We start from the raw sequence: 56,257 nt of genomic DNA, 5'->3' as shown, positions 1-56,257 counted from the left end.
AACCGATCCAGCGTGAGATCGCACGAACCGCCAATGCAGGCAAGATCGGCGTCACCCGTCAGGGTGTTCAGGAAGCCAACCTGGTCGGAGCCCAGATCGATATAACCGGTCAATTTTACGTAGTTGAACGTTTCGGTCACATCACCTGGTGCCCAGCTGGACGCACCAGTGAAAAGACCGAAAGACGCGCCATTGCCATTCAGTTCCGTGCGTGTCTCGGTCATGGCGAACAGATCACCGTCGCTGGATACGGCCCCGCGGATGCCTCCGTTCGCGGCCGTCAGACGGCCATCTTTGCCCACCGTCAGTGAGAAGCCCGCATCCTCCGGCAGGGTCTCGGTAGCCGTTGTCTGCGACTGCGTACTCGAAACACCGCCACCGCCATCGAACGACCAGCCGCGTTCGCTGCGGGACTCCTCGGATGTCTGCCCCGAACCATCGAGCCGCAGACTGCTGGTGATGTCCGCGCTCAGGGTCTGGTTGACCGCCGCGAAACCGGCGGTTTCGCCGAAGGCCTCGAGCAGGACGTCGAGCACGGCCAGATTCTTGGTGCCGATGAAGTTATCGGCAACCGCGTTCTCGCCCTCGACCGATGCGATGAGTTCGTCGGCGTCGTCACCCGCCTCCGCGTCCGCGTTCGTGGTGAAGTCCGCGTTGCTGGCCCCAGTGATCGTGGCTGGATTGGCCTCCAGCTCCTCCACGATGATGGCGATCAGGTTTGCCAGATCCACGGCCCGGAAATCGCTGAAGGCGGCACCGCCCTGCACGCGGGCCAGCACGCGGTTTACGATCATGGAACTGATCGGATTGACGCGAATGTCCTCGCCACCCGCTGGCGCGCGGACGGGGTCAGAGGCTGAACCGGCCTCGATGATGAGATCGCCGCCGGTACCGATATCGCTGTCGATCTCGAATTCGAAACGCCCGTCCGTCGTCGTGCTCGTGTCGAGCTGATCGACTTCGTTGCCGTCCTGGTCGATGCGGATCAGCCGGACCGCCGTACCGTCAGGCGCGTCGATCAGCCCACCCAGGGCGGCATGGACGTCCGCCACAAAGAAAGCCAGCAGGCGCTCGTCCCACGAACGCACATCGGCCGTTCCATCAACGAGTTCGACATTGCCGGAAAGCGTCGAGGTCGTGCTGGTTTCCGTCCCCGTTTCGGTGCCACTCCCGCCACCGCTGCCACCGCCGCCGCAGGCCACGAGGAGCACGCTGCCCCCGCCCGCGACAAGCGCCCTGATCTTCGATTGGAATCGTTTTTTCATCGCACTCTCTACCCTGTTATCGATCCATTATCCCGCCGGCGTCAGCGCCGACCTCTCCGAACCCTTGTCCGCGCAGTACCCCCGGATTCGGCGCGCGAGCTTCTTCTTGCATGTCCGTTATAAGCGATTGCCAATGTCCTCTCTTCGCCCATATGGGCTAAGGACGGGATATCAGTGGCGGATTCTGGAGCCGGGAATGCGGGTATTCGGGTAGCAGGCTCGAGTTCGAAGGGCCACGACATCAAGCGCGCACGCCAACGCCTAAGACCACTCACCCGTCAAACGTGGCTCAGGAAGTCTGACTGACAGACCGATTCCGGCGGATCGAATGCGGAGAACAGGGTGGCGACGACCAATCCCGATCTGATCGAAGCGCTCTATCCCGGGATCGGATATCCGGATGGCTGGTCGTTCGTCTGTCAGACACCAGGGAGAATCTGGTCAGACCCAGACAGCGCGTTGAGGAGTCGTGCAGGAAGTAGGCTGCGGCACGGGGGCCGCCGCCCCTCAGCTCGCGCGCAGCGGCGGCACCTGCTGGTGCAGGAACCAGCGTTCGGTGACGACCCGACGGGTGAACCAGTGCGAGCGCATCAGGGGTGGAGCCGCCTTGAGTTTGGCCCAGTCGGGCAGGACGATACCCGAGTCCTTCGCCTCGGACGCCCGCACACCAAAGCGTTCATTGATCCGCTGCACGTACGGGCTGAGATCGTCTTTCCCGTAATCCGCGACATCGGCGATGACCTCGGCCGCGATCAGCGCCGATTCGACCCCGGGCCGGATGCCTTCGCCGCTCTGGTCATATGCCAGACCGGCCGCATCGCCGATCAGCATCAGCCCATCGTCGATCAACGGGCGCTCGGCCCGACCGTAGAGAAGATAGGCGTGGCCCTTGAAGCGGCCGGGCATATCCGACGGCAGGCGGCCCTCGGCCTGCATCTCGTCAACGAATGCCTGCAGATGCTCTTTCAGGCGATGATTACCTTCGCGGCCGAGGCCGATATTGAGATAGTCGCCCTTGCGGAAGACCCAGGCGTAGCCCTTGAGGTCGCGGCAGAACCACAGCTCCGGGGTATCTTCCCGCACCTTGCAGTGCGCCGCCTGCTCGGCGTTCATCTCGAACTCGACTTCCTTGGCGGTGATCGCCGTCTCGTTCTTGCCGGGGCCCTCACCCAGGCGTGCGGCGATCGGGCAGAAGTGCCCGCCGGCGCCGACGACCAGCGGCGCGCGATATTCGCCGTTGACGCACCACAGGCCGTCCGCATCACGCTCCAGAGACTCGAACTTCACGCCCAGCGCCTTGTCCGCGCCCGTGCGCTGCAGCAGGTAGTTGTCGAACTGTCGGCGGAGGATGCCGTAACTGACGGGGCTGTCGCCGTGATGATTGTGGACCGCGCGCTGCCCCATCATCCCAATGCGGAAGTTGTGGATCGGCTGGAGTACGCAGTGCTTCGCGAAATCCTCGAGATCCACCTCGAGTTCGGACATGACCGCCGGCGTCACCCAGCCGGCGCAGGTCTTGTCGCGGGGGAACTCGGCCTTGTCCATCACCAGCGGCCGAAGCCCCCGGCGCTCCAGCGCCCAGGCCAGTGTCGACCCGGACGGTCCGCCGCCAACGATGATGACGTCGTGGGTCCGGCTCATGCCGCGGGCTCCTCCGGGTATGCCGGCGCTGTATGAAGGCGCTTGCGGTTGCGCGGGATGCCGTTGTTATCCGGGTGCGCGAGCACCATCTGGAACAACTGCAGCGTGCCGGCCCGGAAGGCCGCGATCGAGCCCGAGAGATACAGCCGCCAGGCGCGCGCGAAGTGTTCGTCGTACATCGCGCGGACCTGGTCGATGTTGTCCTCGTAGCGGGCCAGCCAGTCCGTCAGTGTCTCCGCGTAATGCAGGCGCAGGTTCTCGATGTCGAGCACGGACAGCGGCCCGGCCTCGGCGAGTCCGGTCAGTTGCGTGATGCTGGGCGGATACGCGCCCGGGAAGATGCGCTTCTCGATCCACGCGTTGATCCCCGCCGGCCGGTTGCGCCCGATCGTGTGAATCAGCGCGAGCCCGTCCGGGCGGAGGTGGTTGCGGATCAGCCGCGCCACCGTGGCGTAATTGTCCGTGCCGACATGCTCGAGCATGCCTACCGAGACGAAGGCGTCATACTCGCCGGAGATGTTGCGGTAATCGTCCAGCACGTACTCGATGCGATCATCGAGGCCCTCACGGGCCGCCTGCTCACGGGCATACTCCACCTGTTCCCGGGAGATGTTGAACGCGCGCACGCTGACCCCGTATTCGCGGGCCATGTACCGCGCCAGCCCGCCCCAGCCACAGCCAAGCTCCACGACCCGTTGGCCAGGCTGGAGTGCCAGCTTGCGGCACACGTGCTCGAGTTTCGCCTGTTGCGCCTGTTCGAGCGTCAGCTCGGGTTCTTCGTAATAGGCACAGGTGTACTGCATCGCCGCCCGGTCGAGCCACAGACGATAGAAGTCGTTGCCGAGGTCATAGTGGTGCTGGATGTTGCCCTTGGCCGCTCGCTCGCTGGCCGCCTTCGGGGTCGCGCGGCCGCGCCCCAGCCAGCGCGCGGATGCCGGCATGCGCGCCTGCTGTCGCTCGACGTGGGCCGTGACCTCGGTCAGGAATTCCGCGAGGTCACCGTCGACATCGATGCGCCCGGCGCTGTAGAGGTCGCCGAACGCGAGATTCGGATTGCTGAGCATGCCGTACAGGGCCTTGCGGTCACCGATACGCAGCGTGAACCGCGGCGTGCCACCGGCCGCCGGATGAACCCGTTCGCCGTTCCAGAGTTCGATCGCCACCGGCGGACTGCCGGCGAGGTTCAGCAACTGCACGGCCACCCAGCGCTCGGGCGCGCGGGGGCCGCTCATGGAACGGCGGTGCCCCGTGGGCAGGGAAAGGGGATTCGCCCGCTGCGCCGGCTCCGAGGCCGACTCCTGCTGGATAGACGTGTTGTCATCCATCGTATCGCCCCCAGATGGCATCCATGGCCAACGCCATGCCGTATGGAGTGTCTGTGCGGCGTTTGACAGATCCGCCGATACGAAATATCGCGCTATCGGAAGCCGGGTTCAAGGGGGAAACGTCCTTTTATTCGGCCCCTGGGCCCTGAATCAGCCGCTGTACCCGCGTGGCTGCATGCCATCGCGCTCCGCCTCGTAGGCGGCTTTACGCTCTCGGAAGTGTTCAACGAAGGCGCGCATGCGCTCGTCGTCGTAATCGCGCAGGCCGCTGATTACCAGCTTCTTCCAGCCCGCGCCGAACGCCTCGCCGTCCTCCTGCATCGCAAACGATAACTGCACGCTGCCGCGTTTGCCTTCGATCGCGAGCGTCCGGTCCGAGAGCTCCATTACGGGCTCACCGAACGCGAGTGTTTCCAGTTCGAATCCCATGCTGTCGTAGATCACCAGCGGGCGGTCCGGATGGAACATCACCCCATGCTCCTCGAGCACCGGGATCATGTAGTGCGGGAAGGTCTTGCCGGAGAAGGCCGCGTACTCCCGTATAAACCGCTCGATGCTCCCGGGATCGCGGCAGACCGCCCCGGCGCGCTCCACTTCCAGGTACACGCCGCCATCGGCATCGCGGACGGCGATCGATCCGGTGTCGGTTTCGGCCTCGGGAAGATACAGCGGCTCATCGGCACGCACCATGTCGCGAAACGCGAACGTCATCCGCTCGGACAGGCCGTAGCGGCCGAGCACCAGGGCGCACAACAGATCGCCCGGAACGCAGAAGCGCCGGGCATCGACATCGTGCAGCGGGTTGTAATCGCCGGCGACGTCCTTGGCGAAGGCGCTGGCCTGCTCGGCGCTGACGCGCACGCTGCCATCGGGGCCGGCGGCGTAATACGCGTCCAGAAAAGCGGGAATTGCGGTCATTGACTCGGACATCCGGTGGTTGCGTGTGCTCGGGGAGCGGGCGCCGTTACTAAAGGGCCGGCGCGACGGTGCCTGCGAGCGCGATTCTCTCACTTCCCGGTCCGGGTAAAAACGCGGGCCGTGACCATGCGCCGGCACTGAACGCGCCCGCCTGGGCGTCATTGGTCCCGCCCCCGATAGTAATCGCGTGTGCGCTCGTACAGCGGCGCAAGGTCCAGCTGCCAGAAGTGCGCGTCGCCGCGCAGCAGCGTAAAGGGATGGCTCGCCCCGCGGTCGTGTTGTGCCCAGTACTCGGACAGGCCCTGGCCGGTCAGATCGATATCCGGATACCCGCCGGTCGCGGCCTGGAACCGCCCCGGCGCCATCGCGGCATACTCGACAACCCGCGGTTCAGCGGTCGCCGCATTGAACCGCAGAAGGCCCGGATAGACTGCGACCGCGAGGGAGGCAACCGTCAGGGCCCCGACCACGACGCGCTCGGTAACGGGCGCGCGGCGCCCCAGCCAGAGGGTCAACGGAATAGCCACCATCAGCATCAACGCGAATGGTGCCCACGGCATCGGCGCCAGCGGCGTGTACTGCAGCAGGAAGAACGTATCGACCAGGGCGTAGAGCCCGGCCGCGGACAGCAGGCCGAGCTGCGCGACCATCCCGCGGTCACGTGACAGATCGAAACCGAACAGCACCAGATCGGTCGCGTCCTCGCCCGCCGTTTCGATCGTCAGACCCAAGGGCCGCAGATGCTCCACGAGCGGCGCCCGCTCGACATACGATGCCGGATCGGCGCCGCTCAGGGACGAGAGTTCGTGCATCGCGAGGCGATGATCCGGGCCATCGGGGCGGTACCACGGGAACGGGCTGAGGCGGATGGTTTCGCGATCGGTCTCGATTTCGATACGGCTGGCCCGGATTCGCTGTGCCTTGACGAAGCGGCGTTCGAGGCGACCCCGGCCGCCGCTACGCCGCGGCGCAAACAGTCGCACGGCGCGGATCCGGTCATGGGGGATCTGCCAGCTACCGACAGTCTGCCCGGTCAGCCCGAACCCCACGAACCTGGGCAGCCATCCCTCGATCCCGCCCGGGCCAACCCGCAGCCAGGCCCTGCGCTGGACCAGCAGGACCGCGGCCGTCGCGATGACCGTCGGCGGCAGGAGCCAGAGCATGAAAACGACAGCCGGGTCGTCCGCCAGGGCGGCCCGAAGATCCTTGAGCAACAGCGTCGCCAGGGACCTCGGCTCCTCCAGGTGCAGTCCCAGCAGCACGACCAGTGCAGCCAACGCGGCCAATGGAAGGCCAAAGAACACGAGCATAAAGAGGATCGTCTGTCGGCGGCGCAGCAGCGAAACCCCATATCGCAGCCGTACCGGCTGGCGCGCGAAATCCGTTTCGTTCATCTCCATTCCTCCCTGATGAAATACGATCCCACGAGCGATTGTACGGGTCCGGAGGTGTCGCGGGGAGCGGCCGGCCGAAGATCCACACCGCCGGCGCCCAGAGCACTCAGGCGGCGGGATCCCCGCCCTCTAGGTCTTCATAAATCGCCGGACGGAAACGCGGGGTACAGATCGCGAGGAACACCAGGTCGCCCCCGCCCGTGTTGGTGATCCGCTGACTCGCGTCCGGGGGGATCACGACGACATCGCCCGGCCCCACCGTTTCCGGCGCACGGCCATCGACCATCACGCGCCCCGTTCCCTCCAGCATCACGTAACGCTCGGTGACGCCGCGAAGCCGATGCAGGCGCGTGGTGATACCCGGTTCGACGCGGGCCCGCGCGATCGAGGTCGCTTCATCATCCGTGCTGTTCCACCACTCGGTGATGTGGCAGCGCTCTTCAAAATAGTACTCGGGGGTCGAATCGTTGTGGACGACCTGCGGGTTCGTCATGGCTCTCGATACCGTTCCGGGCCGGGCTGCGAATGATTTGTACACCGCCCCGCCGACCAACGATAGGCTCGGAGATCATGGGCGCGGGTCAGGCCGGAGTGTGGGCGCCGTCAGGGAGCAGGTGGCGCTCGCGCAACTCCGACCAGAAAGCCGCCGGGATCTTCGCCTTCATCAGGTCCACGTTCTGCGGGATCCGCTCAGGCCGCTTGGCGCCCGGGATGATGGCGGCGACGGCCGGATGGGCCGCGCTGAACTGCAACGCCGCGGCCTTGAGGTCGACGCCGTGGCGGTCGCAGACATGACGCAGGCGGTCGCGCTGCCAGATCGCCTCGGGACTGGCATCCTGATAGTTGTAGTGTGCGCCGCCGGCGAGGATCCCGGAGCCGAACGGCGACCCCACGACTACCTGGACGCCGCGCTCCAGACAGCGCGGGAACAGCGTCTCCGCGCCGCTGGTATCCAGCAGGTGATATTGGGTGGCGAGCAGGAACACGTCGGGGTCGGCCTCATCCAGCGCCCGCAGGCAAGGCTCAACGCGGTTCACCCCGAGCCCCCAGCCTCGGATCACGCCCTGCTCGCGCAGTTCAGTGAGCGCCTTCGCCGCACCCTGCATCGCCACCCGGAAGTGCTCGGTCCACTCCGCACCGAGCGCATCCTCGGCCAGATCATGGATGTACACGACGTCGAGCCGGCCGACGCCCATCCGCTGCAGACAGTCCTCGACGCAGCGCTTCGCGGCGTCGGCGCCGTAGTCGAGTCGCCGCTGGAACCACAGGCCGTGCACGAAGGGGCCATCGGGCTCCGGACCGGACGGGGACGGATCGAGCAGGCGCCCTACCTTGGTCGAAAGGAAATACTCGTCGCGCGGCTTCGTCGCCAGGAACGAACCAAAACGCTGCTCGGCCAGGCCGGCGCCGTAGTGTGGAGCCGTATCAAAGTGCCGGATTCCCTGGTCCCACGCGGCCTCGAGTGTCGCGTGCGCGGTCCGGTTATCCGTGCGCTCGAACATGTCGCCCAGCGGCGCACCGCCAAAGCCGAGCGGGCCGGGGATGTCGATTCGCGGGGTCTTGCGGGTCATCGCGAGAGCATGCCTCCAGTTTGGCGGGCTCCGGCCGGTATTCACCGGCTCGAATGGTCAGTCGTTGATACTACCGACCATAGGCGTGGCGAATCCGGCTGCCAAGCCCGAAGATGGGCGTACCCTCGAAGTGCCGGGGACCCGAAATCATAAAAGCAAAGACTTGACCCCCGACCATGACCCCCGACCACGACCGACCGCCGCTCATGACTGAAAGCGAAGACTTGACCTCGATCACGGCGGCGCCGCATCCGTTCCGGGGCCGGGCCGGAAAGGCTTCATGGGCTGGTGCGCTCCGTGCGCTGGCACTCGTCGCAACGCTGGCCCTGACCGGGTGTTCGCCGCTGGATGTGCTGAACGCGACCGCACCGGTGTCGAGCACGCTGGCCGAATCCGGCATCGCCTACGGCGCGCAGGAACGCCAGCAGCTCGATGTCTACCGGCCGGCGGCGACGCCCGCCGGCGGCGCACCGGTGGTTCTCTTCTTCTACGGTGGGCGCTGGAGCGACGGCGACCGCGCCGATTACGCCTTCGTCGGGGCCGCCCTGGCCGAGGCGGGCATGGTGGTCGTGGTCGCCGACTACCGGCTGTACCCGCAGGTGCGCTTCCCGGCGTTCGTCGAGGACGGCGCCCGGGCCTTTGCGTGGACCCACGAGCACATAGAACGTTTCGGTGGCGACCCGGCGTCCATCTACCTCATGGGCCATTCGGCGGGCGCCCACATCGCCTCGCTGCTGGCCCTGGACCGGCGCTGGCTCCGCGACGGTCGCCAACCCGCCGGCATGATCGGTCTTGCCGGACCGTACGACTTCCTGCCCATCGAGGCGACGGACCTGCGTGCCATCTTCGGCCCGCCGGAGCGGTTTCCGGAATCCCAGCCGATCGAATACGTCCGGGGCGATGCGCCACCGCTGTACCTGCTCCACGGCCTCGACGACGATACGGTGCGGCCCGGCAACACCCGCAACCTCGCGCAGGCCATCCGTGCACGGGGCGGTCGCGTGGAGACGCGTTTCTACGAATCCGCCGGGCATGCAGCGATCATCGGCGCGATCGCCGGGGTAACGGATTTCCTGGCCCCCGTGCGAGCCGATATTGTGGATTTCATCGAGCGCACGACGGCGGAACGACGCTGACAGCGCCACGGCGCCCTTTTCACCCGACGGAGAGACCAGCAGCTTGGAGATCGTGCTCACGCCCACCGAATGGCTCGCCGCCGCCGTGGTCGTGTTCGGTGGGACCGTCATCCAGGGATCGCTCGGGTTCGGCGTCGCGCTGGTCGGTGCGCCGCTGCTCTATCTGATCCACCCGGCCCTGGTCCCGGCCCCGATGATCGTGATCGGCCTACTTGTCTCGGCGCTGGTCGCCTGGCGCGAGCGCGCGGGACTGGACGTGGCGGTTGTAAGGCGCGTCCTGCCTGGATTGGCCCTCGGGGTCGCACTCGCGGGTCTGCTCATGGGCATGCTCCCGGAGGATACCCTCGGGCTGCTGTTCGGCGGGCTGGTGCTGCTGGCAGTCGCGCTCAGTATCGGCCTGCCGCCGCCGGCGCTCGGACCGCGTCTGCTGTTTACTGCCGGCGGACTGTCCGGGTTCATGGGCACCGCAACCGCCATCGGTGGGCCGCCACTGGCGCTGGCGTTCCAGCGTTACCGCGGCACCCGGCTGCGCGGGACGATCTCGGCCTGTTTCGCACCGAGCGCCGCGATGTCGCTGATCGCGCTCGTGTGGTCCGGGCACATGGATACCGCGCGACTCCTGCTCGGGCTCTCCCTGGTGCCGCCCGTCGCCGTCGGCTTCCTCGTCTCCGCCCACACCGCCCGAGCCCTGGATCGCCAGTGGCTGCGCGTGGGCATCCTGGCGATCTCGGCGCTGGCGGGGATCATGGCGATCGCGAAGGCACTGGTGTAGGCGCGGGCCTCAGTGATACGGGCCCATCTCCCCCAATCGCGCCAGCGGGCTGCCCTGAAGCCACAGGGGCAGTTGTCTGCCCAGGCGCTCATCCCCCATCACGTCGATGCCGCGCTGCCGGCGTGTCTCGGCCAGCGTGGTCCGGCAGAGCCAGACTTCCGTCAACGAGCGGACGTCACCGCGCACGAGCAGGTCCACTTCGTGACCGGGATCTTCCATGCACAGATCCGTCTCGCCGTTTTCCGACACCAGCCACCAGTCGCGACGGCCCTGCGGCGCATCCGAAAACTCGAACTGGACCACCACCCTGTGCGCGGGGAATCGTGTCGCATCGACGCCGCGGCGGATATCCCACATCAGCAGGCTGACATCGAGGTCGTCCTCGTTGAGGCGACTGCCGACCCAGCGGTGTCCCCATGCCCCCATGAACTCCACCATCGGGCGCAATTCCCGGCCGGCCGCGGTCAGATCATAAGCGGGGGAATCATTGTGATCGTTCACATGCTCGACCACGCCGGCATCGACCAGCTGTTTCAGGCGGCGTGACAGCAGCGTGGGGGAGACGAGCGGCATGCCGCGCCGCAGATCGTTGAAGCGGCGGCTCCCGGCCGTCAACTCGCGCACGAGGATCATCGTCCAGCGCTCGCAGAGCAGTTCCGCGGCCTTCGCGAGTGGGCAAAACTGGCCGTACCCTTTCGCCATGCGAGCGAGTATAGGTCCCCGAATTCCCGTCGTGCCAGTACATTCCGTGTACTGGAGTGCCTCCCCGGGGCGGCCTACTCTGCGGTCAAGGTTCGCGCAAGCGACCGCCAGGCACCACCGCAGACGCACCGACGGAGGAGGCAACAATGAGCACCACACTGTACGAGCGACTGGGCGCCGCCGACGGCATTGCCGCGCTGGTCGACGACATCGTGGACGCCCACCTGAACAACCCGGTCATCCGGTCCCGCTACGAGCCACTCGCAGAGGACCCGGAGCGGTTTCGACAGGCCAAGCGGCATCTCCGCGATTTCCTTGGAGCCGGCACCGGCGGGCCGGAACAATACGAGGGCCGCAACATGATCGAGACCCACCGCGGCATGAACGTCAGCGCGGCGGAATACATGGCGGCCATGGACGACATCATGAACACGCTCGAGGCCCACGAGGTCGATGAGCAGTCACGCAAGGACGTGCTTTTCATCGCCTACTCGATCAAGGGCGAAATCATGCACCTGTAGCCGTGCCGCTTCCGCTGCAAGCGGCCAGGCATCTCGTGGATGGGAGAACAAAAGGCCAGACAACGGAGAGCACGGGACGCGAGACGGTGTGCCGGATCGCCTCCACCGGTCCGGTATACCGTCCCCGGCACTCCGGGTGTCGTCCCGAACCCGGATGGCTCGCCGCAGCGCCCCCGGTTTCAGCCCGGTGCCTGCAAGGCACGGAACGGTCGCGCTGAAGTCCGCCCCAAAGACCACCCGCCTAGAACCAGGCGATCACGAATAAAGCAAAGCCATAGAGCAGCAATGTTGCGAAACTCTCGAAACCGATGCGCCCGATCCCGAGGTGTTCGCGCCGGAGGAGGCCAAGCAGCAGCACGGCGGTCATGACGATGCTCAGGGCAATCAGGAAGGCCTCGCGCTCGGTGGCGGCGTGATACAGCGATCCGGGGCGATACGCGGTATCCGCGATCGCGGCGAACAGCGTGTCGAAGGCATTACCGCCGACCACGCCACCGACAGCCAGCGTCAGCGCGCCGCGGCGCACGGCCGCCACCGACGTCACAAGCTCGGGCAGCGACGTGGCGACGGCGAGAAACAGTCCGCCCACGACCGTTTGGGAGATACCCGTGGTACTCGCGATCGCCTCGCCCGAACGGGTGACGAGGATTCCCGCGATCACCACGACGGACGCCGACGCGGCGAACTCGGCCAGGAGCCGCCCCATGGGTCGCCCGGCAGCCCCCTCCTCCGGTTCATCGATCCGCGTGGCGCCGGTCATGCGCGGTTTCCACATCGGATGCTCGCGGCTCTGGTAGACCATCCGCATCCCGAACACGTAGACCAGCAGCAGCGCCGGCGTCAGCGGATGTACGCCGGCAATCGTGACAGGCGGCAGCAACATCCCGGTCAGCATCATCGCGAGCAGCACGATCAGCAGCGACGCCTGCATCATGTTCGGCACCGATGCGGCCGCATGTTCGAGGTTCGCGCGGCGGTAGGCGACGTCGGCGATCGCGAGGAACGCGGTCTGTGCCGCGATCCCGCCGATCGCGTTGGAGAGCGCCAGCGAGGGCAGCCCATCGAGCGCCGCCGTCACCGAAACCGTGATCCCCGCGAGCGAGGTTACGGCGCCGAGCACCACGGCCCCCGTGAACGCCTCGCCCATACCCGTGCGGTCGGCAAGCCGATCGCAGATGCCGCTCAGCCAGGTGCCGGCAGCCCCGATCGCAACCGTGCAGAGAAGGAACACAACGACTGCCCAGGGTAGGGTGAAAGCCACGGGATCGATCATCCAGCGCCGCGCTCCGACAGCGTTCCGGAAAAGCATAGCAAGTCACCGTAGGCCTGCGGGCGCACGCACCGGCGGTGGCAGAAACACCCGATTACGGCGACGCCCGGAATCACGCGCGGGAACCCCGGGCCCGGACACCGGTCGGAACTCACGCCCCCGTCTGAAGCCGCTTGCCAACGGCCGACTTCAACCCGCAATCAACCACCCATGCGAGAATTCAGGGTGGTGCAGGCGCCCCGACCAACGACCGGAAGACCGTAATGCTCAAACAACTGAAAGAAAGGGTCGACGGACTGCGCGAGCGCGCCGGCGTCCCCGTGCGAACACCGGAGCAGCAGGCCGAGGTCGAGCGCAGGGCACAACACCTGACCCTGTACCACCGGCCCACGTGCCCGTTCTGCATGCGGGTGTTCATCGCCCTCGCCCGACTCGATATCCCCATCCAGCGCCGCAACATCACCACCGACGCGGAAGCGCGCACCGAACTCGGCGCCGGCGGCGGTCGCCAGCAGGTGCCGTGTCTGCGCATCGATGAATCGGCGGGGACTCGCTGGCTCTATGAGTCGGCGGACATCATCGCTTATCTGGAGGCGCAGTTCGGGGTACCGGACTGAACACGCGACGAGCGGATCGCCGCGCTCAATCCGGATTTCCCATTACTGGCATCGGCACCGGTTCACGGCTATCTTTGCCCCTGATGCATGCGGCGTTCCGCCCATCCGTGAAGGGAGATCCACAATGCAACACCGTCTGATCACATTGATCGCTGGTCTCGGCGTGGCTGCGCTCTCCGGCACTGCGCTGGCCGACACGACGCTCACCTACAAATCCCGGGATGGAGAAACCGGAATGGTCTACTCCATCGTCGATGACGGGGTAAGCCTGGACAACCGTGCCGCAGAGGCGACGATGCTCTACGACATCTCCACGAAGACCTTCACGATGATCGATCACGGGGAGAAAACCTACACGGAGGTTACGGAGGAAGCGCGACAACAGATGCAGCAGCAGATGACCGATGCACGGAAGCAGTCGATGGAGGCGCTGAAAGACCAGATTGCCGGCTTGCCGAAGGAAGCGCGCGAGAAGATCCTCAAGGGTACTCAGGCCGGTATCGGAGCGGGGCAAAAAGGCCTCTCAAAGGGCATGGAAACCCGCGTTGAACGGACCGGCAGGATGGAGACCGTCAATGGCTACGAATGCGAAGTAGTCCGCGTCGGGGTCATGTTCAGCAGTTCGGAAATCTGCTTGGCCGACAACGCCGCAGTGGGCATGCCGGCGAGTGCCTCGGCGACTATGGAGAAGATGAACGAGGGCATGCGCGAACTGAGCGGCAGCATCATGCAGGGCCTGGGTGCGAGCATGCCTGGCGGGCCCGGCCTGGAGGGTATCGCCGTGCGCATCACGAGTGACGGGACCACCTGGCATCTCAGCGACCTGAGCACCGGGAACGTGGATCCGGCGGCATTCCAGGTGCCCAACGGCTACGAGAAACAGGACATCATGCTCCAGGGCAACTGACCCCGCGACCGCATTCTTGCTGGATGCGATGGGGTGACGCCCGGGGGCTCCAGGCGGATTCCGTATGAACGTCCGGTCGCCCGGGCTCCCCGGGCGAATCCTCCATCACCCCGGCACTCTCACCGCGCACTCGAGGCTGTCCACCAGCCGCGCCATGAAGTCGAAGTCCAGGGTTTCGATCCGATCGCTGGGCAAGTGGTAGTGCGGGTTCCGGAAAAAAGCCGTGTCCGTGACCATGACCGCCGGCCAGCGCACATCCCAGAACGAGGCGTGATCGCTCAGCCGCACCGCCGGCAGGATCGCGCCGTCGAGGGGCACCGTGAGGGTCTCCACGGGCAGCGCGGGATTACGGCGGAAGCCGCTCGCCGTTTCCTGTAGCAGGCGGCGCGAGCGTCGATTACTCACGATGCCGATGAAATCGCCCCTCGACGGATAACCGGCCAGACGCAACGGGCCGGGGTAGGCCTGCTCGGGCGCCGTGTAGCCGACCATCTCGAGCACGATCGCACCCCGGGGACGCTCGCCGGCCCGCTCCATCTCACGCACGAACACCCGGCTGCCCTGATTACCGGTCGCGAACGCCGGTGCCTCCTCGAGCGTGAACGCCACCAGCCGCACCGGCCCCGACGGAGGCCGCTGCGCCAGCCGTCGCGCAAGCGCCAGCAGCACGCAGACCGCGCTGCCGTTGTCGTCGGCCCCCTCGGTGCCCGGTACCGTGTCGTAGTGCGCACCGACGATCAACGGCGCGGCCCCCGACGGGCCAATGTCCACGACCAGGTTGGCGACCTCCGCGCCGAATGCGCGGTACGCCTGCCGCTGCACCGTGAGATTACCCGGCTGGAGCGCGTGCAACAGGAATGCCTCGGCCGCGGCCAGGCCGCCACTGCGGACCGTGCGCTCGCCGATGTCGCGGCACAGCGACCCTGCATCGGCCCGCAGCTCCGCACTCGTCGCCTCCCGCTGCGTCATCGGCCCTCCGTCCCCGGACAATGGTCCGGCGCACCCAATCCTTGCAGGGACGCGCGACGCATGGAAGTCAGTCACGCGGCGACAAATGTCGATACGATTGCCGGATCGCGGCGAGGGATTACATACCCCGCAGCAGGCATCCGGTTACGGTCGCCGGGATCCACGTTTACCGTTCCCTGGAACTACGGGACCCGAAATGCCTCGAAGCGCCATGGAAAGCGGCCCCGGACTTCCCTGACCGGCGAGCATATTCGGGACTTTCCAGGTGGGCCGACCGCAGGGCGCCGGGGAGACTGACATGCCAGAGATAACGCGAAGGCGGCGATGGATACTCCCGGCCATCGTGGTCGGCCAGCTGCTCGCGACGTCGACCTGGTTCGCGGCGAATGCCGTGATCGAGTCGCTGCAGATCCTGTGGGACATGGACGGCGGCGAGGGGCTGGTGACCACCGCCGTCCAGCTCGGTTTCATTATCGGCACGCTCGTGTTCGCGATCGGTGGTATCGCCGACCGTTTCCACCCGAGCAACGTGTTCCTCGCGGCGGCCGCCACCGGCTCCGCGGCGAACGCGGCGGTGCTCATCGCCCCGGGTGATTTCACGCTGGTCCTGGCCGCGCGCTTCGTGGTCGGTTTCTCGCTTGCGGGCGTGTACCCGGTCGGGATGAAGATTGCCGCCGGATGGTACAGCGGCGGCCTGGGGCGGGCACTGGGCTTCCTGGTCGGTGCGCTCGTCCTTGGCACCGCATCGCCCCATCTGCTGCGCGCCCTCGGTGCCTCGTGGGACTGGCGCCTGGTGATCGCCGGCGCCTCGCTGGCCGCGTTGGCCGGCGGGCTGCTCGTGCGCCTTGTACCGGAGGGCCCCAACCTGGCGCGCGGCGCGCCGGTTCGCTTCAGCGGCGTCCTCGATGCCTTCCGACAGCGTTATTTCCGTGCCTCGGCGCTGGGCTATTTCGGTCACATGTGGGAACTCTACGCCTTTTGGGCATTCGTGCCCGTCTGGATCGGCGCCCACGGCATGACCGGTGGCACGCTGTCGGGGACGGCCTTCGCGGTGATCGCCGCCGGTTTTCTCGGCTGCGCCGGTGGCGGTCTGCTGGTGCGCAGGCTGGGCGGCGGTCGCGTCGCGCTCGGCCAGCTCGGCCTGTCGACCACATGCTGCCTGGTCTCGCCGCTGTTGCTGTACGCGCCCACGCCCATCTTTGTCGCGTTCCTGCTCGTGTGGGGCGTGGCCGTCGTGGGGGACTCGCCGCAGTTCTCGGCGCTGACCGCTTATTTCGCGCCCCGCGCGGTGGTCGGCTCGGCACTCACGCTGGTGAACTCCATCGGCTTCGCGATCACCATCGCGAGTCTGAGCCTGCTCGAATGGCTGCAGCATGTCGCACCGCCGGCCTGGCTGCTCGTCCCACTGGCGTTGGGCCCCATGGTCGGCCTGCTTGCGGGGCGGCCGCTTCTCGCCAGGAACCCGGTACCCGAGTAGCCCAGGCCCGTTTTTCACGTCACCCGGCCGCGCCACCTGGAGCACGCGAGTCAGCCCTGCCAGTGCCCCTGAATGTGCGTGATCGGGCGGGGCGCCTGGTCCTCCTCGCCGGGAAAAAGGGAGCGGTACCAGTGCGCATCGAACACGAGTTCAAGCCGGTCGATGCGGCCATCGCGCACGTGCGCCCACTGGGCGACGTGGACGGCAAGCTTCTCGGACAGCTGGGTACCGACCACCAGGAAATGGGCGACGTCTTCTCCGGCCTCGAACCCCTTCTGGATCTCGATCCGCTGCACGATCGGCGTAACGAGCTGGAGATATTGCACGAGGGCGTCGGCCGAGTGGAACGTGCTGATCGGACCCGCGTACGTGAAGTCCTCGTCGGCGAGGCAGGCGCGGGCGGTCGCGTAATCGAACCGGGCGACCGCGTCGATATAGCGCTCGACGATTTCGCGGGAAGTCAGTGCGGTGGCGGACATCAAACGCTCCCTTGATCGCTGACCGACGCCTTGCACGTCTCGGCCGCGGCATTCATGCGATCAAGTATAGTCTGCCAGTGTCCACATTGGACGGGCTTATCGGCTGCACTCGCGCAACGGGCACCCAGGGAGAACGCTGACTCGACCCGCCCATCAGGCGGCACGAAAGGAAAAAAACCACACCGCGAGCGCCGACAGGGCGACAGTGAGGGGAGCGACCGGGTGTGCGCGGTCGACGTACGATCCCGGCGTAGCGCGGCAACAGACACCGGGAGTTCTTTAACCGGATCCCGGGGATCCATCGTCGCCGAGGCGGTCGTACAGGTCGGCGACGACGCGCTCGAGCCGGGCGACGCGCTGTTCCAGATCGCCCTGGTCCGCGCCCCTCACCGGCGCATCGTCTCCAGCGTTGACGCCGGCAGCGGTCGCTGCCTCCGGGGCCGGTTCCGCATGATCACTACCGAAGCGGTGCGTCCAGCGCGCTTCGCGCTTGCCTGGCTCGCGCGGCAGGCACTCCACCAGCGCGCCTTCTTCGCGCGCCGCCAGGGTCTGCAGCGTCGACTCAACGGCATCAATGCCCTCGACCGTGACCATACGCTGCGCACGGCTGCGCAGTTCGCCCGGCGTCTGCGGCCCGCGCAGGAACAACAGCGCGAGCACCGCGAGCTGCTCCGGCGGCGCATTCAGGGCGCTGCCCGGGCCGCGCCCGAGACGATGCTCGAACTTGCTCACCCGCCCACCATACGACGACGGCTGACGCACAAGGCCGCGTCGGGTCAGCCCGGTCACGGCCTCGCGCACGTCGGCCTCGGGGAGTGCCAGGACCGGATCGCGATTGCTCTTCTGGTTCGCGGCGGTGACCAGGCCATTGATCGACAGGGGATACTGGTCCGGCGTGGTCGCCTCCTTCTCCAGCAGACACCCCAGGACGCGGATTTCGACCGCAGTGAGATCCCGTTCCATCAATGCCGCCCCCGTTTTCGTGCCGCCGAACTGCGTCAGTATACGCTCGATCGCCTGCCGCTCACCGTCCGCCTTGAAGGGGGCCGTCTGGCCTATGCCCCTCGGCGGTGAACAACTCCCCGCGCTTCGGCGAGCGCGCGGCAAAGCAAGCGTGCCCTGCAGTCCCGGACCCACACCCGCTGCGCTTCAATTCACGAGAAGGAGATAGCGCGCGCAGCCCGTCTTCACGGGGTGCGGGGCCATCCAGATAAGGCCGCGGTGACGCAATACCGTCAGCGCACGCCCGAGGGCCTCGGGAGCGAGGCCGGTGCATCGGCGCAGATCGGCGTGCCCGATCCAGCCGGCCGTGCGAGGCCTGGCACGCAGCTTGTGGATGGCGAACAGTACGCTGAATTCGACCGTATCGAGGTCTTCGCGCTGCAGCAGCCAGTCGGTCACAGGATCATCGCCTGATTCGACGGCATCGAAGCCGACGGGACGGTCGCCGGCAGGCGTCGACGCGGGCATCACGGACACACCAGCGGCCCGCAGCGCCGCCTGGCCATCGGTTACGGATTGCGTGCGGGTGTGCGGGAATTCGGACATGGCTCCTCCAGATCGAACCGGCTCAAGGAGGAACCAACGCGTTGCGAGGACGGGAGAAGGGATTCGTGATGCCCGGTGAGGGCGAATCCTGCGTGCATCTCGGCCTCGGACCTTTGACGCGAAGGTTCCGGGCGGCCCCGCCAGAGGCGGGCCGATCCTGCGAGGTATTCGGGCTCGACGGAGGACTGCATCCCCGTCATACCGTTGCGCGACAGCCCCGGATTCTCACCGGTGTTCCCCTCGTGCGGCCCATATCCTGGGCGCGCGGTCAGGACGGTCTCAATATATAGCGGAAGCACCCAAGCGTAAAGCACTGGACCGGTCAGCCCCCACCCAGCGCGTCAGGCGACCACCGGCACGCCAATCAGCCAGGTATGCAGCCAGAGCACGAACGCGACGTAGATCGCGAGGCCGCCCACGACCACCACCGCGTCATTGACCGCCGTCGCAGGCAGGGCCGGCGCTGACGCCGGCCGCGATGAGCGCCGCTTGGCGGCGATACGATCCGCCACCGCCCAGGCAAGGAACGCTCCGAAAAGCGCGAGGTCCACTGCCCGACCGTTCATCAGCAGGTGCGCAAGCGCCCAGATCTTTACCGCCAGCAGCATGGGGTGTTTCGCGCGCGCGCTGATTCGCCCCGGCAAGTAGGTGGCCAGCAGCAGCGGGAACACCGGGAGGAGCAAAAGCATGCCTGCGTGGCGCAGCCAGCCGGGCGGCGAATACAGCGCGGTCGAGGCCCAGCGGAGATCGCCGTAGCCCTTGATCAGCAGCACAATTCCGACGATGGAGATCAGACCGTAGATCGCCTTCCACGGCACCGCACCCATGCGTCGCACCATGTCGTTGCGCCAATCCGGCACCACGATCGCGATCGAGTGAATACCAAAGAACAGGACGATCCCGACAACGAATTCGAGCATACTCGCCTCTCCCGCGACTCCCGGTGCCGGGCCATGGCGTCACCCGCCGACCCGGCGGTGTCATGGTACAGCAGTACATCGCTATGGGGCTCGAAGCTGGTGGGGAGATGGACGCGGTGCACTTGCGCGGCGATCCGGGCCGAAAAATAACCGGCAGCACGACCCGGTCCGCTTCAGCGGGTTTTCTGAGGCATAAGCCGTTTCACGCGTAGTAGACTCCGGGAGATTCGTTCGGAGGTGGCCTCCATGCTTGAACTGACCCGCCACCACACCGCCTTGCTGCAACAACGCATGGGCGAGCAGGGTATCGATCTCGCCATACTGGCGGATGAAGACACCATCGCCTACTTCGGCGGCTTCTGGGGCTACCTGGGCGTCGAGTACGGCCGCCCGACACTGATGCTGGTCCCGCGCGACGGTGCCCCCACGGTCATCACGCCGCTGATGGAATCCGAGATGGTCGCGGCCATGACGTGGGTCGAGGATGTGCGCGGCTGGGAGGATGGCGGCGAGAACCGCTGGGAGAACGTGCTGCGGGAACTGTTGCACGGCCACCGGCCTTCCGCCCGGCTGAGCTGGGAGCCCTGGCGTACGCCCCCCGAAGTCGAACTGGTCATCGACGAACGCTTCGACTGCGCCCGCATCGCCGATCTCGGACCGATGATCGGGCAGATGCGCATGATCAAGTCAGACAAGGAGATCGCGATCATGCGCCGGGCCGGTGAGGTCGCGACCGCGATGATGGGGGCCGTGCGCGCTGCCCTGGCGCCGGGCGTACCGGAACACGAGATCGCCCAGGCCGCCCTGACCGCGGGGACGCGCGCGGCCGCGGGATTCCTGACCGGGCGCGGTCATGAGGCCTTCGTGTCGCCGACCATTCACGGCCTGCCCATCCTTCAGAGCGGCCCGGACACCTCCATGGTTCACCGCCGCGCCACCGTGCGCGAACTGCAGGTCGGCGACCCGGTCTACCTGTGCTGCTGCAACCTCGTCCGCTTCAAGCAGTACCGGCTGGGATTCGACCGCGAATTCTTCGTCGGCGAGGTGACCGATGAGATGGCCCGCGCCTACGAGACGACCGTAGCGGCGCAGCAGGCTGCGCTGGCCGCCATGCGGCCCGGCGTGCCGGCAGAGGACGTCCACTTCGCCGCCGACGCCGTCTATCGCGAGGCCGGTTATGCGCCCGGCTACCGGACCGGCCGTGCAATCGGTATCTCGGCGCTGGAGGCGCCGGAGCTCAAACCGGGGGATCGCACGCCGCTTGCCAGCGGTATGACCTTCGCGGTCGACGGCGGTATCAGCGTGCCGGAGCGGTTCGGCACCCGTATCGGCGACTCGGTGGTCGTGACCGATGACGGTTTCGAGTACCTGACCGACTTCCCGCGTGACCTCTCCATCGTCAACGGCTGATTCGGCATGATTGAACCCGCGCCACTGACCGTCGCCGTCTTCCAGTGCCAGGCATGCGACGAGGACGCCACGGCCCGGCTCGACCGGCTGAACGCCGCGGCGCGCCAGGGCGCCGAGTGGGGTGCACGCCTGCTCGTCACGCCCGAGGTGTTCGTCTCCGGGTACGGCGGCATGCCGGATCGTATCCACGCGCGCGCCGAACCCGCCAACGGCCCCTCGGCACAACGCGCGGCGGCGATCGCCCGTGAACACGGCATCGCGATCGTGCTCGGGTATCCGGAGGCCGCAGACGGGATCGTGTACAACGCCGCCCTGTGCATCGGCCCCGACGGCGCCACGCTCGGCAATCACCGCAAGCTGGGACTGTCGGGCACCGACGAGCAGGCGACCTATGCGCGCGGCGACGCCGTGACCGTGTTCGAGCTCGAAGGCCACCGCATCGGCGTATTGATCTGCTATGACGTGGAGTTCCCCGAGCTGGCCCGCATGGGCACGCTGGCCGGCGCCACGACCTTCGCGGTCCCCACCGCGCTGGTCTCCCGCTGGCCGGTGGTCGCGCAGAAGATGATCCCCACGCGCGCGCTCGAGAACGGCGTCTTCATCGCGTACGCCAATTACACCGGCAGCGAAGACGGGCTCGAGTACCTGGGGGCGAGCTGCATCGTCGACCCGACGGGTGAAGATCGGACGCGCGCGCACCGGGAGGAAGCGGTGATCGTCGCCACCATCGAACCATCGGCGGTCGCCGCGGCGCGAGCGACACTGCCGTACCTTGCGGATCGGCTCACGCTGCCGCAGTCATGACCGAGGAATCCGGGCCTCGACTTGGGCTGCTTCGGGGCGGAACAGCAACGGTCGCTATGAATCCGGAACGTTCTATCTACCCCGAATAGCCTGACGGGATCGAAAGGCCGTCCGCGGATGTCCACTCATGCGTTTCAGCCGGCCCACTCCCTGGCCAGAATCTTGCAGGCATGGCCCCGTCACCACACATTACAAACGCAGCAGGGTGCGTGGACAGCCTCCTGGCTCAAATGGGCGCATGCGTTACGATAAAACCGGACATGGAGCCAACCCATGGGGTATACGATGCCAACCTTGTGCACCGATAACCCGAAGCCGAGGCGGAAGCCTATCCGCACGCCCGCTGCTACGCCGCGGACTCCTTGCGAACATTGCAGCGGTTCGTCTCGCCGCTGCAACGACGGACGCCTCTGATCCATGCCCGAGAACACAGTGCCCGCCAAGCAGGACGCGGACCCGCGGCTGGATGCGCTCCACCGGCTCCAGATCCTCGATACGGATTACGAGCCGCCCTTCGATCGCATCGTGCGCATGGTCGCCGACTTCTTCGACATGCCGAGCGTCGGCATCCATCTGCTGGATAATGACCGCCAGTGGGTCAAGGCATTCGAGGGCCAGCGATTCACCTGTCCCCGCGAGGACAGCGTCTGCCAGTTCACTCTCGCCCACGACGACCTGCTCGTGATCCCGGATCTGCGAACGGACGCACGCACGCGTCACCTCGGCATCGTCACCGGCCCGCCGCACGTGCGCTTCTACGCCGGCATGCCGTTGCGGACGCGCGAGGGCCACGCGGTCGGCACCCTGTGTCTGATCGCCAGCGAGCCGCGGGCCCGGCTCGACGCCGACGAGGAGCGCTGGCTGCGCGAATACGCCGAGCTCGTCATCGAGACCATGGAATTACGGGTCGACTATCATCGTTCCCAGCAGGAGCTGCGCACCGCCATCGAATTCGATGCCGTGACCGGCCTGCGCAACCGCGCCAGCATCATCCGGGAAGCGCAGGCACTGATCGACACCACCCCGGCGCCAGCCGGCGTCGCCGCGGTCAAGGTCCGGCTCGACCGCATGGAGCTCGTGCTGGGCGCGACCGGGCAATCCGGAATCGGCACCGTCCTGCGGACGGCGTCCGAGCGACTGGCCAGGATACTGGGCCCTGACGACATGCTCGCCCGCGGCGATGGCGACACCTTCATTATCGTTCGCGTTCGCCACATGCAGCATGATGATCCGCAACTCGAGCATTGGCTCGAGGCAACGGCCGAGCAGGCGCTCACCGTGCTGGCGGAGCCGATGGCCATCGATGGCGACCGGATCAACATCACCGCCTCGATCGGCCTCGCGGCATTCGCGGACGGCGTGCCGGCCCACTATGCCATCGATGCGGCATCGGCGGCCTCACTGGCCAGCGCCGACAACGGCGGCAATCGGGCGCAGCACTTCGCACCCGATGCATTCGGGGAATTCCGCGAGCGCGTGGGCGTGGAAGCGGATCTGCGCGAGGCCGTCACGCGCGGTGCATTCACCGTCTCCTGGCAACCCATTGTCGAGATGGCGGCAAATGCCCGGGTTATTGGCGCCGAGGCACTCGTGCGCTGGCCGCGCGGCGACAAGCACGCGGTAGGACCGGACCGTTTCATTCCCATCGCCGAGGAGACGGGCCTGATCCATAAACTGGGCCTCTGGGTGTTCGAGGCCGCGTGCAGCGATCTCGCCGCCTGGCGCCGCCAGGGTCACGACCTGTGGATTTCGGTCAACCTGTCACCGCTGCAGCTCGATGACCCACAACTGACCGAGCAGCTCAAACAGCGCACGCAAGCAGCCGGTGTCGATCCCTCGCGCATCAAGCTGGAGATCACCGAGAGCGCGCTGTCGACGCACATCAACGAGGTCGATTACGCGTTGCAGCGGCTGCGTGAGGCGGGATTCCAGCTGGCGCTGGACGACTTCGGCACGGGCCACTCCTCGCTGGCCCGGTTGATCCGCATGCCATTCAATACGCTCAAGGTCGATCGCGGCTTCGTCAACGATTGCCCGGACGGCCCGGGCGCCGCCGTGGTCACGTCCGTCAGCGCGCTGGCCCATGACCTGGGCATCGAGCTGGTCGCCGAGGGCGTCGAGCACGATGGTCACGAACGGTTCCTTCGCGAGCACGGCTACACGCTGGCCCAGGGCTATTACTACGCCCGCCCGATGTCCGCCGAGGCGCTCATCGAGCATATGGGCGCAACGGCTTGAACGGCGCCCATCAGGTATCAGCTCCCCGGTGTTGGCCTGGTCTCTCGTGAAACAGTGAGCGCTGCGGGGCAGTGGGCTGTCCGGGAAATCTTCGGTCGTGAGCGCGTGAGGCAGCAAGCAGCCGGTGAATGCTTTCTCGGACAGGCTCCTGGTGTCCTTTAACGCAAGTTCGTCGATCTTTCTCGGCGAGGCATCGTGGCGACTGGCAAGGCGCGCCGACGAGTCATAGCGCCTCGTATGGCGAGGAGGCGCAACGCCGCCAGGCGCCTCGAGGGCCGACGAAAAGACGACGAACTTGCGTTACAGGACACTAGTACAACGACAGATCAAGCCGTCTGGACAGATGCGCGAGGGCGGCCAGCGCGGCCGTGCTGTTGCCTTTGGGGCCAAGCGCCGGACCGAAGGCGGTGATGCTCATGCGGTCGGGGACCACCGCGAGGATCGCGCCGGAGACACCGCTCTTCGCCGGTACGCCCACGTCGATCGCGAAGCGCCCGACGTCGTCATACAGCCCGCACATCGCCATCTGTGAAACCAGCACCCGGTTATCGGCACGCGCAAGCACGGTCTCTCCACTCACCGGATCCACGCCGCGGTTGGCCAGGAACAGCCCGATCCGGGCGAGGCGCACGGCGTCGAGCGAGATCGAGCATTGGCGGAAGTAGGTCTCTACCGCCTGCTGCGGATCGTCGAGCAGCCCGAAGTGGCGCAGGTAGTTCGCCAGTGCCCGGTTGCGGTACCCGGTCTCGACCTCGGAGTTGAAGACCTCGTCGTCCACCCTGAACTCGGCGCCATCACCGACCTCGCCCAGAAATGACTGCAGGCTGGCCACCTTCGCCACCGGATCGCCACCGGGCAGGAGACCGCTGACCAGGATCGCGCCCGCGTTGATGTAGGGGTTGCGCGGACGACCCTGCTCTTCCTCGAGGCGCACGATCGAGTGGAATGCGTCACCGCTCGGTTCGCACGCCATCTCGTCGAGCACTTCCGGCCCGTGCTCGCGCAGGACCAGCGCCAGGGAGAACACCTTGGAGACCGACTGGAAGGTGAATGGCACCCTGGCATCGCCGACCTCGTAACGCCCGCCGTCAACCGTCGCGATCGCGATGCCGACGTGCGACGGGTCGGACTTCGCCAGTTCAGGGATGTAGTGCGCGACCTCGCCCGCCCCGGCGGCGGCGCGGCCGACCTCGAGTGCTTCTTCGAGCAGTGCCTCGATGTCGGTGTCGTCGCTCACGCCGGTACCTCCCGCGGTCGAAGGCACGCGTTCATGCAGGTTACCCGGCCGCCGCAGCGACCGGGCCGCCGATTACTCACGCCACCAGATCTCGTGGTCCACCTCGTCGGACAACTCGGGGTAGTCCGCGCCATGGAACCGTGGTTCTTCGCCCCTGGAACGCTGTGTGAAGTAGTCCTTCGTGAGCTTCGCCACGGTGCCTGACAGGAACACGATCGCGACCAGGTTGATCGTCGCCATCAGGCCCATCGACGCGTCGGCCGTGTTGAACACGGTCGCCACGGTCTGTACCGACCCCCAGATGATCATCAGCAGGACCGCGCTGCGCAGCACTACGATGCCGGTCTTGCCCGCCAGGCCCAGATAGGTCATCGCGTTCTCGGCGTAGGAGTAATTGCCGACGATGGAGGTGAAGGCGAAGAACAGGATCGCGATGGCGACGAAGTAACTGCCGCCCGCCCCGATGTGGTCCTCGAGCGCCGCCTGGGTGAGCTCGGTGCCGGTGAGACCGCTGCCGGGCTCGAATACGCCCGAGAGCAGGATCAACAGCGCGGTCACGGTGCAGACCACGATGGTGTCGATGAACACACCCAGCGCCTGCACGAAGCCCTGTGCGGACGGATGGTGCGGCTGCGGCACGGCGCAGGCGGCGATGTTCGGCGCCGAGCCCATGCCGGCCTCGTTGGAGAACAGGCCGCGCTTGACGCCGTTGAGCATCGCGGCCGCGAGCCCGCCGGTGACGCCGCCGGCCGCCTCCTCAAGGCCCATTGCGCTGGCGACGATCCGGTACAGCATGTCGGGCACCTCGGTGATGTTCATCATCAGAACGATCAGACCGAGGAGCAGGTAGATGCCGGCCATTACCGGCACCACGTAGGACGCGAAGCGCGCGATCTGCGGGATACCACCGAAGATCACCACGCCCGCGAGGACGGCGATGACGACGCCCGTCGCGACCGGCGGGATGCCGAAGGCGCCGTCCACCGCCGAGGCGATGGAATTGGCCTGCACGGCGTTGAACACCAGCCCGAACGACAGGATCAGTGCGATGGAGAACAGCGCCGCCGCCCAGTTCTGCTTCAGGCCCTTGGCGATGTAGAACGCCGGACCGCCGCGATAGTCGCCGTCCGCGTTCCGGGTCTTGTACAACTGCGCCAGCGTGCTCTCGGCATAGGCGGTCGCCATGCCGACGAGCGCGACCAGCCACATCCAGAAGATGGCGCCGGCGCCGCCGAGGTAGAGCGCCACCGCTACGCCCGCGATGTTGCCGGTACCCACGCGTGAGGCGAGGCTGACCGTCAGCGCCTGGAACGGCGTGATGCCGGACTTGTCCGTCTCCGGCGCGCTGCGGATCACGCGGAACATCTCGCCGAAGTGGCGGAACTGCAGGAACCCGAGGCGGATCGTGAAGAACACGCCCACGGCCAGCAGACCGTAGATCAGCACGTAGCCCCAGAAGACGGTATTCAGGAAGTCGACGATAGCGTTCATGGCGATGGCCCCTTATCGCGTTTTAGTCCTGATCCGGGGACGGCCGGCGCACATCCTCCCGATCCGGTGCGCCCGAGTGTTCTCCTGAAGCATCCGGCCGTCAACTCTGCGGCCACGCCGTGTCTTTTTTAGCAGCCTGCCCAGCCGGTGTCGCGCATTTTTCCGAGGAACCGTTCGAAAAGAATCGACCGCTGGAAGACGAACGATTGTTCGAAGCCGCAATGCGGACCGCATTGGTACCGTGGCCCCGAGCCGCCACGGTACTCATAGCTCCGATTGTCGCTGCTATTCTTCTCTCGATGGCCGCTCCCATGGGCAGGGATGCGGCCCGTGGCATTTGCCTGATTGCGGAGAATCGACATCGACACGACCACCACACAGCCGGTGAGGGCCACTCGGCGCCGTAGCGGGTCACTCCACGGCTTCGCGCTGATCCTCGTCTACGTGTTGGTGGCACTCCTGCCGCTCGCGGTCGCCGTGGTTGCCCAGGCGCCCGGCCGCCCCGGCCTCGGCGACCTCGCCTCGAGCATCGCCATGGTCGGTTTCGCTGCGCTGCTGCTCGAATTCGCGTTCTCGGGGCGCTTCCGGCTGCTCACCGACGTTGTCGGCATGGACGCGCTCATGCGCTTCCACCAGTTCAGCGGTTATGTCGTCCTCCTGATGCTACTGCTCCACCCCTATCTCTACGCCCTCTTCCCGGGTGAGACCGGAATACCGGGAGACACGGACCCGGGCGGCAGTGCGCTGGCCGGCGTGACGGGCTTCATCGCCTGGTTCGGCCTGATCGGCCTCGTATTCGCGGCGATCTTCCGGGACGACCTGCCGATCCCCTACGAACGCTGGCGGCTGGGTCACGGCGTCGGCGCCGCGATCATCGCGATCCTCGGCCTCGTGCACACGCTGGGCGCCGGGACGGCCGCCGCCTCCCCTGTGGTGGCCGGGTTCTGGATCGGCGCGGTTGGCCTGGCGCTGCTCAGTCTCCTCCAGGTCTACGCGCTCCGTCCGTGGCTGCAGCTCCGGCGGCCCTGGCGTGTGCGGGCGGTCCACTCCGTTGGCGACGATATCCATGAGCTGACGATCGAGCCCGACCGGCACGATGGACTCCGGTTCCAGGCCGGGCAGTTCGTCTGGCTGCGCATCGCGCCGGGGCCCTGGGGATTACGCGAACACCCGTTCTCCATCGCATCGGCGCCCGGCGACGGCCCCGGGTTGCGTTTCATCATCAAGGCAAACGGTGACTACACGCGGCAGATCGGCGCGGTGGCGACCGGCGCCGCCGCATGGATCGACGGACCATTCGGCCATTTCGGGGAACCGGACGACGACGATGCGGCGCTGCTGTTCATTGCCGGTGGTGTCGGGCTGGCGCCTATCCTCGGACTGCTGCGCGACCGGCTGCAACGGGGAGATCAGCGTCCGATGCGACTCATCTACGCCTGCCGCTGGCGGCGCGACCTGATCCTGCAGGAGGAACTGGACGAATTGACCCGCGGCCTCGATCTGGACATCGTGCGCGTCGTCGACGAAGAAGACCGCCCCGCGGGCGCGCAGGCCGGGCCAGTCGGCGCCGAGCTGTTGCGCGAGTGCCTGCCCGATGCGGATCGGCGGCGCATCGGCTGTTTCATCTGCGCCCCGCCGGGCATGATCGACGCAATGGAGACCCTGCTGGTCGAGGCAGGCGTCCCGCCCGGCCGGATCACCAGCGAGCGCTTCCGCTACCGGTTCAGCGCCGGCAGCCCCATCGCGCGCCGAACACGTCGCGTCTACATGGCCGTAGCCGGCGTGCTTATACTGGCGGCCACCCTGTTCGCACTGATCAGCTGAAACCGCGAGCGCATCCGGAATTTCCTCTGACCCGGCATATCCGATCGGATATGCTGGCGCGCGCAGTCCGCTTTCGATTGAACTGACGACAAGGCCACGCTATGACCGGCCCACTCGACGGCATCCGCATCATCGATCTCACCGCCGTGATCTCCGGCCCCCTCGCTACCATGATGCTGGCGGATCAGGGTGCCGAGGTAATCAAGGTCGAGAACCCCGCGGGCGGTGATTTCACCCGGCATGCCGCCAACCGGCAGGGGGACTTCTCCGCCTCGTTTCTCAACAACAACCGCAACAAGAAATCCGTCGCGCTGAACCTGAAGGAACAGGCCGGCCATCACGCGTTGCTGAAGCTGATCGCCACGGCGGATGTGTTGATCCAGAACTTCCGCCCGGGGGTGATCGAGCGCATGGGGCTCGGCGAGGACGAGCTGCGCAAGGTCGCGCCGAAGCTGATCATGGCCTCCATCAGCGGCTTCGGTGATACCGGCCCCTACGCCCAACGCCCGGTCTACGACCCGCTGATCCAGGGCCTGTCCGGGCTTGCGACAGTGCAGGCCGGCGCCGATGAGCGGCGCCCGCAACTGGTCCGGACGATCCTCCCGGACAAAGTCACCGGCATCACCGCCGCCCAGGCGATCACCGCCGCCCTGTTCGCCCGCGAACGCACCGGTGAACCCCAGCACGTGCGCCTGTCCATGCTGGACGCCACCGTCGCCTTCCTGTGGAGCTCGGACATGGGGAGCCAGACCTTCGTGCAGGGCGAGCTGCCGCAACAGGAGGCCGCCAGTTTCCAGGACCTGGTCTACGAGACCACGACGGGTTACATCGCGATCGCGGTGCAGAACGACCGCGAGTGGCAGGCGATCATCCGCGCGCTCGACCGGCCGGAATGGGCGGAGGACCCGAGATTCCGGACCGCGGAACTGCGCCAGCAGAACATTGATGCCCGGCTCGACCTCATCCAGTCCGTCATCAAGACCGACTCCGCCGAGCACTGGCTCGCGCGGCTCGAGGAATACCAGGTGCCCTGCGCCCCCGTTTTGACCCGCACCGAGATGCTCGATCACCCGCAGGTCCAGGCCAACGAACTGGTCGTCCATCACGATCATCCGCAGGCCGGGACACTGCGCCAGGCCCGCGCGCCGGCACGTTTCTCCGGCCAGCCCGAACAGCCCTGGCAAAGCGCACCGGGCCTCGGGCAGAACACGGGCGAACTGCTCAAGGAGTGCGGCTATTCGGAGCAGGCGATCCAGGACATGATCGATTCAGGGGTGGCAGGCGTCGGTAGCTGATCCGTAGAACGTCATTCATCACGCTCTATCCGATCAGATCCGGATACTCATGGTTTTTACTCTGTATCCGTATATCACCGAAACAACCCTGGACGCACAAGGCATGCGGCCAGGGTTGCGTGATGCGCCGTGCTTATTCGCTCGGCAGGAGAACGGAATCGATGACGTGGACGACGCCGTTGGCGGTCATGACGTCGGCGGCCGTGACCGTGGCACTGTTGCCGTTGGCGTCTTCGACCATCACGCTTCCGCCGTTGAGCGTCAGTGTCAGCATTTGCCCTTGCACCGTTTCGACCTGCGCGCTGCCGTTACCGTCTTCGATCATGCTGACAACGGCAGAGGCGGGGGCCTCGCCGGCGACCACATGATAGGTGAGCACGGCCTGCAACTGTCCCTTATTCTCCGACTCGAGCAGCGTCGTAAGCGTGCCGTCGGGCAGCTTATCGAAGGCGGCGTTGGTCGGCGCGAATACGGTGAACGGACCTTCGCCCGACAGCGTCTCGACCAGGCCGCCCGCATCCACGGCGGTAACCAGCGTGCTCAGATCGTCGACGCTACTGGCGGTCTCGACGATATTCTTTTTCGGTGCGTCGCCCTGATCCATGGACGCCTGTACCAACCCCGTAGCCAGCAGACCGAGCAATGCAACGGACAGCAGGCCGTACGGGAATCTGTTCCTCATTTTCAACATCGTATGTCTCCCGACATGTGAACGTGCGAAGGACAGTTCGCCACGTTACGCATCCCGGTTTCCGCGATGCGATTATTTTTGGTGGCGGCGCCAAAGTTCACGCCAATGGGAAACCGGCTTCCGCTGTGGAGCGAACCCTCAGCTTCAGTGCCAATCGTGTCGTGGGTGAGTCCGGATTAAGGAACCGGTATGAACGATGTCGGATTGCGGACGAGTTTCGGTCGGCGTGCGCACTGCGTAGAGCGCTAAAGGCGGATCAGCACTCGGGTATCGAATGCACCTGGTTCGAATGCGCTCGACTCGATCGCAAGGGCGATCGAGTCGAGGCCATTCTCAGGCCGGGTCGGGCCAGACAAAGTCCGGGCGCAGCGACTCGTGCACCGGCCGTCCATCATCCGGCTTCTCTTCCCCCTTCGAGGGATCGAAGAAGGCATGGTAGGTCGCGGGCAGTCTGTCCGGATCAAACCCCATAAGGTTCGGCACCACGGCGCGAATCCGCCGTTGTTTGTCATCCAGCATGATCGGTGCGCCGCAACTGGCACAGGTACACAACTCCAGCGGTCCGTCCGGGTTGGCGGCATTGAATGGCTGGCGATTCAGGGCGTCCGGATTATCCACCGCGAGATCGCCGTGGCCGAAAAACACGACATGCGTGGATGGCTGCCCCGTGACGCTCTTGCAGACCGAGCAATGGCAGATGTGATTATCGACCGGTTCGTGGTCGGCATGGGTGTGGACGTGGTCGCATCCACCGGCGTATCGATGGGACATGATGAGCACCTCTGCCGCGGGAGGGAGACCGCAGGCCGCTCAAATCCTCTAGTCCAAAAAAAGGCGAGACACAAGGTAACGGGCAGTGCCCGCCGTATCGCGGACGCGGACGGGCCCATTTGGCGTGCGTGGCGGGCTGACTGTTTGCGGTCAACAGTGGATGATCGAAGCGCATCCAGGCGATCGCGGTTATCCTCGGGGGCCGTGCAACGCCGCCCCGATACAGGAGGACACGCTGAATGGTGACGATCACCCGCAACGAGGAACGCCCGGCCCGCACGCCGCCCGCCGAATACTTCACGGGCGAGGTCAGTCTGGAGCCATTGTTCGCCGCCGAGGCACCCGCGCGCGCCCACGGTGCCCGCGTCACTTTCCAGCCCGGCGCCCGCACCGCCTGGCACACCCACCCGCTCGGCCAGACGCTCATCATCACGCACGGCAGCGGCCGTGTGGGGCGCGAGGGTGGCCCGGTCGAATCCATCCAGCCCGGCGACGTGGTCTGGATCCAGCCGGGCGAGAAGCACTGGCACGGTGCCGCGCCGGATACGGCCATGACCCATATCGCGGTGCATGAAGCGCTCGACGGTGAGGTCGTGCAGTGGCTCGAGCGCGTCAGCGACGAGGACTACGAGGGGCGCGCCTGACCGCGCGCATTCCCCGACACCCTGCGAGGAACCTGCCTGATGCCCTTGCCGATCACCAGTCTGTACGCCGCGCTTGCCACGCTGCTGCTCATCGGGCTCGCCGCGCGCATCCCACGCCTGCGGCGACGCCATCAGGTCGGCATCGGAGACGGCGACCGCCCGGATCTCGCGCTCGCCGTGCGCGTGCACGCCAATGCCGTGGAGAACATCCCGATCGCGCTGCTCCTGCTGGCCCTGCTGGAAGTCCAGGGCGGCGCCCCAGCGGGCCTTCACGCGGCCGGCGGCGCGCTCCTGCTCGGTCGCATCCTGCACGCCCGCGGGCTCGGGCGCTCGCGGGGCGCGACGCACGAGCGCGTGTGGGGCATGGCGCTGACCTGGCTAGCGCTGCTCGGTATGGCTCTGTGGCTGTTGGCGTTCGCCGTCTCCGCGCTCTTCTGATCCAGCACAGGGGGCGGAGGTATCGCATCCGCGGCGCAGGCGCGGATGTAGACGTTGGACATTCCGTCGTTTCGGCCTGGAACGCCTATGCCCGGTCGGCACCCGGGACCACCCCTCTTTGCGCGCCTTGCCTCACGGAACCGGCAATGATCCCGGCCGTTCACGGATCATGGCGATCCATCCAGTCGGCGATGGCGGAACCGATCTCTCCTGGCCGGTCTTCCTGGATGTAGTGCAGGCCAGGACCGACGTTGACGGTCTCGGTGTTCGGCAATTTCTGCGCATACCACGCCGCGGTTTCGGGCGGGATCAGTACCCCTGGCTCGGCGTGGACGATGAGCTTGGCCAAGGTGCTCGTTTCCAGCCAGTCCATGTACGCCATCTGCATATCACGGATAGCGGCCGGCTCACCGCCGATGCAGAGTTTCTGCGGGAATTTGCAGAGGATTCGGCGATCCGCCGGGTTCGCCCATGGCGCGCGATAGGCGTCCAGCTCATGCTGTGTCAGCTCACGCTGGGTCAGTGCGGGCAATACGCCCTCGATGAACTGGTTTTCGTCGACCATCATGCGCTCGGCATTCTCCTGCGACGCCCGCAGGGTCTGGAAGAACTCCCGGGTCTGTTCATCGAAGGCCTCGTAGCCGGGCACCGGCAGCAGCAGCGCCTCCATGAAGGCGAGTGCCTTGACCCGCTCCGGATGCCGGCGAGCGAAGTGGAAGCCGAAGAACGAGCCCCAGTCGTGTCCGACGATGGTCAACCGATCGAGTCCCAGGTTGTCGATGAAGGCATCGAGGTACCGGATATGGTCTTCGACGTCGTACGCGAGATCGGGGCGGTCGGACAGGCCATAGCCGATAAGGTCGACGGCGATCAGCCGGCCCTTGCCCTCGAGTTCGGGGAGAACGTTGCGCCAGAGGTACGACCAGGTCGGTTGACCGTGCAGGAACAGAATGGGGTCGCCGGAACCGTGCTCGACGTAGTGCATGCTGGAACCGAGGACATCGGCGTAGCGGGAGTCGTAGGGGAAATCGATCGGCTTGGCTGCGTTCATGGTGGCTGCTCCCTGTGCATCGTGGCCGGTGCAACCGGCGCTGAAGCGGAATGCATACGCGATCAGAGGATATGCTACGGGACCTGGCCCGCCTGCGATTGGCGATCACCTCGATCGGTACACATATCGATTACGGCCTGGTATCCCTTCATGTACAACATGCGCCCGCCCATCTTTACGGTCTCCGGGTCGCTCGGGATCCCCAGGCCGTCGACCCAGCGGTTCATGAGATTGAAGAAACCGCAGACCAGCACGGCATGTTCCAGTGCATCCTCGTCCCAGCCGGCGGCCAGGACGCTGTCGACGTCCGCCTGGCCAATATTCTCCGGTTCCCGGTTCAGTGCACTGACGAATGTGAGTACCGGCGTCAGCGGATCATCATCGACGGAGTCCGGCCGTGGTTCCGGCGCGCCACCCAGATGGACTATGACCTCGTTGTGACTATCCCGACAGAAGGCGCAGCCATTCTGGTCCGAGACATACGCGGCGATACGTTCGCGTTGCAGAGCGCTGAAAGGGGACGGCCCACGCATCAGCTGCTGCGCGAACTCATGCAACGGCGCGGCAAGCGTGGGCAGGTGCCGGAAGCGGTCAACCAGCGTGGTGTCCGGCGCGGATGGCAGGTAGCTCATGGCGAGCGGCTCCTGTACTGGATACGGGCCAACAGCATGAAGGGCTCGGGCACCTCCGTTGATCCGTATCTCTACGTACGTGGTCGGCGGGCGTCGCGCGCACGCTGACGGACCACGGTGCTGGCGGGCGCCGCCGCGACAACGCCAGGCTCCATCGGCAGGGAACGTATTGCCGGACTTGCTGTCACTTACAGCAACGACCCCGATGAGTACAGTGCGATGATTCTCAGCGAGCATACGCGTGCCACGAAAGAACGTTTCCTCGCGCAGACGGACGCGGAGACGGTCGAACTGATCGGCAGCGGTCTGGAGGACCTCGCAGCGTCGCACCCGGCGGGGCGGGCGCTCGGTCCAGGCACGCGGGCACCCGACTTCGAGCGCCCCGACGTGCGGGGCGGTTCGGTACGCCTGTCACGGTGGCTGGAGTCCGGCCCCGTTGTGCTCAGTTTCTACCGCGGCGGGTGGTGCCCGTTCTGCAGTCTGGAACTGCGGGCGTGGGCGGAGCAGGCCGGCGCACTCCACGACGCGGGCGCAGCGCTCATCGCGATCTCGCCCGAGGCCGCTGACCGGGCTGCTGCCTCCGGAACCGACTGGGATCCACCGTTTGCCGTGCTGACCGATGCGGACCACGGAGTCGCAGGGGCCTACGGTCTGACCTTCGAGCTGTCCTCGGCTGCGCGCACGGCCCAGCGCCGCCTCGACGCACCGCTGGACCGCCTCAACGCCGATGGCACCTGGCGCCTGCCGGTGCCGGCGACCTACGTGATCGCCCCGAATGGCGTCATTCACTGGGCGTATGTGAATGACGATTACACCGAACGGGCGGAACCGGAAGCGGTCGTCGCCGCCGTTGAGACCCTGATCGCGAAGCGGAACGGCCAGGCAGAGACGTGAAGCGTGGCGCTCGCGCACGACGCGCAACCGCCTTGCTGGCCGCGCCGTGCGGGATCCTCGGCGACCCGGAGCGAACCCCGTGCTCCGACGTTTTTCTGCTCGAAATCGGCCGGCGGATGTAAGCTGTTCGCCGGCAATATTGAAGCGGGACGGATTGATGAGAAAGACGGATAGCATGCTCCGAAAATGGCCGATCACGGCGCTCGTCGGCCTCGCTCTCGTCGCGCTGTCGACTGGCGGCTACGCCGGCAAGGCCGATGTGGTCGACGTCAGCGTGGAGCCGGAGGGCGACCGGACCTATCGCTTCTCGGCAACGGTGCGCCACGACGACGAGGGCTGGGATCATTACGCCGACCGCTGGGAAGTGCTCACGCCCGACGGCGAGGTGCTCGATACGCGCGTGCTGCACCACCCGCACGAGAATGAGCAGCCGTTCACGCGCTCGCTGGGCGGCGTCGAAATACCGGCAGGGATCTCGCGCGTACGCATCCGGGCGCGCGACTCGGTGCACGGCTATGGCGGCCGCGAGTCCACGGTGGAGCTGCCGTAATCCCGAACCCGAATATCAAATCGGGAACGCCGGGCGTCGCGGTACAGGTGGATCAGGAAGGCAGGAACAGCCTGTACGCGCCCTGCACGATGGCAACGAGCCCCAGTGCCCAGAGGCTGCATGCGGCCACGTCGAACACGGTATAGCGCGCGCGCTCGAATTCGGTGACTCCCATCATGGCGGGGACGAGGCTGCGGATGGCCGGGATGAAACGCCCGATGAAGATGGCGAAAACGCCGTACCGCCGCACCATTGTCTCCGTGCGTTCCCAGCGTTTCGCGTTGCGCTGGATGATGCGCCAGCCATGAATGCGATGGCCGATCGCGCGGCCCGCGTAAAAGCCCACGTGATCGCCCAGCGACGAGCCCACCATCGCCATGGACGCCATGATCCAGAGATTCGCCCAGTCATTGGCGTAGAAGACCGAAGTGACGACGACCAGCAGCATGGCGGGGACGAACAGGCCCACGCCGACGCAGGTCTCCATGAAGGCCAGCAGCGGCACCAGGAAGACTGCCTGCTCGCGATGCTCACTGGCCCACGCGAGTATGGAGTCGATCATCAGGCGCTGCGCCGCGGCGGCCGGAGCAACAACACCGGAGTGGCCGCCTTGTAGGCCTCGTAGTCGGCCTGGCCACCCCATTTCTCATCGGCCCGCTGCTCCAGCATCGGAATGCCGCTGACTTTCATCAGCAGCCAGCAGACAAACACCGGCGACAGCCAGCCCAGCCATTGCCATCCGCTCATCGCCGGCGTCGCCATCAGAGCGATCCCCGTCCACAGCACGATCTCACCGAAGTAATTCGGATGGCGCGACCACGCCCACAGCCCGTGCTGGATGAAGTGCCCCTGGTTGGCCGGATTGGCCTTGAAGGCACTCTTCTGGCGATCCGCGATGGCCTCGATGGCAAAGCCGCCCGCCCAGATCAACAGCCCCAGCGTAGCCCACGCATCCCAACCCGAGGATCCCGGGCTGGTCACCGCGATCAATGCAGCCAGCAGCGTCATGAAGACCCAGAGCCCCTGGAGGGTCCAGGCCATGAAGAAGCGGGGCCAGTAGGGCTTGAGGGTGTCAAAGCGACCATCCTTGCCGGCGCGTTTGACGCGCAGAAACAGGAAACTGCCCAGACGGCCGCACCAGATCAGAACCAGCATCGTGATTACCCACCCGCGCGCATCCGGACCGCTGAAGCCGGCCGCCAGCAGGATCACGCTGGCGTAGGTCAGTGCGCCGGTGAGGTCGTAGTAATGCTCGGTCTGGCGCAGATACGACGGCACGAACACGAGCCACTGCACCGCAAAGCCGAACAGGGCCAACGCCGCCAACAGGGGCAGACCGGCGACACTGTACGCGCCATCGTCCACCACCACGGCGAGTCCCAGCCCGAGCAGGGTCGCGATCACACTGACAAGAAAGGCTACGCTGTTCCGCAAAGGGCGCTCCCGTTAGATGGGTCGGTTGACCGTATTCGTGAGCCTGGCGCGACGCTGTTGCCACGTCCAGGGAATTCGCAGGGAACCCGGGGTTGGAGTCGCGACGGGGGAACGTTGATGCGACGCCCAGCGGGACGCCGTATCAGGCGGCTGTCACCGTTGCCAGCGAACGGAGCAATTCCCGAGGGCCGTCGGGAAGCCCCGCCAGACGGGCGACCAGGAGGATGACGAGCAAGACCAGGGTCGACGCGTACAGCATCCGTGTACCGGAGTGGTGGCGCAACCGCCGCCAGGCCAGAAAGCCGGCTCCGGCCCACACCGCACCGCCGAGGACATCCAGCACCAGATGCTGCTTGACCAACAGGGTCGACGCCACGATGCACAGGACCACCGGCAGCAACCAGAGCGCGGTCCTGCGTGCACGGCAAAACAGCACCAGCCAGGCGAAGACGTTCAAGGCCACGTGCAGGCTCGGCAGGTTGTTGACGACGACATCCGTCCGCTGCTGGTAGCGCGTCAGGGTGGACAGGAAATCGTCGCCCATCGCGAGCGGTTTGTGCATGAACACCGGAAAGAAATGGAACACGAGGAAGGCGAGGCCGAGCATGCCGGCGAACACGACGACCCCCGCCTCGAACTCCTGGCGCCTACGCAGGACGAAGACCGGCGACAGCACGAAGACGTAGCCGAGCATGTAGAAGACGATGAAGGGCGGCACCAGCGGGATCAGCGCATCGAGCCAGATCCCGCCGAACCATACATCGGCCGCCGAGTGGCCGCTGCCCGCCCACAGGTACCCGACCCCGAAGAAGAGGCCGAGCAGCAGCACCACTGCGCCCCGCTCCGCCCGAGCGGGCGCGCCGGCGAAGTCGCTCGCCAGCGGCGGGTCAACGTCATCCGGGAGGCTCTCCGCCAGGCCGGAAAACCTCATCGGCCTCCACCGTCCTGCGCGGCGCAGGGTTCGCGTCCTGCGGGGCGGTGCCGGCCCTGCCGCCACCCCGAAGGGCGCTCAGTCGCCTCCACGGACCAACCGGACCGGGAAACTCTTGGTAGTCTTCCCAGCGGACCTCACCCGTCCGGTTGCGAAATCGACAGCCCACGCGTCGCTGGGTCGATCCACGTTGGGTGAGGAAGACCAGTACTCGCTGCGGGTTACGCCCGGGAATATCTCCGTATTCATGGTGACGTTCGCGCAGGCGGTATCCACGAGGCTGGAAAGCTCCTTCACATTGGGCAAGCGCCAGTCCGTATGGCCTTCAAAGGCTTTCTGATTGGCGGTGCGCGCCGCGCCGAGGGCCTGTGACCAGGTATGGCGAACGATCGTGCCAGTGCCACCACAGGACGTGCCTGTATTGCTTTGCCCAAGCGAGCATCTCGCCCAGGTCAGGCCGGTCTGCGGGTCGGTCGCAAGAACGGGCGAGCCCGCCTCGACGACGTAGTAGTCGTCTCCCTTCGTGCGCTCGCGGGATGCCTCCAGCACACACTCATTGCTGACCGATGACGCCTCGTCATCGCTACCGCAACCGCTGACGAACAACACCATTACCACGCCCAGCGTTCTCGCATTCATCCTGCCTCTCCTTCCGCTCGCGGGGCGACGTCCGCCGCCTCGGGGTATCTGTTTCACCATGGCAGGCGCGCCGCAGGCTCCAACGCACCGATGGTCACGAAGTTTCAGTCAAAGAACTTCTGGTTATCGGGAGCCCTTCCAGGTCGGGCTTTTCTTACAGCCCGACACTCGCAAGCTTCTGATCGGTCGGGCTGACCGATCCGCCGGGAGCGGATCGGCGCCGCAGCCCCTGCACCGTTGTCGACACACTTCCTCGACACACTGCCTGGACTTGGTCGGAGGCTTCTCAAGGGCCATCCCGGACCAGACGCACTGCCCTGGGCTTACTCGAGTCGACGGGGTACGTCTTGAACGGCTCGTTCTCGATGCCGAAATCGACCAACCATGCATCCGATGGTCCGCTCACTGCTGAGCGCGACGACGACCAGTACTCGGCGGCTGAGGCGTTCGGGAAGTAGCCCGTGTCGATGTCGACCGTAAAGAACGTGTCGGGCGTTCCGAAGTGCACGATGCCGATCAGTTCATCCAGGGTTGGTAGACGCCAGTCGGTTGCACCGCACAAGGCGTTCCCATTGACGTCGGCGACGAACCTCTCGGTATCACAGCCCGATGCGCCGGAACAGGTGCCGCCGTCGGACACGCCGACCGGGTCGCCGCCCTGCCCGCCATCGCTGTCATACCAGGTGTAACGGCTGTCAGTGTCCTGCAGCCCGCTGTTCGTCTTGACCTCCCAGATCAGGCCGGTGACGTTGTCCCGCACGCACGCCCAGACGGCCTGCCCCGGCTCGGTACCGTAGGCCACGGTCTGGTCCGCCAGCGGGTCGCCGTTGTCGTCGAGCTTGGTGAAGCTGAAACCGGCGACCCCATCGCTGTCATCGTTCGCGTAGGCGTCGCGGCCATAGAGCGCATCCTGGCCGGCGGGCACGGTGGCCCCGCTCACGGGGTGCACCCCCGGCGTATCGATGGTAGCGCCAGCATCGGCGCAGGAGACTCCGCTGGAGCCGATGCCGCCGCACTCGGCGATGCCGGTGTCGTTGATGATCGCGGACCCGGACACGGGCGCGGCTTCGATGGTGATATCCAGTGTCGCTTCGCTCTCGCCCCCCCCCCGAAAAGTCGGACACTTTGAAGAGGAAGCTGTCTGCGCCGGTGAAGTCGGTGTCAGGCGTATAGGTGTACTCCCCGTCGGGGGCGCCGTTGAGCGTGCCATGGTTTGGGTTGGTCAGGACGGTGAACGAGAGCATGTCGTCATCCACATTCGTGGCGGTGAGCGTGATATCCAGCGGCGTATTCGCCTGGCCCACCACGGTCTGTGCAATCGCCTGGGGCGGGTCGTTGACCGGGTTGACGGTAATGCTCACCGTGGCCTCGTTGGAATCGACCGTGCCGTCGTTGGCGACGAAGGTGAATTCGTCGCTGCCGTTGAAATCGGCATCCGGGGTATACGTGAGGGTCTGTTCGGTACCCGAGAGCGTGCCATCGGTCGGGGCACTCGTGACGCTGTAGGTCAGTGAATCACCAATGTCCGGGTCAGAGGCGCTCAGCGTAATCACCACTGACGTATCCTCGTTCACGCTGACGGAATCACCGACGGCGACCGGGGCCGCGTTGCCACCGCCGCCGCCACCGCTGCAGGCACCGCTGGTGACGTCGCCACCACCCCCGGTGATGGTCACGGTCGCCGTATTGGAAACCGTCGTCCCATCGTCGACAGAGAAGGTGAAACTGTCACTGCCGGCGAAACCGCCATCGGGCTCGTAGGTGAGGGATGGCGCTGTACCGGTCAGGAACCCATTCGCGGGGTTCGACTCGATCGTATACGTCAGCGGATCGTCATCGGCGTCCGTGCCACAAAGCGCGATTTCCGCGCCCTCGAAGAAATCGACCGTCTGATCGTACGCCACGGGGGTCGCAGCCACCGCCACACCGCTCCACACGCCGAGTAGCGCCACCAGCGCCAGCCCCCGGATGCACCACCCTTGTGTCTTTCGCATTCTTTCCCTCCCCGTGTCGTCTCTGCGGTCGCGCCAGGCGCAGCCTCGTACCTGCCGTATTTTCATTGCAATAACGGGGCCAGTACCGCGAGCAAAGGGACTTTCTGGGGCATTTAGGAATTTTCGGCTTATTTCGGGGCCATTGGCGGTGTTTCCGACGCCCTGGATCGACGGGCGAGACTGGAATCCGGTTATGTCCCTGTTTTCCACCAAGCAGCTGCGCGACCCGCGGGCGCCGTAGCCGTTGCGTCTTGCCACAGGCTGATCGGCACCCGCAACATGACGCACACGGACCACGAATCTCTGGGCATCCAACCGTTGAAGATTCGCCACTATTCGTGGTCTGCCCCCGATTCTCCCACCGCGACAAGGACCGGCCATGACCGCTATCACGCTGCTCGACGGCTCAATCGGACAGGAACTCGTCAAGCGAGCCGGCGACAGGCCGACACCACTGTGGTCCACGCAGGTGATGATCGACCGCCGCGAACTGGTGCGCACGGTGCATGACGCCTATTTCGCGGCCGGCGCGACGGTGGCCACCACAAACACCTATGCCGTGCTGCGCGACCGGCTGCGGCGCGCGGGCATGGAGGCGCAGCTGGAAGCGCTGACCGACACGGCACTGGACTCGGCCCGGGCGGCACGCGACGCGCACGGGGCGGGCCGGGTCGCGGCGTCGCTGGGGCCGCTCTTCGCATCTTATCGGCCGGATATCTGCCCGCCGCCCGACGAAGCCGCGCAGCTCTATGCCGAACCCGTGCGGCTGATCGGCGATCGGGCCGATCTGTTGCTGATCGAGACGATGTCCTCGGTCGATCAATGCGAGGGCGCGCTGCGCGCGGCGACGGGACAGGGCCTGCCGGTCTGGCTGGCGGTAACGGTGGATGATGACGACGGTACCCGCCTGCGCTCGGGTGAGCCGGTCGACGATCTGGCGCCGCTGGTGGAGCGGTTCGCCCCAGAGGCCGTGCTGGTCAACTGCTCGCGCCCCGAGGCGGTGAGCGCGGCGCTGGAGATCATCAAAGGCTTCGGCCGGCCGTTCGGCGCCTACGCCAACGGTTTCACCCACATCGCCGAGGGCTATCTGAAGGATGCGCCGACCGTCGATGCGCTGGAAGCCCGCACCGATCTTGATCCTGCGGCCTATGCCGATTTCGCAATGGGCTGGGTCGATCAGGGCGCGACCATCGTCGGCGGCTGCTGCGAGGTCGGTCCCGACCATATCGCCGAACTGGCCCGGCGCCTCCGGGCGGCCGGGCACGACCTGGTCTAAGAGCCTGTCCGATACGCGGGATGCACGTTGTCCGGTCTTAACCCCAAAAAAACAAAGCCCCGCCACAGTGGGCGGGACTGGACCTGAAGCCTCGACAGACTTGTCATCACCTTTGCCGAGACCTGTTGCCGGCTGGGCGGGCAGTCTCGCAAGCCCGATTAACGGGATCATTTCTATACTAAGGAAGCTATGATCAAAACCGGCCAGAGCATTGCGGAACAATGTAGGTCGGGCTTATAGCCCGACAGATCAGGGGCTTGCGAGTGTCGGGCTGTAAGCCCGACCTACAGGACTCCCGATAATCAGAGGTTCCCCAAGAAATCCGGAGTCAGAGTCACAACCTGCCTATTGCCTGACGGCACCCACCGATTCCTTACTCCGACCCGAATGCCGCCGTTTCAAGCCTCACGCAACAGGAGGGCCGGGTTCAATCGCAGGGCTTTCAGGGTGGGAAGCAGACCGCCGACCAGTGCGAGCGCGCTGACGGCGGCGGCGACCAGGGCGCCAAGCCACCAGAGGCCGGCGGCCGGGAGCTTCAGCGCGAGTTGGGCTACGGGCAGGGCGATCAGCGCCCCGAGGCCGGTGGCGAAGAGCGTTGCCAGAACGGTCAGCAGTCCGGTTTCCAGGAGCATCGACTGCGCGATCGCGCGGTGGCGAGCGCCGAGGCAATGCAACAGATTGGCCTCGTAGAGTTGGCGACGGCGGCTGACACTGACCACGCTGGACAGCACCAGGAGGCTTGCCAGCAGGCTGACCGTGGCAACGGCGGCGAGGCCCGCGGCCGCCTTGTTCAGCAGGTTGCCTGCAGTTTCGAGCCAGTCGGCAGTACGCAGGGTGATGACGTTGGATACATTCCGGGCGAGCCAGCGCTGACTGTCTTTGGCGGCGCTGTCCGTCTGGTACACCGCGCCCACGTAGCGGTTGATCATCCCGTCCAGTGCGCCCTTCTGCATAATGCCTTCAAACCAGAAGCGCGTTTGCAGGCCCTTTTGCCGATAGATGGCACGGATCTCGGCGTCAACCAACTGGTCCTGGGCGTTGAATTGCACCCGATCACCGACGGCAAGGCCCAACTCATTGGCCTCCCGGTCCTCCATGGCCATGAATACGGGCTTGTGGTCGGCCGCGGGGGTGTCCCACCAGCTGCCCTGCACCAGTTCCAGCCCCTCCGGATTGTTCTGCAGGTAACTGAGTTTGTATTCGTCCCCCATCGCCTCGCGTCGCGCGCCGGGGTCATCCGCCAGCACGTCGGCAATGGATTGGCCGTTGATCCGGGTGAGTCGTGAACGGACCAGCGGAAGAAGCTCGGTCATGCTCTCGCCGTCCAGGTCCCGGAGTCCGGACCGGACCGTGTCCATCTGGTTCGGGAACACGTCATACAGAATCAGCGCGGGCGCCTGCTCCGGGATGGTGGTTTCCAGTGCTCGCAGGAGCGTCGCGACAATCAGCGTGCAGGCCACGACCAGTGTGAGCGCCGTGCCAAGCGACAGCAGCATTACACGCAGCGGGGAATCCGGTCGGTGCAGGTTGGCCAGTGCAAGCCGGAGCGCGAAATGGCGCTCCGCCAGGCCACTGTTCTCGAGGCGTTTCGCGGCGAGTCTGAGCGCCTTGATGATGCCTTCCAGCAGCCCCCACAGCACGATGACCGCAAGGAGAAACAGAAAGCCGATGAGCGGCGAGGGCAGCCATGAAAGCAAGGCACCGATGTAGAGGCCGAGAAGCAGGTAACTCGCGATCCGCCATGTTCGGGGTTGATGGCCGGCCGCCTCGACCTGCCCGCGGAACAGTCCGGCCGGTGATGCCGCGAGTGCGCGTGCGAGGGCCGGCAGGGCAAAGACGTAAGCGGTCAGAACCGCGAACAACCAACTCAAGAACAGCGGCAGCAGCCACAATGAAATCCAGGACGCGGATCCATCCGTATCCACGAAGGCGAACGCATTGCCCGCGACGCTGATGGCAATGGCCGCAAGCCCGAGACCAAGCCCCCCACCGATCACGCCCGCCACGGTTCCCAGCATCCCCACCTGCAGCAGATAGATGCCCACCAGCGGACGATGTCGCAATCCCAGGGTCTGAAGGGTGGCAATGGTAGCCAGTTTTTCCTCGAGGTACGCGTGAATGCTGTTGGCGACGCCCAGACCGCCAATGAACAAAGTGGTGAATGCGATCAGGATCAACGCGGTAGCGATCTGGTCCAGGCGTTCCGCGATACGCTCGCTGCGTTCGGCAAACGTGGTGATGTCCCACCGTTGATCGGGAAAGGCTTCTTCGAACGCCTGCAGCCAGGTCTCGAGATTGCGGTCGGTCTGGATGCGATATTCGTAGTCGACCCGGCTGCCGGGCCGTATCAGCTCTGCGGCGTCGACCCCCTTTTGGGAGATCATCACGGGCAGGCCACGCCAGTTGGCATTGAGTCGCCGGTCCGGCTGACTCTGGATCAGACCGGTGATACGGAATGTGGCGGCACCGATCTGCAGTTCGTCGCCGACGGTCTGTCCGAGGCGCTCCGCCAGAAGCGGGTCGATGACGGCGCCCCACTGGCCATCGTGCCTGGCAGTCAGCGCGGCCAGGGTTCGATCGGGCTGTAACCGGAGCTCCCCATACAGCGGGTAATTGGCGTCCGGCAACAGGATTTCCGCGCGGAAGAACCCATCGGCACTTTCACTGCGGACGACGGTTTCGACCTCACGGACGAGCGAAAGCGTGCCGTCCCGCTGAATCCAGCGCTTGACCTCATCCGGCAGGGGTTCACTGGTGTCCAGTTCCACGTCGCCGCCCAGGATCGCGCGGGTGTCCGCCAGCAGGCTTTGCTCGATGACGCGATACAGGCTCGCCGTGGCCGCCACGAGGGTGACGCCCAGGATCAGGCAAGCCAGAAAGATCTTCAGCGCCGAGATGCGGGAGCGAAGGTCTGAGACCGCGAAGCGGAGCATCCACATCGCGCGGGTATCAGTCGACATGGAGTCGACCGCCATCCATGCGCACCCGATGCTGGCAGCGATCCGCCACCCGCTCGTCGTGAGTCACCATCACCAGCGTGGATCGGCTTTCCTGATGGAGTTCGAACAACAGGGATAGCACTTTCTCGCCCGTGTCCCTGTCGAGATTGCCGGTCGGCTCATCGCCCAACAGCAAACTGGGTTGATGCACCATCGCGCGGGTAATCGCTACGCGCTGCTGTTCCCCGCCCGAGAGCTGTGCCGGGTAGTGGTGCAGCCGGGGCCCCAAGCCAACGGCTTCGAGCATCGCCTTCGCTTGTTCCCGGGCGCCGGATCGCCCGGCAATCTCCAGCGGCAGGCTCACATTGCCCAGTGCCGTGAGCCCGGGAAGCAGGTGGAACGACTGGAACACGATGCCGAGGTGCTCGCTGCGCCAGTCGGCCAGGGCGTCGGCATCCATATCCCCGAGCCGCCGGTCCCCGACATGAATCTCACCGCTGGTGGGTCGTTGCAGCCCCGATAAGAGAAGCAGGAGAGACGTTTTACCACTGCCGGACGGGCCCGTGATCGCGAGGGTGTCGCCCGGCGGAATCTCCAGGGACGCGCTTTTCAGTACCTCGATCTCACCGGATTCCGTGGGGTAGTTGAGCTGGAGATCACTGATCCGAATGCTGGTCGACACATCGTTTCCCTTGTCCATGAATTACCGGGGGCACGCGCATTGCGCGGAGGCGGTTCAAAAGATCAGGGGCACAGTGAAAGCTCCGCACACCCGGTCACAGCGAGGTCGTTACTCTGCCCCCGAGTTCCCTGACCCCCGAGATCCCGGAGCCTGATCATCCACTTTGCTTCATCCGTCTGACCCGCCGCCGCGCCCGAACCGCTCGCGCAGCACGCGCTCGGCCTGGACCTTTCCCTCCGGCGTGAGTTGCACCGATTTGGCCTTGCTCTTCGGATCGGTGATATAGCCGAGATCGAACAGGCGATCCGTCAGACTCCACGGGTACTGTTTCCACACGCGATCACCATCGTGCAGCGTCAGCGACATCAGGGCCAGCGCGGCCTCGGCAAGGCGATCTTCGTCAAGGTCGGGCTCACCGGTCATCATGCCTCCAGGAGCAGGTAGTCGGACCCAGCCCCAAAATCCGCGGCTTACCCCCGGTCGTCAACGGTATCTTTATTCGGCCGCCCCCTGATTTTCTTCAGGAAATCGGCGGCAGCTTTTTGAGCCGATCGAGGACGATTCGGCCGGCGCGAACCATCCCGTCCACGAGTGCCTCCTCGACATCGAGCAGGCCCTCATACTCAGCCAGGTTGCGCTTGCGGTGCGCCTGGTCGAGTACGCGCCAGTTTTCCGGTGGCAGTTCGAGCGTGTGCTGCAGACACTGAAAAACCTGGTACCGGTTTTCTGACCGGTAGCCATGCCACCGCAGTGCCGCGAGGGACAGCGCATGGGCGGCGTTGTAGGCGAGATCGAATCGGCTCTCGATGCTCAAATCCCGGGTGGCGGCGTCCTCGAGTCGAAGTCGACCCGAGCGCAGCAACCCGGCGAACTCCTCGCGATCCGGCGGTTCGGGTTTGAGCTGCCCGATTCGTACAAGATTATCCAGCGGGGAACTCGACGGCATCCCTGTCTCCCTTCAGCAAGATGTGCTTCCCTGCGAGCACCCGCTTGAGAAACGGGTTGCCCTCGCGCAGTCGTCGCTCGAATTCCTCCGAAGTATAAACGGTCGGACTGATCCTGCGGCCGAGTTCCTCTTCGACCGGTGCCAGCAAGGCGAACACGTCCTCGAGTGACAACCGATCCGAGACCAGCAACAGGTCGATGTCGCTGTCGGCCCGATCCGTCCCGCGGGCGACCGACCCGTAGAGTAGGGCCAGCGTGATCTCGTCACCCGCGGCCGCGATGGCACTGGCCAGTCGCGGCCCGGGCCCCATGGTTTTCGCCACCAGCGAACAGAGTTCATCGAAAACCGGTGCCGCCCGGTTTGCGCGGTACAGCTTCTGACGGCCAACAGTCTCGACCGCCAGGAGGCCACTGCCGGCGAGGCGTTGCACCTCGCGCTGGACCGCACCGGATCCGGCGTCGGCGAGCTCGATCAACTCGCCGAGCGAGTAAGCGCGATCCGGCTGCCCGAACACCAGGCCGAGCACCTTGCTGCGCGTGCCCGGGAACAGGGCATTGGCGAGGCCGCTGGGCGTCGGCTGCATAGGCTGTCGACGAGTTGGTTTCATTGCGTTAAACCCATTTTGGGTAATTGAATACCCAAACTGGGCTCCCGTCAACAGACCGCGGCACTGTCTGCTACCGGGATCTCTGGATTGGAATAGGGTTGAGCCGATCACCGGCAAAACCCTGATCTGAGATGCCCCGGTTACTCGTGCTTCATTGCAAGACCTGACTTCATTGCAAGACCTGACCCTTGACCCGGGGCCTACTCCAGCGGATTCGTCAGTTCCTTGGCGCCGTCCGTCGTGAGCACGGTCGCGGACTGCCGATCGATCCGCTGGATGTGGTCCAGCTTCCAGTCCTTCACCTCGAGGATGAGCAGGCCCGCGAGGGATGGAGAACGACGAAATCGGGGTGCTGGCGCTTCGGTCCGACCGCGACGTCGTACCAGCAGAGATAATCGTTCTCCAGATGACTCTCGAGCCGCCGCCCGAACCGGCGCTCGCCCGAGGTCATCCGCCGGAGGAAGTTATTGAGGGAAGGGATCAGGGTCGCCACGACCACACGCCTTGAACCGTGGGCAATAGTGCGGTTGGGTGATGCCTGCCCGCAACGCATTTGTGGCATTCGAGACTCGAAGCCCCGGAGCTCACGCCCCTGCGGTCATCCCAGTCGGATCAGAAAATCGCCGCTGAGCGGAAGTATTCGCCGAGTTGTTACTCCGATCCCGCACACCGCGACCCCGAACTCCAGCAACGCTTTTCGAGATCGGTATACCGCCTTCGGCCCCCCAGAACTCCCTGGAGGACACCCCGCAGGGCGAACCATACGGGGCGAATGATGAAGAGTCGGCGTAAGGCTAGAAAGTGAAGCGAAGCCCGGCGGATACACCGTCGACGGTGTAGTCATCCTCGCTAAGGTAATTCACATACTCGACGCTCAGCCAAACCGGACTGTCGCCGAGTTTCACTTCGCCTCCGAGACCGTAAGAGAAGCCGCTGTCGTCGGCCGTTTGGGAAAAGTTGCCGGCGCTGGCCGTCAGTTCGCCAGTCGTGAAGCCGAGCAACCCGTAGCCGCGCACCTGCTGTCCGCCGGTATGCGGCTTGAGGAAAAACGAGAGCGCATTGTCGAGTTCGACATCGACATCCACCGGCCCGCCAAATGTGTTAACCGTTACGGTATCCGATCCACCAGTCGCAAAGCGTGCTTCGATGTCGAGATGTTTCGCGGCTTGGCCGCCGACACGGAACTGCACCCCTGTGCCAGATGCTTCGGGGAAGTTGTCCTCATCATATGTCCAAGACAGTGCACCAATGCCGAAGTATCCGTTGCTGTCAAAGTCATCCGAGGATTGGGCGGCGGCAACCGACGGCATCGACAGGATGCCGGCGAGAAGTAGTGGCGTGAATCGGGTCATGGTCTGTCCTTGGTGGGCGGATGGCGCGCGCACTCTATATGTTGCACCTTCAGACGGCAAGCAAATCCGCGGGTGAATATCAGGAAAAAGAGACCCGCAACGGCAGTTCCGGGGACGGTATACCGATCTCGTCGGCGGTTGTTCAGTATCACGTGTCCGGAACTGCCCGATTCCGAATCTCCGGACGGCGTCCAATGGCAGGTGCTGCAGATACCCGAAACCTTTTATGGCGTGCGTCTACTCCCGTGATACGCGGCCGGTTCGGATGTACTCGCGGTAGGCCCCGCAGTACTCATTCATTTTTGTCCTTGTCGTGTAAGTATCCATATCTTCATGTGCGGCGCGCCAATCCTGGCACTGTCGCGCGAGGCTCTGGCCCCGGTCGCTTTCCCGGCGCCGCTCCCGCTGCTCCGCCTGTCTGCGTTCGGCTGCCGCCTGCGCTTCCTGTCGGGCCTCGGCAGAGGTCTCTTTGAAGCTTTCCGTCACTTCTGACATGGCCACTTGCAGCTGATAGGCGACGGCAGCCGAGGTTATGGCATTCGAAAGCAGGTTGCCGCAGGTCACACCAAGGGTGATGAAGAACCACAGTAGGAGCCACTGCCCGCCGCCGAACTCTCTCAATGTCGACGGACTCCGTTGCCGGCTTCGGTCAGGGTTTCCATCCACACTGGAATCTACCTCCAGATCGGGGACCGCGCGGTCGCGCTCATCGCTATTAACGGGGTGTTCTTTCCCTGAATCCTGTACGCCTGGCGTTCTTCCCGATTCGCTCACGCCTCACTCCCGAAAAGTCATGGTCTTAAGTTATTGAATGGCCGCATAAGATGAACTGTGCGGTTGCGTATCTACCAGAGACGAGCCGTGGCTATTCCCCCGCAGCGTGCGAGCGAGTCACCGTAGGATGTGCATGAATTATCAGTGTGGGGACAACAACCGCAGCGAGGCGCCCTGGAAGATTGAGCGACCGATCATTCGGGTACTGCCCCGGGAACCTGACTTAATGGGTCACGCCACGGCGCTTCGGATCTGATCCAGAAAGCCGCCCTTGTCGTGCCCGGTAATGAGCAGATGATCCATCGCGCGGGTCATGCCGACATAGAGCACGCGTGCTTCCTCCGTCGGGTCCTCATCCTTAAGGGGCATGCGGTTGATGCCGGGTATCGCGACGGCCCGGAATTCAAGGCCTTTGCTTGAGTGCATGGTGAGCACCTTGACCGTCTCCGTGTTGGCATCGAACGCCGAGCGCTTGCGGCGGCTCGCGAGCGCTTCGTGGGGTATGGCCGCTTCGTCGAGCGCACTCGCGATGGCGTCGGCGCTCTTGTTCCGGCGATAGAGCACAGCCATCTCGCGCCACGGGATGCCCGAATCGTGCAGTTGCTGCAGATGCCGGGCCATATACGATAGCTCCTCGCGCCAGTCCGGCAGCTCGACCAGCTGCGGTTGGGCGCCGACGCGCCCGGCCGTTTCCGGAACGACGAGCGGGATGCCGTCCTCGTCCGCCTGCTCGGCGGTCAGGAGGTCGCGGGCGAACTTGCTGGCGAGGTCGAGGATCTCCTGCGTGTTGCGGTAATTGATTCGCAGGATCGTGGTGCGGCCGCGGGCCTGGATGCCGACACTGGAGAAGCTGAAGGCATCGCCGCGCCGGTAGATCGACTGCGCGTCGTCGTATAGCACCAGCAGCGAGCGCGTCTGCGGATCCACCATCTGCACGACCAGCTTCAGCCAGTGCGGCTGGAAGTCATGCCCCTCGTCCACCAGCACGGCGCCGTATTGCCCGCCGGGAATCTCCTCGCGCTCGACCCCGTCGATCACGCGCTGGACCATCTCGTCGTAGAACTTATCGCGCTTACGGGCTCGCCGCGGCATGCCCACGTTGTATGTCCGCAGTTGGCTGTGGCACCAACTGTGGAACCCGCGCACGTGGACCCGTTCTTCGTGAATGCCTTTCTCCACCAGCAGCGTCTGGATTCGACGCGCCAAGGTTCGGTTGTAGCAGAGCACGAGGATCGGCTTGCGCAGCATCTGCGCGAGATGCAGACAGCGGTAGACGAGAATCAGCGTCTTGCCGGCGCCGGCGGCACCGTGGATGACCCGATGCCCTTCACCGAGGCTGCGCGCGAGCTGTTCCTGCTGCAGGTCCATCACCCGCAGGATGTCCGGCAATACGTCCTCGGACTCCGGCTCGACGTCGTCGGACTCGAACAGACTGCCTTGGCTGATGCGCACTTCCGGGAACAGGTGCCACCGGATCCGGTCGATCTGCGGCAGATCGAGCCGGTGATCGAAATAGATGGTGAACATGTTCCATAGGCGGGTCTGGAATACCTCCATGTCCTCCGACTCGGTCATCTCGTCCTGGCAGATGACGCGGTCCGGCGGGAGCACCTCGCCGAGATCACTCGTGTCGAACTGACGGCGCGTGATCCGCGACAGCACCACGCCGTAGCCGAAAGGCATAAGAAGCCGGCCTGCGTAGCGGTGCCCTTCGGGGTGGACCAGCGCCGGGTCGCGCTCCATTGGGCGGATCACCGCGTGCGCGTACTGTCGGGCCTGTTCCAGCGGATTGACCAGTTCCTTGGCGCCGTCCGTGGTGAGCACCGTGGCGGACTGGCGATCGATCCGCTGGATGTGGTCGATCTTCCAGTCCTTCACCTCGAGGATGAGCAGGCCCCGCGAGGGATGAAGAACGACGAAATCGGGGTGCTGGCGCTTCGGCCCGACCGGCACGTCGTACCAGCAGAGGTAGTCGTTCTCGAGATGGCTCTCGAGCCGACGCCCGAATCGGCGCTCACCCGAGGTCATCCGCCGGAGGCAGGTATTGATGGAGGGAATCAGGGTCGCCACGGTTACACTCCTTGAACCGTGGGCAATACTGCCGCGGAACTACGACTGGCCGCAACACATTTGTCGCACCGCCATATCCCGCCACGAACCGTCCACAACCAACCGGAACATTCCCGATTACCGGCAAATGGAGTCGCGGGCCCCGACGAACGCTACGTCCCGGAGCGTCATTGGATCGCGGTCGCGATATTCCTGCCACCGAGGAATTCTGAGTCCGACCCCGAATATCGATCGCCGTCAGCCACCGGGCGCGGACTCATCGACTCCCCGGGCCCGCAACGCCTGGCGCAGCAGATCGACATTGCGGCGGTTTGCCTTGTAGGCGAAATCGAACAGGTCCCCCGCCAGCGGGATCGCACCGATGACCGTATCCACGCCCACGTTGCCGAGCATACGCAGGATTGTCGTGACCGGGAGCCCGAGCCGCCAAGCCTCGACAACGGGATATAGCGAGAGAATGCCGGTGGCCGCATCCCCGATCCCGGGCACCAGGCCGATGAGGCCGTCGAGCCCGATCCGGGTTCGGAGCAAGGGCACGGGGATGCAGGTATCGAGGACGTGCGCAAGGCGATCCAGGCGGCGCAGGGCGCGCTGCCGCGCATCGGCGTTCGCGGCCTCACCGGCGACATCGTGTGGCGGCCGCGGAGGCCCGTTCGAGCGATCGGCCATCAATGACGTCCGGCGAGGCGCCGCCTCGCTATCGAGCAAAACAACGGAGCAGTGTATCGCGCACGAGAGCCGGTATCACTGCATCTGAGGGAGATTTGGGTTTTTACTTTGACCCCGAAAATCCCGACGACCGAGGCAACGTTCCCTGGAACACGGGGCGATCGATTATCCGGTGACTGTCCCGCGGAATTCCGGCACATGATCGAGACGACGGCTGGGGACGGGGGCGGCGGAGCGGACGAAACGTGATCCGCTGCATTCGATCCGATCGCCCCCGATGCCGGCGCGCCGCCTCTACCAGGAGCGCAGCAGTGCGATCCGGCCCAGGCAGAACCGGTAGTCGTCGGCCGCGCTGGCGCTGAAATCGCCCGTGTTGCGGCATCCAGCGCTCGCCTCCAGACCCCAGTGGTCCGAGAACCAGCCGCGCCATTCGGCTTCGGCCAGGTAGAGGTCCTCGCCCGGCCCCTGGTTGATCGACTGGCTTCCGGCCCCGATCTTCAGGGCGATGAACCAGCGATCGTCGAGAACGGGGCGCCGCCAGGTCACGATCCCCAGATATTCATCCACGCGCTCCGGGCTGAAGTACTCGGGCGCGTCGAAGTCGGTGCGCACCGTTCGAGCACGCCCCTCGATCAGCAGGGGCCCCCACTGCGGCACATCGTAGATCAGACGCCCGACGGTCACGCCCCGGTTGTTGCCGTCACCGAAGCTCTGGACCGTATGCGCGCCCACCAGCGTCCAGCCGGCGAACGCGCCGAGGTCGACGGAAAGACTGGCGCTGTCGACATCGATCTCGCGTTCGATGGCAGCGATGGTGTCGACGTAGCTGCGCCCGGCGCTGGCCTCGACATAGACCGGTCCCTGGAAATCATGGCGCACCAGGGCCGAACCGGTGACCGGTGACCACTCTTCTCCGGAGAGCGCCGCGACCGACACATCAACGCCAGTGCGGGCGCCGTACCGGCCTTCGTAATCGAGGCGGGCGCGACCGAAGGTGTGGTCGTCGCCCGGCTCGGAGAGCCGATCGTAACCGACCGCGATGCCGCCCCGGTGTTGCCCGGACTCACCGAGCGGGCGCATCAGCCCCGTGGTGAAGCGGGTCTGGCGGATGTCGTCCGAGTCATCGCTCACCTCGAGCTCGGTCGTGCTGCGCAGCCGCTCCGCACCGGCCGGCCAGGGCGCCAGGGCAAGCAGCAGGACGAGCAATGGCGGGAGTCTGTTCACCAGTTCTTCCTCCGGCCGAGCAACTCAGCGAAATACCCCGCGAGACTCGCCGGCGACAGGATCGCCTGGTAGGCGAGCAGATAACCGGCAAAGCCCAGCAGGTTGCGCCGCACACGCAGTCCACGGGCCCGGAAGGCCTTCAACTGCCTGACATACATCACCAGGCTCATCAGCAGCGCGAGCGGCACCAGCACCAGCGTCATGATCCCCGCGATGGCGTACATCCCGAAGAACACCGCGGCCAGCACGCCCGGTACGAACACCGTCATGTAGATAAGATCCAGGTAGGGGTAAGTGAAGTTCAGATAGACGAACGGAAGATTCAGCCGGGGACGGAAGAACACCCGGGGGAAACGACGGAACGCCTCGATCAGCCCGCGCGACCAGCGCTTGCGCTGACGGAAGTAGCGGCCCATGGTCTCGGGCACCCGGGTGAAGGCAATGGCGTCATCCGCGTAGCCGACACGGTAGTCCCGATCGATGATGTCCCAGGTCAGGACAATGTCCTCGCCGACCACCTCCTGCCAGCCACCCACCTCGCGCAGCACCGATCGTTCGTAGGCCGAGAACGCGCCCTGCGCGACCAACGTCCCCTGGTACAGCGACTGCACGCGCTTGACCGAGGCAATCCCCATGAAGTAATCCCACTCCTGCAGCCGGGTCAGGCGATTCGCGCGCGAGTTGCGTACCAGCACGGTACCGGCGGTGGCCGCGGTATTCGACGGGCTGCCCTCGTGGTTGAGCACGAGATTGCGCAGCGCATCCCGGTGGAGCCAGGTATCGCCATCGAGGGTGACGATCAGGTCGTAACGGGCGGCGGCCAGCCCGGCATTCAGCGCGGCCGCCTTGCCACCGTTTTCGGCCTGACGGATGAGCCGCAGCTGATCGCCCGCCGGCGCGACACCGTGATCGATCAGATCCTGGACGACGGCGGCGGTCGCGTCCGTCGAGCCGTCGTCGATGACGATCAGCTCGCGGCCCGGCTCGTATTGCTGGGCGAAGACGCTGCGCACCGTGTCCGCGATGTAGTCGGCCTCGTTGTAGGCGGCGACCAGAATGGTCACCGCGCGCGAAGGCACCGCCACATCGGGATATACCGGGCGCCGGTCGATGATCAGGCTGGCGATCACGAACGCGTTGGCTAAGCCCGGTATCAGCGCGATCCCCGCTACGACCGCCCAGGCGAGGATGGGCCCCGTGATCGCCGCGAGGTCCGCAATCCACGGCTGCGCCAGCCACGAACTACCGCCCACCCAGCCTGCGGCGAACAGGAGTGAACCGGCCAGCTTCATGCGCACGGGCACATACCGGCGTCGGGAACCCGCCCTGTAGCGGGCCCGCCCGCGTTCCGGGAGCGGCCGATCGACGGTGACGATGGGAGGGGGCGTGACCATGCCGCCAATGGAGCGGCGAGCGACTACTCCCGGTTCATACAGGGCCGTATCACTTTCACTGCGCTGGCGATTACCCGTGGGCACCATGGCTGATCTTCTTCAGGTTGTTCGGAAAAACGGGAAGGCAGCCCGTTCACGAAGGCAATCGCACATCATGGAATCACCGCGGGACTTCGGCAGACTCACCAGCGATGCGCGCTCGGGGACAGGGCCGTTATGCGTGAGCAACAAACGGGCCAGGTCACCTCCTGTGGGCATACGGCCGTACTACTGGCGATACCGGTCTGTGGCCGGCGCACTGGCGGACAACGCGGAGGGACGAACAGGACAAAAAGCCTTTTCAGCTGCCGGACTTGCAACACACGGGGATTCAAGTGTGGGAAATCCAACGACCCCCGTTTTGCGCCAGCGCCGCGTGCCCGGACTGGCGCCATTGAGGCAGCCGCCTCGCCCCTCCCTGACGCCGCTCACATCGCGGCTCCGGTCCGGGCTGTTCGCTCGACCGGGAGTTCTTACTCCGAGCCCGAATATCGGTTCCTTGATCAGCGCGGGAACCGCGCCGATACTGACTTACATGGAGAACAAGGCGGCCGGCCGACCCTTGTTCATGGCAAGACATCCGGGGGTTGGACGATGAAGCGAGTAGGACTCATAGGCTGGCGCGGCATGGTCGGCTCGGTGCTCATGCAGCGCATGCAGGAGGAAGGGGATTTCGCCGACATCGAGCCGGTGTTCTTCTCCACTTCCCAGGTCGGCGGCGCGGCGCCGGATGTCGGCAAGGACGCCCCGGCGCTGCAGGACGCGCACGACATCGAGGCGCTCAAGGGCCTGGACGCGATCGTCACCTGCCAGGGCGGCGACTACACCCAGGCCGTCTACCGGGATCTGCGCGACAGCGGCTGGGACGGCTACTGGATCGACGCGGCGTCCACGCTGCGCATGGAGTCGAGCAGTGTCATCGTGCTCGACCCGGTCAACCGCCAGGTGATCGACCAGGCGCTCGACAACGGTCACAAGGATTTCATCGGCGGCAATTGCACCGTCAGCCTGATGCTGATGGGGATGGGTGCGCTGCTGGAGCAGGACCTGGTGGAGTGGATCTCGCCGATGACCTACCAGGCGGCTTCCGGTTCGGGCGCGAAGCACATGCGCGAGCTCCTCGGCCAGATGGGCTACCTGTACGGCAGCGTCGCGGACCAGCTCGAGGATCCGGCCTCCGCGATCCTGGACATCGACCGCCGGATCAGTGAGGCGATGCGCTCGAGCGACTACCCGGCGGAACAGTTCCAGGTGCCGCTCGGCGGCTCCCTGATCCCCTACATCGACCGCCCCATGGATTCCGGCCAGAGCCGCGAGGAATGGAAAGCGCAGGCCGAGGCCAACAAGATCCTGGGACGCGCGGAGAACCCCGTGCCGATCGACGGCATCTGCGTGCGCATCGGCGCGATGCGGAGCCACAGCCAGGGCCTGACGATCAAGCTGCGCAAGGACGTGCCGCTCGCGGACATCGAAGCGCTCCTCGCAAACGGCAACGAGTGGGTGAAGGTCATCCCGAACGACAAGGAATCCACCGTCCGCGAACTGACGCCGGCCAAGGTCACGGGTACGCTGAGCGTGCCCATCGGACGCCTCCGCAAGCTCAGCATGGGCCCCGAATACCTGGCCGCGTTCACCGTCGGCGACCAGCTCCTGTGGGGCGCGGCCGAGCCTCTACGGCGTATGCTGCGTATCCTTCGGGAGCATGCGTGAGCGTGGTCGCCGTGGACATCGGCGCGAATCCCGGCACGCCGTGCCGGGCCCTAGGAGTTCATACTCGAACCCCGAATATCCCGGAGTTCGGTATACCGTCCCCGGAACCCGTCCCTCATCACTTCTTTCCATCGACATCCGGTTCGCCCCACCTTCGTACAATTCTTGGGCCACA

55 protein-coding genes and 1 riboswitch (1 of these 56 cut by a window edge) are annotated in these 56,257 nt (G+C 65.7%); of the genes, 17 read left to right on the top strand and 38 right to left on the bottom strand.

Annotated elements, in window-relative coordinates:
• The 7 genes from A0W70_RS03585 to A0W70_RS03555 all read right to left on the bottom strand — a co-directional run.
• A protein-coding gene (locus A0W70_RS03585; RefSeq protein ID WP_067560631.1) for a hypothetical protein crosses the window boundary here: on the bottom strand, positions 1 to 1,265 show its 5' portion. It extends 712 nt beyond the left edge of the window; the window shows 1,265 of its 1,977 coding nt (coding positions 1-1,265); its start codon is at positions 1,263 to 1,265; the stop codon falls past the left edge of the window.
• A 507-nt stretch (positions 1,266 to 1,772) separates the two neighbouring features.
• A complete protein-coding gene (locus tag A0W70_RS03580; RefSeq protein ID WP_067560629.1) occupies positions 1,773 to 2,906 on the bottom strand; it encodes an FAD-dependent monooxygenase in 1,134 nt (377 codons plus the stop codon).
• On the bottom strand, positions 2,903 to 4,231 hold the full coding sequence (locus A0W70_RS03575; protein ID WP_067560627.1) for an SAM-dependent methyltransferase: 1,329 nt from the start codon (positions 4,229 to 4,231) through the stop codon (positions 2,903 to 2,905). The genes A0W70_RS03580 and A0W70_RS03575 overlap by 4 nt, the downstream gene beginning before the upstream one ends.
• Positions 4,232 to 4,381: 150 nt before the next feature.
• Positions 4,382 to 5,149, bottom strand: a complete 768-nt coding sequence (locus A0W70_RS03570; RefSeq protein ID WP_067560625.1) for a DUF3581 family protein — start codon at positions 5,147 to 5,149, stop codon at positions 4,382 to 4,384.
• 158 nt (positions 5,150 to 5,307) lie between these two features.
• Positions 5,308 to 6,543 carry a hypothetical protein gene (locus A0W70_RS03565; RefSeq protein ID WP_139150691.1) on the bottom strand — a complete coding sequence of 412 codons (1,236 nt, stop codon included), beginning with the start codon at positions 6,541 to 6,543 and terminating at the stop codon, positions 5,308 to 5,310.
• Positions 6,544 to 6,649: 106 nt separating this feature from the next.
• On the bottom strand, positions 6,650 to 7,036 hold the full coding sequence (locus A0W70_RS03560) for a cupin domain-containing protein (protein ID WP_067560621.1): 387 nt from the start codon (positions 7,034 to 7,036) through the stop codon (positions 6,650 to 6,652).
• An 88-nt stretch (positions 7,037 to 7,124) separates the two neighbouring features.
• Entirely contained in the window at positions 7,125 to 8,114 is a 990-nt protein-coding gene (locus A0W70_RS03555; protein ID WP_067560619.1) for an aldo/keto reductase, read from the bottom strand.
• 206 nt (positions 8,115 to 8,320) lie between these two features.
• Between A0W70_RS03555 and A0W70_RS03550 the strand changes: the two genes are divergently transcribed.
• A complete protein-coding gene (locus A0W70_RS03550; RefSeq protein ID WP_083330765.1) occupies positions 8,321 to 9,250 on the top strand; it encodes an alpha/beta hydrolase in 930 nt (309 codons plus the stop codon).
• Positions 9,251 to 9,302: 52 nt separating this feature from the next.
• Positions 9,303 to 10,022 (top strand): sulfite exporter TauE/SafE family protein, encoded by a 720-nt coding sequence (locus tag A0W70_RS03545; RefSeq protein WP_083330764.1) that lies wholly within the window; start codon positions 9,303 to 9,305, stop codon positions 10,020 to 10,022.
• A 9-nt stretch (positions 10,023 to 10,031) separates the two neighbouring features.
• On the opposite strand, the gene A0W70_RS03540 is transcribed toward A0W70_RS03545, so the two are convergent.
• Positions 10,032 to 10,724 carry a winged helix-turn-helix transcriptional regulator gene (locus A0W70_RS03540; protein ID WP_067560616.1) on the bottom strand — a complete coding sequence of 231 codons (693 nt, stop codon included), beginning with the start codon at positions 10,722 to 10,724 and terminating at the stop codon, positions 10,032 to 10,034.
• A 146-nt stretch (positions 10,725 to 10,870) separates the two neighbouring features.
• On the opposite strand from A0W70_RS03540, the gene A0W70_RS03535 reads away from it, so the two are divergent.
• The gene (locus tag A0W70_RS03535; RefSeq protein ID WP_067560614.1) at positions 10,871 to 11,245 is read left to right on the top strand and encodes a group I truncated hemoglobin; all 375 of its coding nucleotides are present in this window, start codon (positions 10,871 to 10,873) and stop codon (positions 11,243 to 11,245) included.
• A 241-nt stretch (positions 11,246 to 11,486) separates the two neighbouring features.
• On the opposite strand, the gene A0W70_RS03530 is transcribed toward A0W70_RS03535, so the two are convergent.
• The gene (locus A0W70_RS03530; protein ID WP_139150690.1) at positions 11,487 to 12,518 is read right to left on the bottom strand and encodes a sodium:calcium antiporter; all 1,032 of its coding nucleotides are present in this window, start codon (positions 12,516 to 12,518) and stop codon (positions 11,487 to 11,489) included.
• Between the two features lie 260 nt (positions 12,519 to 12,778).
• Here A0W70_RS03530 and A0W70_RS03525 point away from each other — a divergent pair, with 260 nt between their 5' ends.
• Positions 12,779 to 13,132 carry a glutaredoxin family protein gene (locus A0W70_RS03525; protein WP_067560612.1) on the top strand — a complete coding sequence of 118 codons (354 nt, stop codon included), beginning with the start codon at positions 12,779 to 12,781 and terminating at the stop codon, positions 13,130 to 13,132.
• Positions 13,133 to 13,256: 124 nt separating this feature from the next.
• A complete protein-coding gene (locus A0W70_RS03520) occupies positions 13,257 to 14,039 on the top strand; it encodes a DUF4412 domain-containing protein (protein WP_067560609.1) in 783 nt (260 codons plus the stop codon).
• A gap of 105 nt (positions 14,040 to 14,144) precedes the next feature.
• On the opposite strand, the gene A0W70_RS03515 is transcribed toward A0W70_RS03520, so the two are convergent.
• The gene (locus tag A0W70_RS03515) at positions 14,145 to 15,008 is read right to left on the bottom strand and encodes a M28 family peptidase (RefSeq protein ID WP_067560608.1); all 864 of its coding nucleotides are present in this window, start codon (positions 15,006 to 15,008) and stop codon (positions 14,145 to 14,147) included.
• Between the two features lie 298 nt (positions 15,009 to 15,306).
• Here A0W70_RS03515 and A0W70_RS03510 point away from each other — a divergent pair, with 298 nt between their 5' ends.
• Entirely contained in the window at positions 15,307 to 16,485 is a 1,179-nt protein-coding gene (locus tag A0W70_RS03510) for an MFS transporter (RefSeq protein WP_067560606.1), read from the top strand.
• 50 nt (positions 16,486 to 16,535) lie between these two features.
• On the opposite strand, the gene A0W70_RS03505 is transcribed toward A0W70_RS03510, so the two are convergent.
• The 4 genes from A0W70_RS03505 to A0W70_RS03490 all read right to left on the bottom strand — a co-directional run bounded on the left by A0W70_RS03505 (position 16,536) and on the right by A0W70_RS03490 (position 19,432).
• Positions 16,536 to 16,964, bottom strand: a complete 429-nt coding sequence (locus A0W70_RS03505; protein WP_067560604.1) for a nuclear transport factor 2 family protein — start codon at positions 16,962 to 16,964, stop codon at positions 16,536 to 16,538.
• A gap of 279 nt (positions 16,965 to 17,243) precedes the next feature.
• The gene (locus tag A0W70_RS03500) at positions 17,244 to 17,927 is read right to left on the bottom strand and encodes a YceH family protein (protein WP_067560602.1); all 684 of its coding nucleotides are present in this window, start codon (positions 17,925 to 17,927) and stop codon (positions 17,244 to 17,246) included.
• Positions 17,928 to 18,113: 186 nt separating this feature from the next.
• Positions 18,114 to 18,512, bottom strand: coding sequence for a hypothetical protein (locus tag A0W70_RS03495; protein WP_067560600.1), 399 nt, complete (start codon positions 18,510 to 18,512; stop codon positions 18,114 to 18,116).
• Between the two features lie 142 nt (positions 18,513 to 18,654).
• Positions 18,655 to 18,800, bottom strand: a riboswitch (cobalamin riboswitch).
• Between the two features lie 53 nt (positions 18,801 to 18,853).
• Positions 18,854 to 19,432 (bottom strand): NnrU family protein, encoded by a 579-nt coding sequence (locus A0W70_RS03490; RefSeq protein ID WP_067560598.1) that lies wholly within the window; start codon positions 19,430 to 19,432, stop codon positions 18,854 to 18,856.
• Positions 19,433 to 19,678: 246 nt separating this feature from the next.
• Between A0W70_RS03490 and A0W70_RS03485 the strand changes: the two genes are divergently transcribed.
• The 3 genes from A0W70_RS03485 to A0W70_RS03475 all read left to right on the top strand — a co-directional run bounded on the left by A0W70_RS03485 (position 19,679) and on the right by A0W70_RS03475 (position 23,884).
• On the top strand, positions 19,679 to 20,842 hold the full coding sequence (locus A0W70_RS03485; protein WP_067560596.1) for a M24 family metallopeptidase: 1,164 nt from the start codon (positions 19,679 to 19,681) through the stop codon (positions 20,840 to 20,842).
• Positions 20,843 to 20,848: 6 nt separating this feature from the next.
• Positions 20,849 to 21,646: a carbon-nitrogen hydrolase family protein gene (locus A0W70_RS03480; protein WP_067560594.1), complete on the top strand. Its 798-nt coding sequence runs from the start codon at positions 20,849 to 20,851 to the stop codon at positions 21,644 to 21,646.
• A gap of 417 nt (positions 21,647 to 22,063) precedes the next feature.
• The gene (locus A0W70_RS03475; RefSeq protein WP_070988303.1) at positions 22,064 to 23,884 is read left to right on the top strand and encodes a putative bifunctional diguanylate cyclase/phosphodiesterase; all 1,821 of its coding nucleotides are present in this window, start codon (positions 22,064 to 22,066) and stop codon (positions 23,882 to 23,884) included.
• A 310-nt stretch (positions 23,885 to 24,194) separates the two neighbouring features.
• Here A0W70_RS03475 and glsA read toward each other — a convergent pair whose 3' ends face one another.
• Together glsA and A0W70_RS03465 are read right to left on the bottom strand one after the other, a co-directional pair.
• Positions 24,195 to 25,121 (bottom strand): glutaminase A, encoded by a 927-nt coding sequence (gene glsA, locus A0W70_RS03470; protein ID WP_067560590.1) that lies wholly within the window; start codon positions 25,119 to 25,121, stop codon positions 24,195 to 24,197.
• Positions 25,122 to 25,193: 72 nt separating this feature from the next.
• On the bottom strand, positions 25,194 to 26,612 hold the full coding sequence (locus A0W70_RS03465; RefSeq protein WP_067560588.1) for an alanine/glycine:cation symporter family protein: 1,419 nt from the start codon (positions 26,610 to 26,612) through the stop codon (positions 25,194 to 25,196).
• 345 nt (positions 26,613 to 26,957) lie between these two features.
• Here A0W70_RS03465 and A0W70_RS03460 point away from each other — a divergent pair, with 345 nt between their 5' ends.
• Positions 26,958 to 28,436 carry a ferredoxin reductase family protein gene (locus tag A0W70_RS03460; RefSeq protein WP_139150689.1) on the top strand — a complete coding sequence of 493 codons (1,479 nt, stop codon included), beginning with the start codon at positions 26,958 to 26,960 and terminating at the stop codon, positions 28,434 to 28,436.
• A 101-nt stretch (positions 28,437 to 28,537) separates the two neighbouring features.
• Positions 28,538 to 29,731, top strand: coding sequence for a CaiB/BaiF CoA transferase family protein (locus A0W70_RS03455; protein WP_067560583.1), 1,194 nt, complete (start codon positions 28,538 to 28,540; stop codon positions 29,729 to 29,731).
• 133 nt (positions 29,732 to 29,864) lie between these two features.
• Here A0W70_RS03455 and A0W70_RS03450 read toward each other — a convergent pair whose 3' ends face one another.
• Both A0W70_RS03450 and A0W70_RS03445 read right to left on the bottom strand, forming a co-directional pair.
• Positions 29,865 to 30,413, bottom strand: coding sequence for a fasciclin domain-containing protein (locus A0W70_RS03450; RefSeq protein WP_067560748.1), 549 nt, complete (start codon positions 30,411 to 30,413; stop codon positions 29,865 to 29,867).
• A gap of 342 nt (positions 30,414 to 30,755) precedes the next feature.
• On the bottom strand, positions 30,756 to 31,193 hold the full coding sequence (locus tag A0W70_RS03445) for a GFA family protein (protein WP_067560746.1): 438 nt from the start codon (positions 31,191 to 31,193) through the stop codon (positions 30,756 to 30,758).
• Positions 31,194 to 31,432: 239 nt separating this feature from the next.
• Between A0W70_RS03445 and A0W70_RS03440 the strand changes: the two genes are divergently transcribed.
• Both A0W70_RS03440 and A0W70_RS03435 read left to right on the top strand, forming a co-directional pair.
• Positions 31,433 to 31,837: a (R)-mandelonitrile lyase gene (locus A0W70_RS03440; RefSeq protein ID WP_067560582.1), complete on the top strand. Its 405-nt coding sequence runs from the start codon at positions 31,433 to 31,435 to the stop codon at positions 31,835 to 31,837.
• 39 nt (positions 31,838 to 31,876) lie between these two features.
• Positions 31,877 to 32,275 (top strand): MAPEG family protein, encoded by a 399-nt coding sequence (locus A0W70_RS03435; RefSeq protein WP_067560581.1) that lies wholly within the window; start codon positions 31,877 to 31,879, stop codon positions 32,273 to 32,275.
• 160 nt (positions 32,276 to 32,435) lie between these two features.
• Here A0W70_RS03435 and A0W70_RS03430 read toward each other — a convergent pair whose 3' ends face one another.
• Positions 32,436 to 33,326, bottom strand: coding sequence for a haloalkane dehalogenase (locus A0W70_RS03430; RefSeq protein ID WP_067560579.1), 891 nt, complete (start codon positions 33,324 to 33,326; stop codon positions 32,436 to 32,438).
• A gap of 74 nt (positions 33,327 to 33,400) precedes the next feature.
• The gene (locus tag A0W70_RS03425; RefSeq protein WP_067560577.1) at positions 33,401 to 33,958 is read right to left on the bottom strand and encodes a carboxymuconolactone decarboxylase family protein; all 558 of its coding nucleotides are present in this window, start codon (positions 33,956 to 33,958) and stop codon (positions 33,401 to 33,403) included.
• Positions 33,959 to 34,177: 219 nt separating this feature from the next.
• Here A0W70_RS03425 and A0W70_RS03420 point away from each other — a divergent pair, with 219 nt between their 5' ends.
• Together A0W70_RS03420 and A0W70_RS03415 are read left to right on the top strand one after the other, a co-directional pair.
• Entirely contained in the window at positions 34,178 to 34,852 is a 675-nt protein-coding gene (locus A0W70_RS03420; protein ID WP_067560575.1) for a peroxiredoxin-like family protein, read from the top strand.
• A gap of 157 nt (positions 34,853 to 35,009) precedes the next feature.
• A complete protein-coding gene (locus A0W70_RS03415) occupies positions 35,010 to 35,402 on the top strand; it encodes a hypothetical protein (protein WP_217495377.1) in 393 nt (130 codons plus the stop codon).
• A gap of 52 nt (positions 35,403 to 35,454) precedes the next feature.
• On the opposite strand, the gene A0W70_RS03410 is transcribed toward A0W70_RS03415, so the two are convergent.
• The 6 genes from A0W70_RS03410 to A0W70_RS03385 all read right to left on the bottom strand — a co-directional run bounded on the left by A0W70_RS03410 (position 35,455) and on the right by A0W70_RS03385 (position 40,400).
• Entirely contained in the window at positions 35,455 to 35,964 is a 510-nt protein-coding gene (locus tag A0W70_RS03410; protein WP_067560571.1) for a DedA family protein, read from the bottom strand.
• Positions 35,964 to 36,836, bottom strand: coding sequence for a DUF1295 domain-containing protein (locus A0W70_RS03405; protein ID WP_067560569.1), 873 nt, complete (start codon positions 36,834 to 36,836; stop codon positions 35,964 to 35,966). The genes A0W70_RS03410 and A0W70_RS03405 overlap by 1 nt, the downstream gene beginning before the upstream one ends.
• 142 nt (positions 36,837 to 36,978) lie before the next feature.
• The gene (locus A0W70_RS03400) at positions 36,979 to 37,767 is read right to left on the bottom strand and encodes a phosphatase PAP2 family protein (protein WP_067560567.1); all 789 of its coding nucleotides are present in this window, start codon (positions 37,765 to 37,767) and stop codon (positions 36,979 to 36,981) included.
• Between the two features lie 78 nt (positions 37,768 to 37,845).
• Entirely contained in the window at positions 37,846 to 38,406 is a 561-nt protein-coding gene (locus tag A0W70_RS03395; RefSeq protein ID WP_067560565.1) for an Lcl C-terminal domain-containing protein, read from the bottom strand.
• 286 nt (positions 38,407 to 38,692) lie between these two features.
• On the bottom strand, positions 38,693 to 39,346 hold the full coding sequence (locus A0W70_RS03390; RefSeq protein WP_070988300.1) for an Lcl C-terminal domain-containing protein: 654 nt from the start codon (positions 39,344 to 39,346) through the stop codon (positions 38,693 to 38,695).
• Positions 39,279 to 40,400 carry an Ig-like domain-containing protein gene (locus A0W70_RS03385; RefSeq protein WP_175443058.1) on the bottom strand — a complete coding sequence of 374 codons (1,122 nt, stop codon included), beginning with the start codon at positions 40,398 to 40,400 and terminating at the stop codon, positions 39,279 to 39,281. Before A0W70_RS03385 ends, A0W70_RS03390 begins: the two co-directional genes overlap by 68 nt.
• A gap of 379 nt (positions 40,401 to 40,779) precedes the next feature.
• On the opposite strand from A0W70_RS03385, the gene A0W70_RS03380 reads away from it, so the two are divergent.
• Positions 40,780 to 41,676 (top strand): homocysteine S-methyltransferase family protein, encoded by an 897-nt coding sequence (locus A0W70_RS03380; protein ID WP_067560559.1) that lies wholly within the window; start codon positions 40,780 to 40,782, stop codon positions 41,674 to 41,676.
• A gap of 398 nt (positions 41,677 to 42,074) precedes the next feature.
• On the opposite strand, the gene A0W70_RS03375 is transcribed toward A0W70_RS03380, so the two are convergent.
• From A0W70_RS03375 to A0W70_RS03325, 12 genes are all read right to left on the bottom strand, one after another.
• Positions 42,075 to 44,636, bottom strand: a complete 2,562-nt coding sequence (locus A0W70_RS03375) for an ABC transporter permease (protein ID WP_067560745.1) — start codon at positions 44,634 to 44,636, stop codon at positions 42,075 to 42,077.
• Positions 44,626 to 45,297: an ABC transporter ATP-binding protein gene (locus A0W70_RS03370; RefSeq protein WP_245675802.1), complete on the bottom strand. Its 672-nt coding sequence runs from the start codon at positions 45,295 to 45,297 to the stop codon at positions 44,626 to 44,628. The genes A0W70_RS03375 and A0W70_RS03370 overlap by 11 nt, the downstream gene beginning before the upstream one ends.
• Positions 45,298 to 45,465: 168 nt before the next feature.
• Complete coding sequence (locus A0W70_RS03365) at positions 45,466 to 45,720, bottom strand: DUF6429 family protein (protein WP_067560743.1); 255 nt, start codon at positions 45,718 to 45,720, stop codon at positions 45,466 to 45,468.
• A 97-nt stretch (positions 45,721 to 45,817) separates the two neighbouring features.
• Positions 45,818 to 46,243, bottom strand: a complete 426-nt coding sequence (locus A0W70_RS03360; RefSeq protein ID WP_067560555.1) for a hypothetical protein — start codon at positions 46,241 to 46,243, stop codon at positions 45,818 to 45,820.
• Positions 46,218 to 46,826: a nucleotidyltransferase domain-containing protein gene (locus A0W70_RS03355; protein ID WP_067560553.1), complete on the bottom strand. Its 609-nt coding sequence runs from the start codon at positions 46,824 to 46,826 to the stop codon at positions 46,218 to 46,220. Before A0W70_RS03355 ends, A0W70_RS03360 begins: the two co-directional genes overlap by 26 nt.
• A gap of 322 nt (positions 46,827 to 47,148) precedes the next feature.
• A complete protein-coding gene (locus A0W70_RS17120; protein WP_245675801.1) occupies positions 47,149 to 47,343 on the bottom strand; it encodes an NERD domain-containing protein in 195 nt (64 codons plus the stop codon).
• A gap of 301 nt (positions 47,344 to 47,644) precedes the next feature.
• On the bottom strand, positions 47,645 to 48,202 hold the full coding sequence (locus tag A0W70_RS03350; protein WP_067560549.1) for an outer membrane beta-barrel protein: 558 nt from the start codon (positions 48,200 to 48,202) through the stop codon (positions 47,645 to 47,647).
• 237 nt (positions 48,203 to 48,439) lie between these two features.
• Positions 48,440 to 48,976, bottom strand: a complete 537-nt coding sequence (locus A0W70_RS03345) for a hypothetical protein (RefSeq protein ID WP_139150687.1) — start codon at positions 48,974 to 48,976, stop codon at positions 48,440 to 48,442.
• 231 nt (positions 48,977 to 49,207) lie between these two features.
• A complete protein-coding gene (locus A0W70_RS03340) occupies positions 49,208 to 51,004 on the bottom strand; it encodes a 3'-5' exonuclease (protein ID WP_067560741.1) in 1,797 nt (598 codons plus the stop codon).
• A 279-nt stretch (positions 51,005 to 51,283) separates the two neighbouring features.
• Positions 51,284 to 51,715: a DUF4112 domain-containing protein gene (locus A0W70_RS03335; protein WP_070988298.1), complete on the bottom strand. Its 432-nt coding sequence runs from the start codon at positions 51,713 to 51,715 to the stop codon at positions 51,284 to 51,286.
• 294 nt (positions 51,716 to 52,009) lie between these two features.
• On the bottom strand, positions 52,010 to 52,939 hold the full coding sequence (locus tag A0W70_RS03330; RefSeq protein WP_139150686.1) for a hypothetical protein: 930 nt from the start codon (positions 52,937 to 52,939) through the stop codon (positions 52,010 to 52,012).
• A complete protein-coding gene (locus A0W70_RS03325; protein ID WP_217495376.1) occupies positions 52,936 to 54,420 on the bottom strand; it encodes a glycosyltransferase family 2 protein in 1,485 nt (494 codons plus the stop codon). The genes A0W70_RS03330 and A0W70_RS03325 overlap by 4 nt, the downstream gene beginning before the upstream one ends.
• Positions 54,421 to 54,966: 546 nt before the next feature.
• On the opposite strand from A0W70_RS03325, the gene asd reads away from it, so the two are divergent.
• Entirely contained in the window at positions 54,967 to 56,082 is a 1,116-nt protein-coding gene (asd, locus tag A0W70_RS03320) for an aspartate-semialdehyde dehydrogenase (protein ID WP_067560543.1), read from the top strand.
• Positions 56,083 to 56,257 lie beyond the last annotated feature (175 nt).

This window comes from Halofilum ochraceum, from assembly GCF_001614315.2.
Taxonomy (GTDB): Bacteria; Pseudomonadota; Gammaproteobacteria; order XJ16; family Halofilaceae; genus Halofilum; species Halofilum ochraceum.
The sequence above is the reverse complement of the archived record's forward strand: the minus strand, read 5'-3'. Positions and strand labels throughout refer to the sequence as shown.

Bases quoted from the DNA above. Each gene is read 5' to 3' on its own strand.
- A0W70_RS03435 (WP_067560581.1), top strand. From the start codon at position 31,877: ATGCCCTTGCCGATCACCAGTCTGTACGCCGCGCTTGCCACGCTGCTG.
- A0W70_RS03525 (WP_067560612.1), top strand. From the start codon at position 12,779: ATGCTCAAACAACTGAAAGAAAGGGTCGACGGACTGCGCGAGCGCGCC.
- A0W70_RS03475 (WP_070988303.1), top strand. From the start codon at position 22,064: ATGCCCGAGAACACAGTGCCCGCCAAGCAGGACGCGGACCCGCGGCTG.
- A0W70_RS03340 (WP_067560741.1), bottom strand. From the start codon at position 51,004: ATGACCTCGGGTGAGCGCCGATTCGGGCGTCGGCTCGAGAGCCATCTC.
- A0W70_RS03495 (WP_067560600.1), bottom strand. From the start codon at position 18,512: ATGTCCGAATTCCCGCACACCCGCACGCAATCCGTAACCGATGGCCAG.
- A0W70_RS03485 (WP_067560596.1), top strand. From the start codon at position 19,679: ATGCTTGAACTGACCCGCCACCACACCGCCTTGCTGCAACAACGCATG.
- A0W70_RS03350 (WP_067560549.1), bottom strand. From the start codon at position 48,202: ATGACCCGATTCACGCCACTACTTCTCGCCGGCATCCTGTCGATGCCG.
- A0W70_RS03540 (WP_067560616.1), bottom strand. From the start codon at position 10,724: ATGGCGAAAGGGTACGGCCAGTTTTGCCCACTCGCGAAGGCCGCGGAA.
- A0W70_RS03580 (WP_067560629.1), bottom strand. From the start codon at position 2,906: ATGAGCCGGACCCACGACGTCATCATCGTTGGCGGCGGACCGTCCGGG.
- A0W70_RS03465 (WP_067560588.1), bottom strand. From the start codon at position 26,612: ATGAACGCTATCGTCGACTTCCTGAATACCGTCTTCTGGGGCTACGTG.
- A0W70_RS03335 (WP_070988298.1), bottom strand. From the start codon at position 51,715: ATGGCCGATCGCTCGAACGGGCCTCCGCGGCCGCCACACGATGTCGCC.
- A0W70_RS03365 (WP_067560743.1), bottom strand. From the start codon at position 45,720: ATGACCGGTGAGCCCGACCTTGACGAAGATCGCCTTGCCGAGGCCGCG.
- A0W70_RS03445 (WP_067560746.1), bottom strand. From the start codon at position 31,193: ATGTCCCATCGATACGCCGGTGGATGCGACCACGTCCACACCCATGCC.
- A0W70_RS03375 (WP_067560745.1), bottom strand. From the start codon at position 44,636: ATGTCGACTGATACCCGCGCGATGTGGATGCTCCGCTTCGCGGTCTCA.
- A0W70_RS03440 (WP_067560582.1), top strand. From the start codon at position 31,433: ATGGTGACGATCACCCGCAACGAGGAACGCCCGGCCCGCACGCCGCCC.
- A0W70_RS03535 (WP_067560614.1), top strand. From the start codon at position 10,871: ATGAGCACCACACTGTACGAGCGACTGGGCGCCGCCGACGGCATTGCC.
- A0W70_RS03415 (WP_217495377.1), top strand. From the start codon at position 35,010: ATGAGAAAGACGGATAGCATGCTCCGAAAATGGCCGATCACGGCGCTC.
- A0W70_RS03385 (WP_175443058.1), bottom strand. From the start codon at position 40,400: ATGCGAAAGACACAAGGGTGGTGCATCCGGGGGCTGGCGCTGGTGGCG.
- A0W70_RS03510 (WP_067560606.1), top strand. From the start codon at position 15,307: ATGCCAGAGATAACGCGAAGGCGGCGATGGATACTCCCGGCCATCGTG.
- A0W70_RS03500 (WP_067560602.1), bottom strand. From the start codon at position 17,927: ATGGAACGGGATCTCACTGCGGTCGAAATCCGCGTCCTGGGGTGTCTG.
- A0W70_RS03430 (WP_067560579.1), bottom strand. From the start codon at position 33,326: ATGAACGCAGCCAAGCCGATCGATTTCCCCTACGACTCCCGCTACGCC.
- A0W70_RS03395 (WP_067560565.1), bottom strand. From the start codon at position 38,406: ATGAATGCGAGAACGCTGGGCGTGGTAATGGTGTTGTTCGTCAGCGGT.
- A0W70_RS03490 (WP_067560598.1), bottom strand. From the start codon at position 19,432: ATGCTCGAATTCGTTGTCGGGATCGTCCTGTTCTTTGGTATTCACTCG.
- A0W70_RS03505 (WP_067560604.1), bottom strand. From the start codon at position 16,964: ATGTCCGCCACCGCACTGACTTCCCGCGAAATCGTCGAGCGCTATATC.
- A0W70_RS03480 (WP_067560594.1), top strand. From the start codon at position 20,849: ATGATTGAACCCGCGCCACTGACCGTCGCCGTCTTCCAGTGCCAGGCA.
- A0W70_RS03455 (WP_067560583.1), top strand. From the start codon at position 28,538: ATGACCGGCCCACTCGACGGCATCCGCATCATCGATCTCACCGCCGTG.
- A0W70_RS03420 (WP_067560575.1), top strand. From the start codon at position 34,178: ATGATTCTCAGCGAGCATACGCGTGCCACGAAAGAACGTTTCCTCGCG.
- A0W70_RS03550 (WP_083330765.1), top strand. From the start codon at position 8,321: ATGACTGAAAGCGAAGACTTGACCTCGATCACGGCGGCGCCGCATCCG.
- A0W70_RS03410 (WP_067560571.1), bottom strand. From the start codon at position 35,964: ATGATCGACTCCATACTCGCGTGGGCCAGTGAGCATCGCGAGCAGGCA.
- A0W70_RS03325 (WP_217495376.1), bottom strand. From the start codon at position 54,420: ATGGTGCCCACGGGTAATCGCCAGCGCAGTGAAAGTGATACGGCCCTG.
- A0W70_RS03515 (WP_067560608.1), bottom strand. From the start codon at position 15,008: ATGACGCAGCGGGAGGCGACGAGTGCGGAGCTGCGGGCCGATGCAGGG.
- A0W70_RS03565 (WP_139150691.1), bottom strand. From the start codon at position 6,543: ATGAACGAAACGGATTTCGCGCGCCAGCCGGTACGGCTGCGATATGGG.
- A0W70_RS03530 (WP_139150690.1), bottom strand. From the start codon at position 12,518: ATGATCGATCCCGTGGCTTTCACCCTACCCTGGGCAGTCGTTGTGTTC.
- A0W70_RS03355 (WP_067560553.1), bottom strand. From the start codon at position 46,826: ATGCAGCCGACGCCCAGCGGCCTCGCCAATGCCCTGTTCCCGGGCACG.
- A0W70_RS03380 (WP_067560559.1), top strand. From the start codon at position 40,780: ATGACCGCTATCACGCTGCTCGACGGCTCAATCGGACAGGAACTCGTC.
- A0W70_RS03400 (WP_067560567.1), bottom strand. From the start codon at position 37,767: ATGAGGTTTTCCGGCCTGGCGGAGAGCCTCCCGGATGACGTTGACCCG.
- A0W70_RS03555 (WP_067560619.1), bottom strand. From the start codon at position 8,114: ATGACCCGCAAGACCCCGCGAATCGACATCCCCGGCCCGCTCGGCTTT.
- A0W70_RS03575 (WP_067560627.1), bottom strand. From the start codon at position 4,231: ATGGATGACAACACGTCTATCCAGCAGGAGTCGGCCTCGGAGCCGGCG.
- A0W70_RS03360 (WP_067560555.1), bottom strand. From the start codon at position 46,243: ATGCCGTCGAGTTCCCCGCTGGATAATCTTGTACGAATCGGGCAGCTC.
- A0W70_RS03425 (WP_067560577.1), bottom strand. From the start codon at position 33,958: ATGAGCTACCTGCCATCCGCGCCGGACACCACGCTGGTTGACCGCTTC.
- A0W70_RS03560 (WP_067560621.1), bottom strand. From the start codon at position 7,036: ATGACGAACCCGCAGGTCGTCCACAACGATTCGACCCCCGAGTACTAT.
- A0W70_RS03570 (WP_067560625.1), bottom strand. From the start codon at position 5,149: ATGACCGCAATTCCCGCTTTTCTGGACGCGTATTACGCCGCCGGCCCC.
- A0W70_RS03450 (WP_067560748.1), bottom strand. From the start codon at position 30,413: ATGAGGAACAGATTCCCGTACGGCCTGCTGTCCGTTGCATTGCTCGGT.
- A0W70_RS03520 (WP_067560609.1), top strand. From the start codon at position 13,257: ATGCAACACCGTCTGATCACATTGATCGCTGGTCTCGGCGTGGCTGCG.
- asd (WP_067560543.1), top strand. From the start codon at position 54,967: ATGAAGCGAGTAGGACTCATAGGCTGGCGCGGCATGGTCGGCTCGGTG.